53 protein-coding genes, 1 tRNA gene and 1 riboswitch (1 of these 55 running past the window's edge) are annotated in these 57671 nt (G+C 54.8%); of the genes, 18 read left to right on the top strand and 36 right to left on the bottom strand.

The window, feature by feature from the left end:
* From CIP100161_RS04425 to CIP100161_RS04415, 3 genes are all read left to right on the top strand, one after another.
* Positions 1 to 113 carry the 3' portion of a DUF4307 domain-containing protein gene (locus tag CIP100161_RS04425; RefSeq protein ID WP_155872208.1) on the top strand. It extends 355 nt beyond the left edge of the window, so 113 of the gene's 468 nt are visible here — the last part of the coding sequence; its start codon lies beyond the left edge, outside the window; the stop codon is at positions 111 to 113.
* A 176-nt stretch (positions 114 to 289) separates the two neighbouring features.
* Positions 290 to 811: a transcription elongation factor GreA gene (greA, locus tag CIP100161_RS04420; RefSeq protein WP_155872206.1), complete on the top strand. Its 522-nt coding sequence runs from the start codon at positions 290 to 292 to the stop codon at positions 809 to 811.
* Positions 811 to 1230 carry a hypothetical protein gene (locus tag CIP100161_RS04415; protein WP_155872204.1) on the top strand — a complete coding sequence of 140 codons (420 nt, stop codon included), beginning with the start codon at positions 811 to 813 and terminating at the stop codon, positions 1228 to 1230. The genes greA and CIP100161_RS04415 overlap by 1 nt, the downstream gene beginning before the upstream one ends.
* A gap of 69 nt (positions 1231 to 1299) precedes the next feature.
* On the opposite strand, the gene CIP100161_RS04410 is transcribed toward CIP100161_RS04415, so the two are convergent.
* The 10 genes from CIP100161_RS04410 to CIP100161_RS04365 all read right to left on the bottom strand — a co-directional run bounded on the left by CIP100161_RS04410 (position 1300) and on the right by CIP100161_RS04365 (position 9159).
* On the bottom strand, positions 1300 to 2130 hold the full coding sequence (locus tag CIP100161_RS04410) for a Bax inhibitor-1/YccA family protein (protein WP_155872202.1): 831 nt from the start codon (positions 2128 to 2130) through the stop codon (positions 1300 to 1302).
* A 131-nt stretch (positions 2131 to 2261) separates the two neighbouring features.
* Positions 2262 to 3269 carry a helix-turn-helix domain-containing protein gene (locus CIP100161_RS04405; RefSeq protein WP_155872200.1) on the bottom strand — a complete coding sequence of 336 codons (1008 nt, stop codon included), beginning with the start codon at positions 3267 to 3269 and terminating at the stop codon, positions 2262 to 2264.
* Between the two features lie 111 nt (positions 3270 to 3380).
* Positions 3381 to 3563: a hypothetical protein gene (locus CIP100161_RS04400; RefSeq protein ID WP_133061032.1), complete on the bottom strand. Its 183-nt coding sequence runs from the start codon at positions 3561 to 3563 to the stop codon at positions 3381 to 3383.
* A 366-nt stretch (positions 3564 to 3929) separates the two neighbouring features.
* Positions 3930 to 4006, bottom strand: a tRNA-Leu gene (locus tag CIP100161_RS04395).
* Between the two features lie 85 nt (positions 4007 to 4091).
* Positions 4092 to 5042: a Ppx/GppA phosphatase family protein gene (locus CIP100161_RS04390; RefSeq protein ID WP_155872198.1), complete on the bottom strand. Its 951-nt coding sequence runs from the start codon at positions 5040 to 5042 to the stop codon at positions 4092 to 4094.
* Positions 5039 to 5605, bottom strand: coding sequence for a DUF501 domain-containing protein (locus CIP100161_RS04385; protein ID WP_155872196.1), 567 nt, complete (start codon positions 5603 to 5605; stop codon positions 5039 to 5041). The genes CIP100161_RS04390 and CIP100161_RS04385 overlap by 4 nt, the downstream gene beginning before the upstream one ends.
* A 40-nt stretch (positions 5606 to 5645) precedes the next feature.
* The gene (locus CIP100161_RS04380; protein WP_155872194.1) at positions 5646 to 6179 is read right to left on the bottom strand and encodes a septum formation initiator family protein; all 534 of its coding nucleotides are present in this window, start codon (positions 6177 to 6179) and stop codon (positions 5646 to 5648) included.
* Positions 6180 to 6299: 120 nt separating this feature from the next.
* The gene (gene eno, locus CIP100161_RS04375; protein ID WP_155872192.1) at positions 6300 to 7577 is read right to left on the bottom strand and encodes a phosphopyruvate hydratase; all 1278 of its coding nucleotides are present in this window, start codon (positions 7575 to 7577) and stop codon (positions 6300 to 6302) included.
* A 161-nt stretch (positions 7578 to 7738) separates the two neighbouring features.
* On the bottom strand, positions 7739 to 8515 hold the full coding sequence (locus tag CIP100161_RS04370; RefSeq protein WP_155872190.1) for a lytic transglycosylase domain-containing protein: 777 nt from the start codon (positions 8513 to 8515) through the stop codon (positions 7739 to 7741).
* 11 nt (positions 8516 to 8526) lie between these two features.
* A complete protein-coding gene (locus CIP100161_RS04365) occupies positions 8527 to 9159 on the bottom strand; it encodes a MazG nucleotide pyrophosphohydrolase domain-containing protein (RefSeq protein ID WP_155872188.1) in 633 nt (210 codons plus the stop codon).
* A gap of 165 nt (positions 9160 to 9324) precedes the next feature.
* Between CIP100161_RS04365 and CIP100161_RS04360 the strand changes: the two genes are divergently transcribed.
* On the top strand, positions 9325 to 10821 hold the full coding sequence (locus CIP100161_RS04360; protein ID WP_155874526.1) for an amino acid permease: 1497 nt from the start codon (positions 9325 to 9327) through the stop codon (positions 10819 to 10821).
* A gap of 20 nt (positions 10822 to 10841) precedes the next feature.
* Here CIP100161_RS04360 and CIP100161_RS04355 read toward each other — a convergent pair whose 3' ends face one another.
* The 8 genes from CIP100161_RS04355 to CIP100161_RS04320 all read right to left on the bottom strand — a co-directional run bounded on the left by CIP100161_RS04355 (position 10842) and on the right by CIP100161_RS04320 (position 22024).
* Entirely contained in the window at positions 10842 to 11324 is a 483-nt protein-coding gene (locus CIP100161_RS04355) for a hypothetical protein (protein WP_155872186.1), read from the bottom strand.
* A 2-nt stretch (positions 11325 to 11326) separates the two neighbouring features.
* Positions 11327 to 11752, bottom strand: coding sequence for a YbjN domain-containing protein (locus tag CIP100161_RS04350; RefSeq protein ID WP_155872184.1), 426 nt, complete (start codon positions 11750 to 11752; stop codon positions 11327 to 11329).
* A 55-nt stretch (positions 11753 to 11807) separates the two neighbouring features.
* The gene (gene mfd, locus CIP100161_RS04345; RefSeq protein WP_155872182.1) at positions 11808 to 15608 is read right to left on the bottom strand and encodes a transcription-repair coupling factor; all 3801 of its coding nucleotides are present in this window, start codon (positions 15606 to 15608) and stop codon (positions 11808 to 11810) included.
* A 43-nt stretch (positions 15609 to 15651) separates the two neighbouring features.
* Complete coding sequence (locus tag CIP100161_RS04340; RefSeq protein WP_155872180.1) at positions 15652 to 16299, bottom strand: TetR/AcrR family transcriptional regulator; 648 nt, start codon at positions 16297 to 16299, stop codon at positions 15652 to 15654.
* Positions 16300 to 16571: 272 nt separating this feature from the next.
* A complete protein-coding gene (locus tag CIP100161_RS04335; RefSeq protein ID WP_155872178.1) occupies positions 16572 to 18359 on the bottom strand; it encodes an ABC transporter ATP-binding protein in 1788 nt (595 codons plus the stop codon).
* Positions 18360 to 19925, bottom strand: coding sequence for an ABC transporter transmembrane domain-containing protein (locus CIP100161_RS04330; protein ID WP_155874525.1), 1566 nt, complete (start codon positions 19923 to 19925; stop codon positions 18360 to 18362). It abuts the gene before it with no gap.
* A 70-nt stretch (positions 19926 to 19995) separates the two neighbouring features.
* Positions 19996 to 20925, bottom strand: a complete 930-nt coding sequence (locus CIP100161_RS04325; protein WP_155872177.1) for a D-isomer specific 2-hydroxyacid dehydrogenase family protein — start codon at positions 20923 to 20925, stop codon at positions 19996 to 19998.
* Positions 20926 to 20944: 19 nt separating this feature from the next.
* A complete protein-coding gene (locus tag CIP100161_RS04320) occupies positions 20945 to 22024 on the bottom strand; it encodes a TDT family transporter (RefSeq protein WP_155872175.1) in 1080 nt (359 codons plus the stop codon).
* A gap of 87 nt (positions 22025 to 22111) precedes the next feature.
* Here CIP100161_RS04320 and CIP100161_RS04315 point away from each other — a divergent pair, with 87 nt between their 5' ends.
* The 6 genes from CIP100161_RS04315 (at position 22112) to pth (CIP100161_RS04290) (ending at position 28928) form a co-directional block, all read left to right on the top strand.
* Positions 22112 to 23008, top strand: a complete 897-nt coding sequence (locus tag CIP100161_RS04315; protein ID WP_155872173.1) for a LysR family transcriptional regulator — start codon at positions 22112 to 22114, stop codon at positions 23006 to 23008.
* Between the two features lie 76 nt (positions 23009 to 23084).
* Complete coding sequence (gene glmU / locus CIP100161_RS04310) at positions 23085 to 24548, top strand: bifunctional UDP-N-acetylglucosamine diphosphorylase/glucosamine-1-phosphate N-acetyltransferase GlmU (protein ID WP_155872171.1); 1464 nt, start codon at positions 23085 to 23087, stop codon at positions 24546 to 24548.
* Positions 24549 to 24556: 8 nt separating this feature from the next.
* Positions 24557 to 25537: a ribose-phosphate diphosphokinase gene (locus CIP100161_RS04305; protein ID WP_155872169.1), complete on the top strand. Its 981-nt coding sequence runs from the start codon at positions 24557 to 24559 to the stop codon at positions 25535 to 25537.
* A 123-nt stretch (positions 25538 to 25660) separates the two neighbouring features.
* On the top strand, positions 25661 to 27475 hold the full coding sequence (gene pulA / locus CIP100161_RS04300) for a type I pullulanase (protein WP_155872166.1): 1815 nt from the start codon (positions 25661 to 25663) through the stop codon (positions 27473 to 27475).
* A gap of 223 nt (positions 27476 to 27698) precedes the next feature.
* Entirely contained in the window at positions 27699 to 28316 is a 618-nt protein-coding gene (locus CIP100161_RS04295) for a 50S ribosomal protein L25/general stress protein Ctc (RefSeq protein ID WP_155872164.1), read from the top strand.
* Between the two features lie 57 nt (positions 28317 to 28373).
* Positions 28374 to 28928, top strand: a complete 555-nt coding sequence (pth, locus tag CIP100161_RS04290; protein ID WP_155872162.1) for an aminoacyl-tRNA hydrolase — start codon at positions 28374 to 28376, stop codon at positions 28926 to 28928.
* Here the strand turns inward: pth (CIP100161_RS04290) and CIP100161_RS12430 are convergent.
* On the bottom strand, positions 28909 to 29088 hold the full coding sequence (locus CIP100161_RS12430) for a hypothetical protein (protein ID WP_166443142.1): 180 nt from the start codon (positions 29086 to 29088) through the stop codon (positions 28909 to 28911). The two genes, pth (CIP100161_RS04290) and CIP100161_RS12430, sit on opposite strands and share 20 nt — an antisense overlap.
* Before the next feature lie 13 nt (positions 29089 to 29101).
* Positions 29102 to 30265 carry an HNH endonuclease signature motif containing protein gene (locus tag CIP100161_RS04280; RefSeq protein WP_155872161.1) on the bottom strand — a complete coding sequence of 388 codons (1164 nt, stop codon included), beginning with the start codon at positions 30263 to 30265 and terminating at the stop codon, positions 29102 to 29104.
* Positions 30266 to 30455: 190 nt separating this feature from the next.
* Between CIP100161_RS04280 and pth (CIP100161_RS04275) the strand changes: the two genes are divergently transcribed.
* The 3 genes from pth (CIP100161_RS04275) to CIP100161_RS04265 are packed head-to-tail and all read left to right on the top strand — an operon-like array spanning position 30456 to position 33572.
* Positions 30456 to 31085: an aminoacyl-tRNA hydrolase gene (pth, locus tag CIP100161_RS04275; protein WP_155872158.1), complete on the top strand. Its 630-nt coding sequence runs from the start codon at positions 30456 to 30458 to the stop codon at positions 31083 to 31085.
* A gap of 31 nt (positions 31086 to 31116) precedes the next feature.
* Positions 31117 to 31926 (top strand): SDR family NAD(P)-dependent oxidoreductase, encoded by an 810-nt coding sequence (locus tag CIP100161_RS04270; protein ID WP_155872156.1) that lies wholly within the window; start codon positions 31117 to 31119, stop codon positions 31924 to 31926.
* 11 nt (positions 31927 to 31937) lie between these two features.
* Positions 31938 to 33572 carry a peptide chain release factor 3 gene (locus tag CIP100161_RS04265; RefSeq protein ID WP_155872154.1) on the top strand — a complete coding sequence of 545 codons (1635 nt, stop codon included), beginning with the start codon at positions 31938 to 31940 and terminating at the stop codon, positions 33570 to 33572.
* A 244-nt stretch (positions 33573 to 33816) separates the two neighbouring features.
* Here CIP100161_RS04265 and CIP100161_RS04255 read toward each other — a convergent pair whose 3' ends face one another.
* Positions 33817 to 34470 carry a hypothetical protein gene (locus tag CIP100161_RS04255; RefSeq protein WP_155872150.1) on the bottom strand — a complete coding sequence of 218 codons (654 nt, stop codon included), beginning with the start codon at positions 34468 to 34470 and terminating at the stop codon, positions 33817 to 33819.
* Positions 34471 to 34734: 264 nt separating this feature from the next.
* Here CIP100161_RS04255 and CIP100161_RS04250 point away from each other — a divergent pair, with 264 nt between their 5' ends.
* The 3 genes from CIP100161_RS04250 (at position 34735) to CIP100161_RS04240 (ending at position 39057) form a co-directional block, all read left to right on the top strand.
* Positions 34735 to 36165, top strand: a complete 1431-nt coding sequence (locus tag CIP100161_RS04250) for a glyceraldehyde-3-phosphate dehydrogenase (RefSeq protein ID WP_155872148.1) — start codon at positions 34735 to 34737, stop codon at positions 36163 to 36165.
* 491 nt (positions 36166 to 36656) lie between these two features.
* Positions 36657 to 36831, bottom strand: a riboswitch (cobalamin riboswitch).
* Between the two features lie 325 nt (positions 36832 to 37156).
* A complete protein-coding gene (locus CIP100161_RS04245) occupies positions 37157 to 37762 on the top strand; it encodes a TetR/AcrR family transcriptional regulator (RefSeq protein ID WP_155872146.1) in 606 nt (201 codons plus the stop codon).
* A gap of 35 nt (positions 37763 to 37797) precedes the next feature.
* A complete protein-coding gene (locus tag CIP100161_RS04240; RefSeq protein WP_155872144.1) occupies positions 37798 to 39057 on the top strand; it encodes a DUF6882 domain-containing protein in 1260 nt (419 codons plus the stop codon).
* On the opposite strand, the gene CIP100161_RS04235 is transcribed toward CIP100161_RS04240, so the two are convergent.
* The gene (locus CIP100161_RS04235; RefSeq protein ID WP_155872142.1) at positions 39054 to 40106 is read right to left on the bottom strand and encodes an enoyl-CoA hydratase/isomerase family protein; all 1053 of its coding nucleotides are present in this window, start codon (positions 40104 to 40106) and stop codon (positions 39054 to 39056) included. The genes CIP100161_RS04240 and CIP100161_RS04235 overlap by 4 nt on opposite strands.
* Positions 40107 to 40205: 99 nt before the next feature.
* Between CIP100161_RS04235 and CIP100161_RS04230 the strand changes: the two genes are divergently transcribed.
* Complete coding sequence (locus tag CIP100161_RS04230; protein WP_155872140.1) at positions 40206 to 41006, top strand: HAD family hydrolase; 801 nt, start codon at positions 40206 to 40208, stop codon at positions 41004 to 41006.
* A gap of 21 nt (positions 41007 to 41027) precedes the next feature.
* Entirely contained in the window at positions 41028 to 41741 is a 714-nt protein-coding gene (locus tag CIP100161_RS04225) for a nicotinamide mononucleotide transporter family protein (protein WP_155872138.1), read from the top strand.
* A gap of 59 nt (positions 41742 to 41800) precedes the next feature.
* Here CIP100161_RS04225 and ppk2 read toward each other — a convergent pair whose 3' ends face one another.
* From ppk2 to CIP100161_RS04155, 14 genes are all read right to left on the bottom strand, one after another.
* Positions 41801 to 42715, bottom strand: a complete 915-nt coding sequence (ppk2, locus tag CIP100161_RS04220) for a polyphosphate kinase 2 (RefSeq protein ID WP_155872136.1) — start codon at positions 42713 to 42715, stop codon at positions 41801 to 41803.
* Positions 42716 to 42755: 40 nt separating this feature from the next.
* A complete protein-coding gene (locus CIP100161_RS04215; protein WP_155872134.1) occupies positions 42756 to 43931 on the bottom strand; it encodes a hypothetical protein in 1176 nt (391 codons plus the stop codon).
* 8 nt (positions 43932 to 43939) lie between these two features.
* Positions 43940 to 44479: an RNA polymerase sigma factor gene (locus tag CIP100161_RS04210; protein ID WP_155872132.1), complete on the bottom strand. Its 540-nt coding sequence runs from the start codon at positions 44477 to 44479 to the stop codon at positions 43940 to 43942.
* A 24-nt stretch (positions 44480 to 44503) separates the two neighbouring features.
* Positions 44504 to 44893: a hypothetical protein gene (locus CIP100161_RS04205; RefSeq protein ID WP_155872130.1), complete on the bottom strand. Its 390-nt coding sequence runs from the start codon at positions 44891 to 44893 to the stop codon at positions 44504 to 44506.
* Positions 44894 to 44998: 105 nt separating this feature from the next.
* A complete protein-coding gene (locus CIP100161_RS04200) occupies positions 44999 to 45322 on the bottom strand; it encodes a putative quinol monooxygenase (RefSeq protein WP_155872128.1) in 324 nt (107 codons plus the stop codon).
* 18 nt (positions 45323 to 45340) lie between these two features.
* A complete protein-coding gene (locus tag CIP100161_RS04195) occupies positions 45341 to 47149 on the bottom strand; it encodes an ABC-F family ATP-binding cassette domain-containing protein (protein ID WP_155872126.1) in 1809 nt (602 codons plus the stop codon).
* Entirely contained in the window at positions 47149 to 48084 is a 936-nt protein-coding gene (locus tag CIP100161_RS04190) for a 4-(cytidine 5'-diphospho)-2-C-methyl-D-erythritol kinase (RefSeq protein ID WP_155872124.1), read from the bottom strand. The genes CIP100161_RS04195 and CIP100161_RS04190 overlap by 1 nt, the downstream gene beginning before the upstream one ends.
* Positions 48081 to 48968, bottom strand: coding sequence for a 16S rRNA (adenine(1518)-N(6)/adenine(1519)-N(6))-dimethyltransferase RsmA (rsmA, locus tag CIP100161_RS04185; RefSeq protein ID WP_155872122.1), 888 nt, complete (start codon positions 48966 to 48968; stop codon positions 48081 to 48083). The genes CIP100161_RS04190 and rsmA overlap by 4 nt, the downstream gene beginning before the upstream one ends.
* A 51-nt stretch (positions 48969 to 49019) precedes the next feature.
* Entirely contained in the window at positions 49020 to 50177 is a 1158-nt protein-coding gene (locus CIP100161_RS04180; RefSeq protein WP_155872120.1) for a resuscitation-promoting factor, read from the bottom strand.
* A 160-nt stretch (positions 50178 to 50337) separates the two neighbouring features.
* Complete coding sequence (locus CIP100161_RS04175; protein ID WP_155872118.1) at positions 50338 to 51177, bottom strand: TatD family hydrolase; 840 nt, start codon at positions 51175 to 51177, stop codon at positions 50338 to 50340.
* A gap of 21 nt (positions 51178 to 51198) precedes the next feature.
* Complete coding sequence (metG, locus tag CIP100161_RS04170) at positions 51199 to 53031, bottom strand: methionine--tRNA ligase (protein ID WP_155872116.1); 1833 nt, start codon at positions 53029 to 53031, stop codon at positions 51199 to 51201.
* A 23-nt stretch (positions 53032 to 53054) separates the two neighbouring features.
* On the bottom strand, positions 53055 to 53930 hold the full coding sequence (gene rsmI, locus CIP100161_RS04165) for a 16S rRNA (cytidine(1402)-2'-O)-methyltransferase (protein WP_155872115.1): 876 nt from the start codon (positions 53928 to 53930) through the stop codon (positions 53055 to 53057).
* Positions 53931 to 54038: 108 nt separating this feature from the next.
* Entirely contained in the window at positions 54039 to 55502 is a 1464-nt protein-coding gene (locus CIP100161_RS04160; protein ID WP_155872113.1) for a YkvI family membrane protein, read from the bottom strand.
* Positions 55503 to 55580: 78 nt separating this feature from the next.
* A complete protein-coding gene (locus CIP100161_RS04155; RefSeq protein WP_155872111.1) occupies positions 55581 to 57494 on the bottom strand; it encodes a BCCT family transporter in 1914 nt (637 codons plus the stop codon).
* Between the last annotated feature and the right edge of the window lie 177 nt (positions 57495 to 57671).

Raw genomic sequence — 57671 nt, 5'->3', positions numbered from 1 at the left:
GAGGCGACTCCACCCGCCGAATCGATGTAGAGCTTCAAACCACCGAACCGGCAGTATCCGGAGACGTATATGGGTGCGCCACCGACATCCCCTTTTACCTAGATCAGAGCTAGCCACGGCAGCGCACAATGAGCATGCACTGTGCTAGAATCTGCCAGAAATACCACGCTTGAATGCATTAGGTGACTTTTAGCCCCGCGCTCGCTGACTGCACAGTCCTGCCGGGGCTTCAATCGTGATCGCCTGCGTGGCTGGATGCAAAATACAAATGTGTAAGGACGAAGAGTAAATGGCTGACAACCAGAAGCAGTACATCACCCCAGAAACCAAGGCAAAGCTCGAAGAAGAGCTCAATGCTCTGATCGCTCACCGCCCTGTCGTCGCCGCCGAAATTAACGAGCGTCGCGAAGAAGGCGACCTGAAAGAAAACGCAGGCTACGACGCAGCCCGCGAAATGCAGGATCAGGAAGAAGCTCGCATCAAGCAGATCTCCGAAATCCTTGCCAATTCCACCACCGAGCGTGTCGGCATCGTCGAGGGCGTTGCCCACATCGGTTCCGTCGTCCACGTTTACTACAATGGCGACAAAAACGATAAGGAAACCTTCCTGATCGGTACCCGCGCTGCAGCTTCCGACAACAAAGACTTGGAGACTTACTCCGAGCAGTCGCCTCTCGGCGCAGCAGTCGTTGGCGCACAGGAAGGCGAAACCCGCCAGTACTCCGCACCTAACGGCAACACCATTAGCGTTACCATCGTTTCCGCTGAGCCTTACGATTCCTCGAAGGCCGCAACTCCACGTAACTCCTAATGCACAAGGGCACTATTTATGGTGCCCTTTGCTTATCGACGCTTCTCGCCGCTTGTTCCCCACCTCATCAGGTCGACACGACTACAAAAGTGGTTACCGCGCAAAGCTTTAGCGCTCCTACGTCGACCACGCCCCCTCCTAGTCGCAATACATCAGAGATTCCTGGTTTTATCGACTGCCTAGGACCAGCGATGGTAAAACCCAGCTCCATCACGATGGATTGCACATCCCATGACGCAACAATCCAAGAAATCAAGTGGAGTAAGTGGACTCAACAAGCGGCGTATGGAACCGGCCGTATCAAAGAAAAAGGTTCCGCCCCACGTACCGTATCCATTGTGTTATCCCGCCCTGTCCAAGGTGTAGGAGGCACGGTGTTTATCGACGTCTCTGTCGATGGCGAGGCATTGAGTTTATAAAGAAACGCGAGGGCGGTACCGAGCCCACACAACATGTGTTACTCGGTACCGCCCTCGCGTTTTTATTTATTAACGCTGATTAAAGTAGCTCAACAAGCGCAAGATCTCGGTGTAGAGCCAGACCAAGGTCACTGCCAAGCCCAGAGCCACACCCCAAGCGTTCTTTGCTGGTGCACCCTGACGGATCAGACGATCTGCGATGTCAAAGTCTTGAAGGAAGCTCATTGCCGCCAAACCAATGCAGAACAGGGAGAAAATGATCGCGATTGGGCCACCGGAGTACAGACCTAGGTTGATACCAAAGAAACCCAGCACCATGTTGCCCAAGGCCAGAACCAAGACACCGATCAACGATCCCGTGAGGATGCGGTTGAACTTAGGTGTTACTTTCACAGCGCCCGTCTTGTACACATAGAGCATTCCGAGGAACACACCGATGGTGCCAAGGACTGCCTGACCGATCAAAGTACCAGCGTTTTGGCCACCAACCATCGCGCCGGAAAGCACCAAAGAAATGCCACCGACAAACAGACCCTCAAATGCCGCATAGGTTAAGGTCACTGCCGCCGAACCATATTTACGACCAAAGGTGCTGATCAAGACGGTAATCAAGCCACCGATTGCACCAACACCGGTAAGGATCATTGCAAGACCAGGGTTAACAGTAGCCAACGCAAAGTTGACCACGGCGAAGGCGATAATAACGCCGACGGTGATACCAGTTTTAGTAACCACATCGTCCACAGTCATAGGACGCTCTGCAGCGCCAGCTGAGGTGACGGGCTGACCATACTGGTCATACTGGGACATAGGGTTGAACGCTTGCTGCTGGTAGCCCGCTTGAGCATAGTTTTGGCGGGTACCCGTCAGAGAATTCAAGACCGGATTGCTACTGCGCATTGTGCGACACTTTCCTTTCAACGCCCTTGGCTACATCTTTGCCAAAGGAACATCTTCGTACATCTGCAATAACGCATCGCAAGGCTTTTTAGTTCCCTAGAAAAAGCTATTTTTTAAAAATTTTTATGAACTTACACAGAAGGAACCAACACCTGCTCAGCATCAGCACGTTCCTGTGCACTCAATCGTTGCAATTCCACCGCAGCAAGTGGGTTAACAGAAGCAGCGAGCACATCGCTAAGCGTTAAGTCGTCATGGGCCGCAGCAAGCGGGACCGGCAATGCTACAGAACCAGCAGAAACGTCGAGACGCGTACTTGTACCAGAGGGAATAGTGACAGTCTCCCCCGCACCCATAAATCGACAATATCCAGGGGTGGTAACGGTCGCCGTCCCGCTATAAATCCATAAAGCAATGTCGTCCGAAGCCCGCGCAAACGTTGTGGTTGCTGGAATCATCGGCGGCTGTTGCTCGCACACAGCATGCATACGCGGTGAGGTAAAAGAAGAAGGAGTATCACCAGTATGCCGCTTAAATGCGCGCGTAAGTGACGACGTCGCACTAAAACCCACCATCTGTGAAACCTGACCGATCCGGAAATCATGAGCCAATAAATCAGCCGCCACAGACACACGCAATGCTGCACGCCATTCACTAAACGTAAAACCAGTCGACGCAACGAACTGACGCTGCAATGTCCTGCTACTAATATTGTGCAACTGAGCAAATTCCAACAAAGGTGTTTGATCCGCTGGATAGGCAATCAACTTCTGAGCAACCTTTCGCGCCGCCTGCGGTTCAGGAACTTGTGGCGGCCGCGCGCGATCGTCGAAAAGCGCTGCGATACATTCCGATGGGCGTGTCTCGCCTAATAGACTGCGCGAAAACTCAAAAATCATTCGCTTCGACCACACAGTACCCATATGCAAGCGACGAGTGTGTTGCCCTCCGTCAAAATCAGGAAAAGCCATTGGCAAGACCACACCATGACCAGTAACAAAAGCACCGTGTGGAGCGAGCACAACATCACCAGCCATCACCTGAACCACCCGATCTGGAGCGTTAATCGTTGCACTACCCTGATCGCACCACAGCACCACGCAGTAGCTATTGGCCGTCTTAATTGATGGAAGACTCACGAGCCGAAACCCCTTTGAACATACAAATGGCACCTATACGGTCTATATAGATGCCATCAAACCAAAGGATGATTACAAAGGCAAGCCTAAGATCACTGCTTACTCGTTACGCTAGGTACGATGTCGAATCGAATTCACCGACTGTGGCAGCGAACGACTCGAACGATAAGTCTGCGAACTGCCCGTCAGACCGGCGCAAGGCCGCGACGACGACTCGGGAATATATCCCCACGAGTTCTCGGAGTAGGGATCAAGCGGCTCTAAGTAGTACGAGGTTTGCATTGCAGCTGGCATTGCCTTTATCTCCTTCACGGCATTGGTTTTTATATGTTGCTACCACCCTAAAAACCTCGCCTTGAATCGAGCTATCTGTTTCCTGCCAAAAACCTGTGACTTTCTAAGAAACATTAAGCACAATCCGCCAATAATATGACACCGATCATCACCGCCCCAAGCGACAGCCTCATATGCAGCTAGCGCCAACCCCTGCAACACCTAGGGCAAAAACTGGACGCTAAATCAGCACTAGCGCACTGAACGCTAGTAATTTTCGTCTTCGTTGCTACTTCCCCCTACTTCCCCTTCGAAGCGTGAAAAAGCTCAATAAGGTGCTAAATAAAAAGAACTACCTTGTGCTTTTGTAGCACGAGGTAGTTCTAATGGTGCCCCCAGTGGGACTCGAACCCACACTGAATCGATTTTAAGTCGATTGCCTCTGCCGATTGGGCTATGGGGGCAACACCACAACACTTTACTAGCTAACCCCACTGTGAGGAAATGCAGTGAGATTAGTGCAGTTCAGAGCCAAAAATAATCCCCCCGTTACATCCCGAATAGTCGAGCAACTATTCCATCAAGGATGTCCTTTTCCGAAATGGTCACCGAATCAGACACACCGAGCCGCTGCATCATCGCAAGGATCTGTTCGATTACAACGCTGCCGCCCGCAATGACGTCTGCACGGCCTGGATGCATCACGGGATGTGCTGCGCGCTGCTGGGATGTCTCCCCGATCAAACGCTGAGTTTCCCCACGGAGGGTGTCAGCTTTGTGCACGGAACCATGAATTCGCTGCGGGTCATAGGAATCAAGGCCCAAAGCGAGCGCAGCAACGGTGGTAAAAGTTCCAGCGCAGCCCACCACCATCGACGCCTGCGTAATCGGCACATTGTCGAGCGCAATAGTCAGCTGCGTATCGACGTACTCACGTGCCTGGGCGATCTCTTCAGCAGTCGGTGGATCGGATACCATGAGTCGCTCCGTGAGGCGCACACACCCCATTTGAGTGGAATACGCTCCGAGGATCTCGCCGGTTTTCTTACCTACAACAAATTCGGTTGATCCGCCGCCTAGGTCGATGACGCATACCGGCTCGTCAGTGTCCGGAATGTCAGCTACCGCACCGATAAAAGACAACTCGGCTTCCTCTGCACCTGAGATCACCTCTGCACATGCCCCTGGCACGACCGCGCCTAGGAGGTCAGCTGTCATGGCAAAGAAATCATCTTTGTTAGAGGCATCACGAGTCGCTGATGTTGCCACCATGCGCACAGCTGCCACTTTGTGAGCCAGCATGGTGTCGACGTAGCCCGACAACGCAACGCGGGCGCGTTCGATGGCTGCGGGATCGATTTTTCCCGTTGCGTCGACGCCTTCTCCTAGACGAATAATCGTCATGTGACGGGTGATTTCACGCAATCCGCTAGGCGTTTGCTCGCAAACCAGCAAACGTATGGAGTTTGTGCCGCAATCAACGGCAGCTACCACGCTCACTTGGAGGCACCTGGTACGTCTGCGTGGCTGAAGTCGAATTGATCAAGGCTCATGCCCAGTGATTCAACAGTCGGCCAATCTTGTGGGATCGCGGTGCCACGCAAACCTCCGTGATCGGCTGCCAAAGCTACAGCCTCGGTACCGAGACGAAAGTGGTCAGGGCCTTCTGCCAATGCATAGGCAATCAAAACATGCAGGCACTTGACGCGATCTGGCATGCCGCCACCGGAGAAATCAGTACCAAGATCTTCAATGGCGTTGCGCTTAGCTAGGAAGTGCTCGTGGGCACGCTCGTAGTCTTTGCGAAGCTCCTCATCGGAGTGAAGACGATCCGTCATCCATTTCATCACGTGCGCTACCTCAAGACGGGAAGCCTCCGCAGTAAGACGCGGCTCCGTGAGGTAGTAGAGGGTTGGGAACGGGGTGCCGTCGTCAAGCTTCGGGGTTGTCATCACTACACCGGGAACACCGTCAGGTGTGTGGTAAGACACCTCAATAACTCCGCGAGGCTCGCGGCCTAGTTGCTCGGCAACAATGGCAAGATCAGATTCAGAAGCACTCATGCGGGCTATTGTCTCATGAAGCCCGCGCGTTTACCGATTCTTAGGGTTGCTCACTAGGAGGGTCGGCGGGAATTAGGGGTAAATTCATCTGCGGTTGATCGCCTTGCTGCTCAGATTCTTCAACGGGATCAACGATGGTCACGGAGTCCCACAGCTTTTCATACCACGGATTTTTGGCTTTAGTTTCTTCTTTGGTGCTCACATGCGAGCCTTGGTTTTCCAGCTCTGGAGTCATGACTCGATAGGCTTTTTCGCCAGGTGCTATAACTCCTAGACGCTTACGTGCTTGTTCTTTAACGTAGGCTTCGGAATCATATTTTTCTAGCTCGGCAAGTAGGCGATCTTTTTCGATCTGTTTTTCAGCGATCGATGCCTTCAACCGCGCCGCCTCAGCTTTTTGATCCATATAGGTGTTCAACGGGCGCAGGATGGCAACGCATAGAACAATCACTATTGTTCCGTAGATGACGAGCCAGCGACCATCAACTTTCATGCTGGGGCGCGAAAGCTTAAGTCCGCGCGGTTTCTCTTCGCGGTTGACCACGGGAACCGCTCGTCGCTTTGTAAACACCATAGATCACCTAGTTTAGCGCCGTTGTCAATCATCGGCGATGACGAAAATTTCAGTCCCCACGGAAAAGAAAATATCTCCGTGGGGACTGAATCTGTTTCAGGGGTTAATTACGCGTTGTTATTAGCCCTGGAAACGTGGGAATGCAGAACGACCTGCGTAGACGGCTGCATCGTCAAGCTGCTGCTCGATGCGTAGGAGCTGGTTGTACTTAGCAACGCGCTCGGAACGAGCTGGCGCACCGGTCTTGATCTGGCCACAGCCCAATGCGACTGCGAGATCAGCAATGGTGGTGTCCTCGGTCTCGCCGGATCGGTGAGACATCATGGTGCGGTAGCCGTTGCGGTGTGCGAGATCAACAGCGTCGAAGGTCTCGGTTAGAGTACCGATCTGGTTGACCTTAACCAGCAAGGCGTTGGCAGCCTTCTTCTCGATGCCTTCCTTGAGGCGTGCTGGGTTGGTGACGAAGAAGTCGTCGCCGACGATCTGAACCTTGTCGCCGATTGCGGCGGTCAGGGCGGTGTAGCCCTCCCAGTCGTCTTCCTGCAGTGGGTCCTCGATGGAAACAATTGGGTACTCAGCGATGAGCTGCTCGTAGACCTTTGCCATCTCCTCAGCGGTGTGCTCGCCGCCCTCGAAGTGGTACTTGCCATCCTTGTAGAACTCGGAGGAAGCAACGTCGAGTGCAAGTGCGATGTCAGCACCTGGCTTGAAGCCAGCCTTCTCAATTGCCTCAACGATAAGGTCGAGAGCTGCCTTGGTGGACTCAACAGATGGTGCGAAACCACCCTCGTCGCCGAGGCCAGTGGAAAGTCCCTTGGACTTAATCACAGACTTCAAGGAGTGGTAAACCTCTGCACCCATACGTAGAGCCTCAGAGAAGGACTCAGCACCGATAGGAGCAATCATGAACTCCTGAACATCAACGCCGGAGTCAGCGTGTGCGCCACCGTTCACGATGTTCATCATAGGAACTGGCAGAACATGAGCGTTAGGGCCACCAATGTAGCGGTACAAAGGAAGGCCAGCAGACTCTGCTGCTGCCTTAGCAACGGCGATGGAAACGCCGAGGATTGCGTTTGCGCCGAGGCGAGACTTGTTCTCGGTGCCGTCGAGAGCGATCATGGCCTGGTCGATCAGGCGCTGGTCGTCGGCTTCTACACCAGCGATTGCGTCAGCGATTTCCTCGTTCACGTTGTTAACTGCATTGAGGACGCCCTTGCCGAGGTAGCGCTCGCCACCGTCGCGAAGCTCGTGCGCCTCGTGAACACCGGTGGACGCACCGGAAGGAACGCCCGCAACACCGTGGGATCCGTCATCCAAGAAAACTTCGGCTTCAACGGTTGGGTTACCGCGGGAGTCCAAGATTTCACGAGCAAATACGTGCATAATGTCAGCCACTGTGTGTCTCCTATTGACGTTGTGTGGATGCAAAATTATTCATCCATTGCAAGTTATACACGCTAAAAATGTTGAACAAACAAAAACCACTTTGTCCGTTTTTAGCGTCCTTCAACAATTATGCCAACAAATCGGACACTTTGGAACGCTGTGAGAGTGAGTTATTGCACAGCTGGCTGCCGCAGAGCGTAGGAAGCGGCCGCATTTCGGACCTTAACGAGGTAGTCATTGGACATGTTGTAGGAATAAATAGCATTCGTCCAACCGTCCGCAGTAGCTAAGTCTCTTCCGTCACATAGGAGGTTCGCCGCAGCTAGAGCGGCATCGTCAATGTTATTGGGGTCTGCTATCCCATCGCCGTTTGCGTCGCGCCCGTAGCGTCTCCACGACTCCGGAATAAACTGCATGGGCCCAACTGCACGATCAAATTGAGGATCTCCGTCAAGCTCCCCCAAATCGGTATCTTTTACCTCCGCAAAACCTGGTGACCCGTCAAGAGGCACGCCAATGATTGGTGGCAGCACGTTGCCGTCAGCGTCGATACTGCGACTATCAAAGAGGTGGCCTGAGTAGGTTCCGTGACGAGTTTCCACGTACCCCAACCCAGCCAATGTCCCCCAACTGAGGTGGCATTCTGGCCACGACTGGGCCGCAACCAGTTCGGCGTTAGCGTAGGCACGGATCGCAGCCGAGCTTATCGACGTATCCTCTGCAATCGGATCGGCCCAAAACGCCAATTTGGCCGAAGTGCGTCCTGGCGCGTTGATGTCGATCTGTGGCACGGCTTCAGCACGTGCAGGCGGTACGTCGGTGGGAACGTCCTCCAATTGCCGTATCGGAGATACCCCACCCATGACGGATAGGGTCCACCCGACGATGGCAATGACCATAATGACTGCCAGCACTACTCCTAGCGCACACCCTGCGGCTTTTCTCAACCCAAGACTCCCTAGTTTGTTTGTGTGTGTCCAGATCGATGTTTTCCGGCCTCCCAGAGACGTTCTTGTTCTTCTATGGGCACTACCCCGTCGGAGCCGTCGAAAAGATAGGGCGAGCGTTGTTGCATTTTGGTCACAAAGCTTGCGGCTACGTCGTCGAGGTTGAATTCTCCGTGTCGTGCTCCGATTTCGGCGTGGAAGAGCACTTGGAGTAGTACGTCGCCAAGCTCAGAAACGATGTGGTCGGTGGTTCCGTGTGCAACAGCCTGTCCGAATTCTTCGGTTTCTTCGTGAAGGTATTCCAAAAGAGATTCGTGGGTTTGCGCTTGTTCCCATTCCCCACGGGCAAGTGCTCTGCGCATCACGTCACGTGCTTGCCCTAGGGCGTCGTGTCGGCTGGGAACTTCGATAACGCTTGCTCCATTGTTGATGGCTGCGATCACTTGTGGATCCAACTCATTGGTGCTGACGAGCAGATCTTCGGTTGCGAAACGCACAATATCGTCGAGGTTCCAGCGGACTTTCACGGGTACCTCGTCGGTGAATCGTAGCTGTCCTTCGAGCTTGCCTACCAAATTAAAGGGGATCATGGATGGCCAACGGGCGTCGAGAAGCAGAACGGTCATGACAGACATAGTAATCATAGAGGCTTTGATAGCGGGTACCCCGCTCCGGTGTTGTGGGGTCGTGGCGATATTGATTCTGCGGCAATTTCTTGTAATCTTTAGCTTTACTTAACCGTGTTTAGAATTACTTCATTTATATGTATAGAGGTGCACATGGCTGCCGTTCCTAATGGGACAGAATCGATGACCACCCCGGCCACCATCGTCGAAGCAACATCTACAAAAAGCCACAGCGTCCGCATCTGGACACTCATTGGACTCATCATCGGCTCTACCGTTGGCTCCGGAATCTTCTCCCTGCCCCAAAACATCGCTTCCGTAGCCGCCCCAGGCGCCATGTTAATCGGCTGGCTGATCGCGGGAATGGGAATGCTCGCCGTCGCCTTCGTCTTCCAAATCTTGGCTCACCGTAAGCCACACCTCGATTCCGGCGTCTACTCCTACGTACGTGCAGGACTTGGCGACTACATCGGATTTACCTCTGGTTGGGGTTACTGGCTCGGCAGCGTAATTGCACAGGTCGGCTACGCCACCCTGTTCTTCTCCACGCTTGGCCACTACGTCCCGCTGTTTAACAGCGACAACCGCGGTGCCTCCGTGATCGGCGTTTCTGTGCTTACCTGGGTTATCTTTGGCATTTTGTCCATGGGCGTAAAACAAGCCGCCTTTATGAATGCCATCACCACAGTAGCTAAGCTCCTCCCGATCTTCGCCTTTATCGTCCTCGTGCTGTTTTTGGGATTTAGCTGGGACAAACTCACTCTCGACTTCTGGGGCGAATCCACTGGCAGCAGCGTATTCGAACAGATTCAGGGCATCATGCTCTTTACCGTCTGGGTGTTCATCGGCGTCGAGGGCGCATCGGTCTACTCCAAGCAGGCACGCACGCGTCGCGACGTCGGCCGCGCCACCGTCATCGGCTTTTTCACCGTGCTGGTACTCCTTGTCTCGGTTTCCACCCTTTCCTACGGTGTGCTCACCCAAGCGGAACTAGCAGCCCTTCCTGATAACTCCATGGCCAATGTCCTCGAAGCCGTAGTTGGCCCGTGGGGAGCGGCACTGGTTTCCATCGGTCTGTGCTTGAGCGTGCTCGGCGCTTATGTTTCGTGGCAGATGTTGTGCGCAGAACCCGTCGCAATGATGGCCTTCGATGGCCTTCTCCCCCGCAAACTCGGCACCATCAATACGACCGGTTCCCCTGTTATCGCTCAGCTGATTTCCACCATTGTGATCCAGCTGTGGGTCTTCGTATTCTTCCTCAACGAGACAACCTATATCTCCATGGTGCAACTGGCGACGGTTCTCTACCTACTGCCTTATGTGTTCTCCTCGCTCTACCTTATTTTGTTAGCTACCCGCGGCAAAGGAATTTCTCACCCTGCTGCAGGCACGCGTTTCGACGACTCCGGCCCCGAGGTCAGCGCAGCCGACAACTGCCGACATCTCTTTGTCGGTGCAGTCGCATTCATTTACTCCCTGTGGCTGTTTTACGCCGCCGACTTGAAATACGTGCTCTTCGGTGCGCTCGCAGTTCTGCCAGGTCTGATCCCCTACGTGTGGACCCGCCTCTACAAAAAGGAACGAGTATTCAACGCCTTCGAATGGTTTGTTGTTGCACTCATCATCATCGCAGCAGGATGTGGTTTAGCGGGGATCATGACGGGATCAATGTCCCTATAGCGTCTCTATAACTCGCCGTTTTAACCCCAAGGGCTATCGCCGACATCAAATCCTTCGATGTAGCCACGAATAGCCTCTGTAACCGCATTAACGCCGTGAATAACTTCCTGAGCCAGTTGCTCTTCAGTCAATGCATAGGGAGCTCCTAGGATCCGGTAGTCCGCGTGCACAATCGTGGTGTCGCGCCCGTCGATAGGCTGCGTGGTTGTAAACATCACGGGTCCTATGCAGTTGACATTAAATGCGGTCACCCAACGTTCGGGATCGCAGGGGGCGTCGTCAACGCGTGCGTCGGCGGTAGTGAGAACGCTAAGAACCACGCAATTGTTGGAGTCGGCAATGATCACCGAAATACCGTCAACATCCGTAGTGGCAAAGCCGGCATCGTCAACGTGTACGTCACCGCCCTTGGCGCGGATAGCAGATACTACTGCCTCGCAGGTTACGGGGATAAGCTGCGGACCCGCACTTGGGCGGTTCTTTTTATTAAAAATCCACGCCATTGTTATTGCTCCTGTTCTGAGTCTGTACCGGCGGTCGTCATGAGCGCTATATCGAAACAGTGGAAGGCTAGTTGAAAATAGGCGTCGAGAATCTGACACAACTGCGTGTCCGATAATGGATGGGACTGGCTAAGGTGCAGTCGAAACTCCAAGGTCTTGGTGCCATCATCCATAACAACGGGCAAGAGTTTCCCCACGGGGAGACGAGCGTTAGTGGAGTTTATAAACTCTTCAATTTCTTGCTGCTTTTGGTCAGGGACGATCCCATACCAGTTTGTGCGGGCGGTGACTAGGGTGTCGTCGATAATGAAGACGGTTTCTCCGGAGGGGAATCCAGCACCGACTAGGCCATCGTCGTCGATGGCGGAATCAATATCGAGCTTGTTGAGTATCGCTTGCAGCGATTCGCGGGTGATATAGGTGTCCACGCTACCCAGTGTGTTCTACATAACACTGGGTGTCAACGGAGGGGTGGCTCAACTATTAACGCATTCGGTATTTCCTACGTCGCGCTTCTCTACGATCTTCGTAGTCCTCATCGTCATTTCGCGCTTGTCTACGCGCCGCTGCCCGTTGCGCTACGCGCTCCGCACGCGCCGCAGCAGGACTCATGGGTTGTGCCACCGAAATAACCTTTTCCGGTAGCTTCTCTCCCGTCACGGAAACCCGATCATGCTCGAACATTTCCGCAATGAAGTCGGCAACCCACTGCAGCAGCTCAACATCGCGAAGCTGTTTGTCCGTTACCTTCGCGCCTTCTTTGGGGAACGGTAGCTGGATCGCTTTGGCAGCCGCACGGTATGTCGCAGATGGTGCCAGACGCTTGAGACGCACCTGCTTGGAATCAGTCAATTCCACCGGATGTAGCTTGATGCGTGTGCCCTGCACACCAATATCACTTAGCCCCGTCGCGCGTGCTAGATGACGCAGACGCGACACCGCCAGCAGTCGCTTTACCTCGTCGGGAACGGGACCGAAACGGTCTTTCATCTCCTCGACCACCAAGGCCAAATCTTCATCGCTGGTAGAGGCAGAGAGTTTGCGATACACCTCCAAGCGCAGGCGTTCTGAGTTGATGTAGTCCTCGGGGATGTGGGCGTCGACAGGCAAATCGATGCGGATTTCTTTTGGTCCTTGTTCCGTGGCATCAACAACCTTGCCGTCAGCTAGTGCACGGTAGGCCTCGACCGCCTCGCCAACCAAGCGAACATACAGGTCAAAGCCCACTCCGGCGATGTGACCTGATTGCTGCGCGCCCAAAACATTGCCGGCACCACGCATTTCCAAGTCTTTCATGGCCACCGCCATACCAGCACCAAGATCGTTGTTTTGTGCGATCGTGGCAAGGCGGTCGTAGGAGTTCTCCGTCAACGTGGCGCCCTTGGGGTACAAGAAGTAAGCGTAGCCACGCTCGCGGGAACGCCCTACTCGCCCACGCAGCTGGTGCAACTGCGACAGACCCATGTGGTGGGCGTTTTCCACAATAAGCGTGTTAGCGTTCGCGATGTCCAAGCCAGTTTCGACGATCGTGGTACATACCAAAACGTCATACTCACGGTCCCAGAATCCTTGGACGGTTTGTTCTAGTAGCTCTTCGCTCATTTGTCCGTGGGCCACCACAATGCGTGCTTCAGGGACTAGTTCACGCAGTTCACGAGCCTTTTTCTCAATGTCTGAGACTTTGTTATGCACGTAGAACACTTGGCCGTCGCGAAGCAGCTCACGCCTAATAGCTGCAGCTACTTGTTTATCTTCTTGGGCGCCCACATAGGTCAAAATCGGGTGCCGATCTTCAGGTGGAGTCAAGATAGTCGACATCTCACGGATACCGGCCATCGACATTTCCAAGGTTCGCGGAATCGGAGTCGCCGACATGGTGAGCACGTCCACATGGGTACGCAACGCCTTGATGTGTTCCTTGTGCTCCACACCAAAACGCTGCTCCTCATCCACAATCACGAGGCCAAGGTTTTTCCACTGCACACCCGTCTGCAACAGTCGGTGCGTACCGATCACAATATCGACGGAGCCGTCGGCAAGCCCTTTAAGAATTTCCTTCGACTCGCTAGGAGAGGTAAAACGGCTCAGTCCCTTGATCGTGACAGGGAATCCAGCCATGCGTTCTTCAAAGGTGCTCAGATGCTGCTGGGCAAGCAGGGTTGTAGGAACAAGCACCACCACTTGTCGGCCATCTTGCACCGCCTTGAATGCAGCGCGCACAGCAACCTCGGTTTTGCCGTAACCGACATCGCCGACCACCACACGGTCCATCGGCGAAGGCTTTTCCATATCCGCTTTCACCGCATCGATGGCGAGCATCTGATCTTCGGTTTCCACGTAGGGGAAGTTATCTTCCATCTCATGCTGCCACGGGGAATCAGGCGCAAAGGCATGCCCCGGCGCGGATTGCCGCTTAGCGTAGAGTTCGACGAGTTCGCCGGCGATTTCTCGTACCGCGGCACGAGCCTTCTTTTTGGTGTTCTTCCAGTCTGAGCCACCCATTTTAGATAGCGTGGGCTTTTCGCCACCGACATATTTGCTCAGCATGTCGAGGGAATCCATGGGCACATACAGTTGATCGGCTGGCTGCCCGCGTTTCGACGCCGCATATTCCAGAACGATGTACTCGCGGCGCGAAGTCTCATCACCGGATTGGATCACGCGCTCGGTCATCTTGAGGAACCGGCCGATGCCGTGGGTTTCATGCACCACATAGTCGCCGGTTTTCAACGCGAGCGGGTCCACACGGTGGCGGCGCTTGGCTGGGCGACGCTTCGCACCAGCAATGTCACCAACTCGGTTACCAGTCAGGTCGGTTTCTGTAATTACTACCAGTGGTAATGCTGGTTTTCCAGGCTGCTTTCGCACCTTAGGGAACACCAAACCTGCATGGCTCATCGCCTGATACAGCGTTACTTCACCCAAGGTTGGCTGCCAGCCAGGTGTGGCTACCTTCGTGGGGATTCCCTGCTCTTTGAAGCGTTCTACCATGCGTTTGATGGCACCTTGGGCGGGGGCAATAAATGCTGCTGCCCCACCGTCGCGAGTGTGTGCGAGGAGCAAGGCCATCATCTGATCGATCTGTTCGAGATCGCCACGCGGTGTGGGCCCCGGCTCAAATTCCAAGGGGAGGGTGTCGCCATCCGAGGCTTCAAACATGCCAGGAGGTGCAAATGTCCACCACGGCATGTTGTGCTTCTGCGCGGTTTTTTCCAGCGATTCATAAGAACGGTAGGAGCTAGCATCAAGGTCAAGGCCACGCGTTGCCACGGGACCATCTGCCCCCATTGCGGCCGCTTCCCAGCCGGCGGCCAAAAACTCGGCATCCGTAGCTTGAAGATCTGCTACACGGGTACGAATCTTTTCTGGTCCGACCACCACAACATGCGTGTTTTCGGGCATGAGTTCAGCAAGGGTGACCATGGGTTGATCAATCAACGCTGGGATCAAGGCCTCCATGCCATCTGATGGGATAGAGTCAGAAATTTTAGCCAGTAGCTCTTGCAGCGTTGGGTTTCCTTGGAACTTCACAGCGAGCTCAGCTGCGCGTTGCGCGATTTCTGGGGTAATTGGTAATTCCCTTGCAGGGAAGATCTCCACGCGTGGCACATCCGAATCAGGGATTGCCCGCTGGTCGGCTACCTGGAAACCGCGGATTTCTGAGACCTCATCACCCCAAAACTCCACGCGAACAGGATGCTGCGCGGTCGTGGGGAACACATCCAAAATGCCACCACGAGTAGCAAATTCACCGCGCTTGGCCACCAAGTCCACGTGGTGATACGCCCTGAAAACCAGCTGCTGCGTCGCTTCTTCCAAACTACATTCGGAATCAAGTTCCAATACCAACGGGTCACGGCCAGCAACTTGCGACACGATTGGTTGGCTCAAACCACGAGCTGCTGTGACAACCACTGAATAGTCTGCGATATGAGACAAAATACGAGCCCGCTGACCAGCAATATCAGCACCTGGGCTCAAACGTTCATGCGGCAACGTCTCCCATGCCGGAAACCACGCCACCTTCTCCCCCAACATGGCGCGCAGCTCAGCAGATAAATCCTCTGCTTCACGCCCCGTAGCGGTAACCACGAGTACCGGCGCACGGTGTGCCAACGCAGCGATCGCCCACGGCCGTGCCTGATCAATGCCTGTGATGTGCAAATGAGGTTCGCCAACATGCTGGAGCAGACCTTTGATCTTTGGATCGGTAGCAGCAACTTTCAGCAAACCAGCAAGCATTGGTGGTTGTGCCGCAGGCACGGATTTATCAGGCACGAACATGCCCTCCCTTCGTGAGGAAACGATTCAGTGAGTCTAGCGAGTTTTAGTGGGCGCCCAACGTCTCTGGAGGACTATCAATGTTAGACAACTGCGGGTTTGCCTCCATACCGGCAAGCCCGTTCCAGCACAGATTTACGATGTGAGCAGCGACCTGCTCTTTCGTCGCCGCATTGGGCTCTTTACGACGATCCAACCACCACTGTGCAGTCATAGAAACCATGCCCACCAGCGCTTGGGCATACAACGTCGCATTCTCCGGATTTAATCCAGAACGCTCAAACGCCTGGCCGAGGATATGGGAAACCTGCTCGACGGCGTCGTTAAGCAACGTGGAGTAGCTATGATCTTGGCCTGCTTTCATATCCCGCACCAAGATCTGAAACGCGTCCGTTTCTTCCTCCACGTAAGTCAACAACGCCACCACGGCCTGCTCAATGCGAGCACGTGAACGCCCCGTTTGCATGGACCCCGTAATAACCGATTGGAGTTTTACCATCTCACGATCCACGATCACGGCATATATACCCTCTTTGCCGCCAAAGTGCTCGTACACCACAGGTTTGGATACCCCAGCGCGTGCCGCGATTTCCTCCATGCTTGCACCATCAAAACCACGCTCAGCAAATACCTCGCGACCAATCGCGATCAATTGCTCACGGCGTTGAATGCCACTCATCCGCTGTCGAACCATAATTGTTCAGCCTACCTCCTAGACAAGACGGCACGCTGTTACTCCACTGCTCATGCAAAAATCCCACCGAATCTGCGTGATTCGATGGGATTGAAATGCTTCCCCACCAGGACTCGAACCTAGAATGACGGTACCAAAAACCGTAGTGTTGCCGATTACACCATGGGGAAAGGCAGTATCCAGCAGTGCTGACTACTTCCGGAAAAGTATCCTACATACATTTTGTTCTCATGGGAAATCTGCCCCACTAACAGCGAAATTACGCCCATCTCCTATTGCCATTTTTTAAACAGTTCTGCATAACGGCCGCCTGCCTCTAGGAGGAGGTCGTGTGTACCATCCTCCACGATCTCACCGTTATCCATCACGATGATCCGATCTGCCAACTGTGCTTGGTCCAGTCGGTGAGCAACGATCAACGACGTGCGCCCTTTGGCCACAGCGGTGGCTGCGGCTTCCAGCTGCCGTGCGTTTTCACTGCCTGCTTCAGCTGTTGCCTCATCCATGATGAGCACCGGTGGCTGCAACAAAATGATGCGGGCTAGGCTGATCTGTTGTTGGATTTCAGGTGCGAGTTCCGCGGCTCCTGCACCCACGACGGTGTCTAGTCCTTGGGGTAGCCACCGTTGCCAAGTTGCGGAATGCGGGTGCAATCCCACCTCGGCAAGGGCATCGAGGATCTCAGCATCGCTGGCTGAGGGCTTGGCCATGGAGAGGTCGTCGCGAAGCGTGCCGGCGAAGATATGGACTTCTTGGCTTATCAGGGCAACGTGCCGTGAGGTCCAAGCGTCGTCGATAGTGTCGGTTGCGTGATCGCCGATATAGACGTGCCCACTGGAGGGACGTTGCAGTCCTGCGATAATTCCGGCTAGCGTGGATTTTCCGGCACCAGATGCCCCAACGAGTGCCGTGGTCGTTCCGGCAGCCAAGGTGAGGTTGATGGAGTTAAACACGGTCGCGCCACTGGGGTATGCAAAGGTGAGGTCACGAACACTCACCGTCGGCGGGGTGCGAAGATCCGCTGGGGTGGGCTTGGTGTGTTGGTGGTTCAAGGTAGCAAGGCGCACTGCACGACCGAGGCTGGTCAAGGCGTTTTGGATGTCGCCGGAGAAAAACATCACATTAAACACGTGCATTTCCATGCGTGACACCAATGTGATGGCCGCGGTTGCTTGACCAAAGGTGATGTGGCCATTGTGAGTTAGCCACGTTGCGATGCAAAAACACACCACCACAATCGCGGTATAGGCAATAGTGCCGTGTCGTAGCAGTCGTGTTACTAGTGGCATGCGGTCCGCAGCTTTGATCACTGTTTGCCACGAGGTGTGCTCTAAACGCCGCGTAGCCCAGTCACGCAGCCCCAACGCACGCAGTGTGGGAAGCCCCTTGATGGTGTCCAAGAGCAAGTTGTTGCGTTGCGCCTCAGCATCGGAAAAGCTGTTGGTTGCTGTGGGAAGAAGCGCGAGGTTTGCTTTGGCGAAGGGGTATATCGCCAGCATGACGAGGATGAATGCCACCACAAAACCCCAGTGGATGAGTCCTAACGCCACAAAAGTAAACGGGAACATAAGGCAGGTGATAATAAGGCGCACGCCGATCATGTTGGCGATACGAACTGCCTCGTCAATGTCTTTGGTCAGACGGGTGATCACATTTCCGGTTCCCAGCGCAACGATATCTGGGATAGGCGCACGCAAGGCAGATACCAAACATGCGCGACGAACATCAACGCTGAGTAGTCGAGCTCGCGAGCTCACAATATATTGACCATAGGCACGCCCAACCGTATCCAGAAGCAGTCCGACGGCGATCACAGCCATCATCAGCCAAAAGGCTCGCTGCCCTGTTCCGAATGGGAAACGATCAACCCCATTGATAATGTCCACAAGCGCACCGATCGCAGCGGACGTCACCACCATAGCGGTCAGCGCCACCGTGAAGTTTCCGACTAGTAGCGCCCACCATGTCAGCCTCGGACGAGACGGCAAGGTGACTAAAAAGGCACCGACCTCGCGTATCGACGCCGGCTGCAGCAGCGCAGAATCAGTAACCGTAGCCATCTATGCCAGTTCCTTATCCCCAACTACTGTGTCGGCTACCGCCGCCCACGCCCGCGAAGTCGTAATCACAATTGTGGTCTTTCCTTGACGAAATTCCTTCACACCTGCCGTCACACGATCAAGTGTCACAGCATCTAGACCCGTTGTTGGCTCATCCAGAATCAAGATCTCTGGGTTCATCCCCAATACCCGCGCTAAGGCGACACGTTGGCGTTGGCCGCCAGACAGGTTGAGACCGGATTCTCCGATGAGTGCACTCGGCACTCCCCCGTGGGGAACGCCACCGAGGCGTTGAACAACATCGGTACTACAACTAGCCTCAATCACCCGCTCTATTTCTTCTGGTGAAAGCTGCTGCAACGGATCGATATTGTCGGTGAGTGTGCCTTGGAAAACGCTGACAGCATGAGGTGCAGCAATAGCTCCACGGTGCTGGACTAGGTATTCCGTAAGTTCGTGCACTGTTTCTCGTGCGCGAGGAGTCGTAGGCGCCCAAACTGTGAGTCCAGAGTCAATATGGACGCTGCGTTGTGCTTCCCCGTGGCGATGTTGAGCCAGCTGCTCCGACAGCTTGTTAATACGATGTCCGCTGGCAACCGCGCGCGCCCAGAAGTCGGTAAGAAATCCCAACGAATATCCCGTAATCGAAAGAGCTGGAACGGCAAGCAGCGTCACCGTGAGGAACTGCCCCGAAGAAATGTCTCCACGCATCGTGAGCCATCCGCCGTAGGACAGCACCGCGAGAGTAAAAATCATCGGGATCATTTGGCGAATCAAGGTGGTAATGGAAAACACCTTCGCGTCTTGAAGCATAACCGTCAAGGCGGCCGCAGTGGCAGCGTCGAAACGCTGTTCACTGGCATCGACTGCGCCCAGGCCGCGAACCACGCGCGCACCTTGGGCTAAATCTGTAGCCAACGACACCGACTTGGACTCCATATTGCGCCGCTGACCAGAAACTTTTGCAATCGCCTTACCCGTGAAATAAGACACTGCCGCCGTAGCAACACCACCACCCAGCACCGCCGCACCCAGCGGAAGTGAAAACTGCGCAATCGCCACCACGGTGCCCAAAAGATAGGCAAACATGGCCACTGGGAAACTGAAATTCTGCTTCACGCTGACCAACTGTTGGACATCCTCGTCCACGGTATTTAACAGCTGACCTGGGGTGAGATCGCTCGGATGAGAGGTAGAAAGACGTCGCACCAGTGCGAAACGAACATGGTGAACACCGCGCTGAATAGCGATCTCAGTCACTGCATCAGCAGTGGACTCACACAGATACACCATCCATAAAAAGGCTGCGACACCAGCCATCGGAGCTAGAGCGTCGGCAAGCGTTCCGCTGCCCAGCGTGCCGTCAACCGCGCGGCCAATCACCGCCGACACTCCCACCGACGCCAACGACGAAGCGATCATCACAGCTACCGTGTACACGCTAACCCACGGGTACATCCACAATACTGACCATGCTGCCTTCGGCCCCGACCCCCATCCACGAGGCGGCAGGCAGTCACGACTAATCGAGGGGGTGGCCGGCGCAAGCCACGACCACGTCACCATGCGTGGAGGAACCTGATTCGGCCGAGTAAAAAGACGCCATTGCATAAGAGTTAACCGTACACACCTGCGCCTAATAACCTAAGTGCGGATTCACCTCCGTTGGCATCGTTTCCCCACGGGTAAAAGCTTGGGCATTTGCATCAAAGATTCGCGCCACATGAAGTTCGGCTACATGATCAGAAGCTGCCATATGCGGAGTGATCGTACAGTTCGGCATACTGTGTAGCGGGTGGGAATCTGGCAACGGCTCGGGGTCGACCACTTCTAGACCTGCACCGGCGATAACTCCACGACGTAGTGCGTCGACAAGGTCGTCGGTTACAACAGTGGCACCACGCCCCACGTTGATAAAGATCGCCGAGGGCTTCATTTGTGCAAACACTTCGCGATTGACCAAACTCTTTGTTTCGTTCGTCAGCGGTAAAATATTGACGATAAAATCCCCTCGTGACCAGAGCCCATGCGCATCTTTCATAGCGAATGTCTCATTAGCGCCAGCAACACCACGTCCTGAACGATTCACAGCAATAACATGCACGCCGAAGGGCTGAAGCAACCGGATCAATTCCTGTGCAATTCCACCCGCACCAAAGATCACCACGCAACGCGGTTCCCCTACCGAATGTAGCCACTGCTGGCTTCGGTCAAGATCGCGGGCTACCCGCCACGTTCCCGCGAGTGCAAAAGCCTTATGATGATGCGCCTGCGAAAGCATGAGCGCCAAAGCTGACTCAGCAACCGGTTGCGCAAAGCCACCGGCCATATTCGCCCAGCGAACCCCAGTATCGGTGATCACATGGGCGTCGATAAGCTGGTTAACGCCTGTAAAACAATGCTGCACAAAACCGACCGACTCGGGGATTTTAGGGATCCGCTGCGGACGCGGCTCCGTATTAATGTAAGCCTCAGCCTGCTCAAGCATATCGACGCGCTGATGCCCCAGCGCATCAAGATCAGCAATCGTGCGCTGCCATACATGTGGGCCCATGAAGTACTTCACAAGCCCCATCATACGGAGATCAGCTCCCACGCAGCACCGCGCGTGCCGACGCCACTAAGCACAACGTCACCGTCCCCACAAGGCACAACGTCCCCATCGCACCCAGCCACACCAAGGGTTGAATCTGAGTACCCGCACCAAGCAACGTAGCCCCCAACGCCAACGTACCGATGGGGAATGTCAACGCCCACCAACCTGGGCTAAACGGCATACGCTTGCGAAAACCGCGAATCGTAATCGCACACGCCCACGCCACCATAGGAATACCGACCACAAACATAATCCAGCCATAGGTGTGCGCAATCTGATGGACTGAATGACCAAATCCCTGGAGAAGAACATGCTCTGCTTGCAATGCCATCGCCTGAGCCGCTGCCGTGGACTGCCCCACTATGCCCAAAGGAATCCAAGCCGACGCCGAAGCAGCAACAGGGATCGTAGCAACCCGCCAAAAGTGGTGATACGCACACGAGAAAATCACAGAACCCACATAAAACGACAAGAAGAAACACGCCGCCGAGGCCACCTGCAGCCACAACACCACCCCGTGGGGAACGTGCGCAGCCAAATTAGCGCCAGTAGTCGACGACACCATCGGCCCCACCACTGCCAGCCCCCACACAGTCGTGGGATCACCACGATCTACTCCAATAAGTCGGAACGCAAAAACCAGCGCCGTAGATACGCCGACGGCAGTTCCAAACATCCACATCCACGTATTTACTACCCAAACCAAATCGTGCCACTGCGGCAAATATGACGGAATGACCACTGTGGACGCCGACCCCACAGACAAATAGCCCATCGACACTGTGGACCAAAACGGTAGCGCCGTCATCGCACGAACCGAAGCCGTAAAAACCTGCGAATCGCGCATCACGCGAACAATAAAACCAACGCTTAAAAACAACAGCAATGCCCACGCCACAATCAAGACCAGCAGGGCTAGGCCATGTGCACCGGGCAGACGCCCTGCATGGGTCTGCAACAAGTTTGCCAAAATGCCCGTACCCATCACGGACGGGAACCACACAGGACCAGGCCCAGGCACGGGAAGGGGTTGCGGCTGGGTAGAAGAAGCAAGCGGGTTGTTATTCACGAATCATTACTGTGGCACGCGTTGATGGAACAGTGGTAACACACGTTATTCACTCCCCCATGTGCACCGGATATACCCCTTGGTAGAGTGACACACGTGAAAACTTTCGTCGAGCCCGCAGCACTCGCACTCCTCATTGCAGTAGACGAATACGGCAGCGTGAGCGCCGCTGCGGACATCGTGGGAACGTCGCAAGCAAATGCCAGCCGATCCCTCACCCGCGCCGAACAACGCCTAGGCGCCCAGCTTCTCGACCGTGGCCCACAAGGCACCACCCTCACCACCGCTGGTCACACCGTCGTCCACCATGCCCGAGCCATCATCCGCGGATACCGTGACCTCGAAGCAGCCACCCGAAACCTCGGCGGCTCCCCCGTGGGGCTACGAATCGCTGCCAGCAACACCATCGCCGATCACCTACTCCCACACTGGCTCCACGCCTGGGGCGGTCCAGTGCTGGCTTTAACCACCACTAACAGCTCAGAAGTTGTCGCGGGACTCCACCGCCGTCAATGGGACCTCGGATTCATCGAAGCCCCCGAATTTAGCGCCGGAATCCATCACAGTGTGGTTGCACACGACGAGCTCATCGTGGTGTGCACACCCGACCACCCCATGGCACAGTGCGACCGCGTCACCGCCACAGATCTATCCACCACACCATTAATAAACCGCGAGAAAGGATCCGGAACACGAATCTGCTTGGAGCGTGCCTTAGGGCAGCCGCCGCTGATCAAACTAGAAGTTTCTTCCAATGCCGCGGTTCGTTCCGCAGTCTTATCCGGATCAGCCCCAGCAGTTTTATCGCATACGGTAGTTAAAGACGATCTAGCTGCAGGATCGCTCACACGAATCCCCACGGAGGGAATCGACCTCACCCGTCCCCTGACTGCTGTGTGGTCAGGGCCACGAGCCCTTCCTCCTGCTGCCGCACAATTGGTTGCAGTGGCGCGTGAGCTTTCGTGCACTGAGTCATCGCTATAAGCTAGTACGGCACACTAATTATCAGACGCGGTGGCGACGGAATAGTCCGCCACCTGACTTTGTCTCTCCAAGGAGTATGTCACCTGTGAGCAATCCCCATTCCAGCGCAGTGATCGTGTTAGCGGCCGGAGCTGGCACCCGAATGAAATCCGCAAAACAAAAAACTTTGCACTCGATCGGTGGTCGTTCGCTGCTGGCGCATTCCCTGCACGCAGCAGCAGGATTAAGCCCACAGCGCATCGTGGCAGTCATCGGACATCGTCGTGAGCAAGTCCGCCCCGAGGTCGAGGCCGTTGCTGCCACCGTGGGCTGCGAAATCTCCGTAGCGGTCCAAGAGCAACAAAACGGCACTGGCCATGCTGTTCAATGCGCGATGCACAAACTCGAAGGCTTCGAAGGCACCGTCGTGGTCACTAACGGCGACGTCCCATTGTTGCGATCCGAAACGCTTCGCTCGCTTGTCGACGCCCACACCGCCGTCCCCACGGCCGTCACAGTACTGACCATGTCGCTTGACGATCCCACCGGCTATGGCCGCATCGTACGTAACGACGAAGGCGAAGTCACAGCCATTGTTGAGCAAAAAGACGGTGATGAAGAAACCCTCAAGATCACCGAAGTCAACTCTGGTGTTTTTGCTTTCGATTCCGCCATTTTGCGCTCCAGCCTCGGCAAATTAGATTCCAATAACGCCCAAGGCGAGCTCTACCTCACCGATGTTTTAAGCATCGCCCGCACCGAAGGCCACCCCGTTCGCGCGTACCGCGCACACGATCACCGTGAACTCGCCGGAGTCAACGATCGCGTTCAGCTTGCCCAAGCAGGAAAAATCCTTAACCAGCGTCTCGTCGAAGATGCCATGCGCAACGGTGCCACCATCGTTGACCCCGACACCACATGGATCGACTCCGAAGTCACCATCGGACGTGACGTTATTATCCATCCGGGTACCCAACTTTTGGGGAGAACAACCATCGCCGACAACTGTGTGATTGGTCCCGACACCACCTTGACCAACATGGTCATCGGCGAAGAAGCACACGTGATTCGCACCCACGGATTCGACTCCGAAATCGGCGCACACGCCAACATTGGCCCCTTCACCTACATCCGCCCAGGAACCGTGGTAGGCGAAAACGGCAAGCTCGGTGGCTTCGTCGAAGCCAAGAACGCCCAGATTGGACGCGGTTCCAAGGTGCCACACCTGACTTACATCGGCGACGCCACCGTGGGGGAAGAATCCAACATCGGAGCCTCCAGCGTCTTTGTGAACTACGACGGCGTGAACAAACACCACACCACAATTGGCTCCCATGTACGCACCGGCTCCGACACCATGTTTATCGCTCCAGTCACCGTGGGTGACGGCGCATACTCTGGAGCAGGTACAGTAATTAAAGAGGATGTTCCCGCGGGAGCACTCGTCGTCTCCGGCGGCAAACAACGCAACATTGAAGGCTGGGTGGAAAAGAACCGCCCTGGCACTCCAGCTGCCGATGCCGCCCGTCAGGCACATGCCCACGAAACCAAGGAAGGTTAAGCGAAAACATGACTTCGCACAACTGGACCGCGAACCAGAAGAATTTGATGGTATTCACTGGTCGCGCCCACCCAGAGCTTGCCGACGCCGTCGCAAAGGAACTGGGCGTAGAAATCACCCCAACCACCGCACGCGACTTTGCCAACGGTGAAATCTTCGTCCGCTTCGAAGAGTCCGTCCGTGGCTGCGACGCATTCGTCCTCCAGTCACACACCCAGCCACTCAACAAGTGGCTCATGGAGCAGCTCATCATGATCGACGCCCTCAAGCGTGGATCCGCCAAGCGCATCACTGCAATCCTGCCGTTCTACCCTTACGCACGTCAGGACAAGAAGCACCGCGGCCGCGAGCCCATCTCCGCTCGCCTCGTCGCAGATCTGCTCCGCACCGCCGGCGCGGACCGCATCGTCTCCGTCGACCTGCACACCGACCAGATCCAAGGCTTCTTCGACGGTCCAGTCGACCACATGCACGCGATGCCAATCCTCACGGACTACATCAAGGGCAAGTACGATCTCGACAACGTCGTTGTCGTCTCCCCAGACGCCGGCCGCGTTAAGGTCGCTGAAAAGTGGGCCAACACACTGGGCGACGCCCCCATGGCATTCGTCCACAAGACCCGCTCCGTTGACGTTGCCAACGAAGTCGTCGCCAACCGCGTCGTCGGCGACGTAGCTGGCAAAACCGCCATCCTTCTCGACGACATGATCGACACCGGCGGAACCATCGCCGGCGCAGTTGGAGTCCTTCGCGACGCCGGTGCCGAAGACGTCATCATCGCCTGCACCCATGGCGTATTCTCCGGCCCAGCCCGCGAACGCCTCTCCCAGTGCGGTGCAAAGGAAGTCATCACCACCGACACCTTGCCACAATCCACCGAAGGCTGGGACAACCTCACTGTCTTGTCCATCGCACCACTGCTGGCAAAGACCATCCACGAAATTTTCGAAAACGGCTCTGTGACCACCCTCTTCGAGGGCCAAGCTTAACCTCTCACGGAACACACAATCCCGCGCGCGAATACCTTGCACGCGGGATTTTTCTCACTCCACCCACCCCTCATGAGACAATAAACAACTGCATAGTTTCCCCACGGGAAGGAGAACCCCACCATGATCACAACCAACTCCTACACCGGCCAACTCGGTGCCTTCCTCACTCCCCACGGGGACACCTGTTTTCGAGTCTGGTCCCCCGACGCTGCAACCGTCGACCTCCTCATCGAAGACCGCACCGTGAGCATGCACCCCATCGGCGATGGGGTGTGGGAAGCAAAACTCGATGGTGATTGCCACGGACAACGTTATCGTTACGGCCTTTCCTTCCGTGGGGAAACTACAGAATCGGTAGACCCTTATGCTCGGACGGTCACGGCTAACGGAACGCATGGGGTCGTCGTCACGCAATCCACCCCTGTGCCTCGCATGCCAGCCTTCACCGCGCCCACTGACGCCATCATTTATGAAGCACACGTACGCGACCTGAGCATTGCCCCCAACAGCGGAATCCACAACAAAGGTCGCTTCCTCGGGCTAACCGAACGCGACACCCACACCACCGCTGGCAACCCCAGTGGCCTCGACTACATCCTGAGCCTCGGAGTCACCCACATCCAGCTCCTACCGATTTTCGACTTCGGCTCCGTCGACGAAACCGGCGACCTCAGCTACAACGCCCAATACAACTGGGGCTACGACCCCATGAATTACAACGCGCCCGAAGGCTCCTACTCCAGCAACCCCCACGACCCCTTCGCGCGTATCGACGAGCTCAAACACACCATCCGCACGCTTCACGACGCAGGCCTGCGCGTCATCATGGACGTCGTCTACAACCACGTCTACGACACCACCACTTCCCCACTCGAACGCACCGCCCCCGGTCACTACTTCCGAATGACCGACGACGGCACCTTCCACGACGGCACCTTCTGCGGCAACGAAACCGCCTCCGAAAACCCCATGATGCGCAAGTTCATCATCGACTCCGTCACCCACTGGGCCACCGAATACGGCCTCGACGGCTTCCGATTCGACCTCATGGGCATCCACGACGTCGACACCATGAACGCCATCCGCACAGCCCTCGACGCCATCGACCCCTCCATCATCATCCTCGGCGAAGGCTGGAACCTCGGCAACCACCCGCGACACATCCTCCCAGCCAACCAACACAACGCTGCCCACATGCCACGCATCGCCCACTTCAACGACTCCCTCCGCGACACCCTCAAAGGAAGCACATTCCGCTCCAACTCCCGCGGACTACTCACCGGCGACCACAACCCCGAACACATGTGGACCCTCTTCAACAACATCAAAGGCGCCCAACACCTCCCAGGACTCAACTTCACCAGCGCCAACCACACCGTCAACTACGTCGAAGCCCACGACAACCACACCCTCTACGACCGCCTCCACCACCTCCTACCCGACGCGCCTCACGACGAACTCATCCGACGCTGCCAACTCGCCACCACCATCCAATACCTCGCCTGCGGAATCACCTTCATCCACGCAGGGCAAGAATTCGCACGCACAAAAAACAACATCGAAAACTCCTACAACTCACCCGACCACATCAACGCCATCGACTACGACCGCGCCGCACAACACCCCCACAGCGTCCAGCTCCTTCGCAACCTCAACAACTTCCGAAAAACCCACACCGAGCTGTTCCCCACCACATACGACAACATCAACGAGCTCTACGAAGCAACGCACGTAAGCGGTGACTTCCTCACCTACTCCGTGGGGAAACAAACCACCGTCGCTATCAACTTCTCAACACACCCATGCTCGATCCCCACGGAGGGGCGCTTCGCAGTGCTTCTCGACGACCACGTGTTCCCCACGGACAAACAGGTCGAAACGAACTCGTGGACGGTCGCGCCTCTCTCCGTGAGCATCCTCCAGCAAGTTAGTTGATAGAAAACCGCACGTTGTGGTATTGTTTCGTCCGTCTCGGCGAGGGCTGCGAATTTCTATGAAATATCAAAGCCGTTATCGACGCGATAGTATTCAAAAGCTTTGTTTGCCTGCGAAGACTCGACGACGACATTTTCGAGTTGACCGCAGGCTTTTATCATTCCTCGTGCACTTTTAGGCGTGATGCTGCGGTCGAAAAATAACAACGACAAGGAGTTATCACATGGCTGATTACACCACCATTGCTGCACAACCCCGTAACGAATTCGGCAAGGGCTTCGCTCGTCGTCTCCGCGTTGCAGGTCAGGTTCCTGGCGTCATCTACGGCGTAGACGTTGAGGCTCCAATCCACTTCTCCATCAACCGTCTCGAGCTGCACGCTGTTCTCCGCGCGCACGGCGTTAACGCCATCATCGAGCTCGACATCGAGGGCGAGAAGCACCTCACCATGATCAAGCACGTTGATCAGAACGTCTTGACCCTCAACGCTGACCACGTTGACCTCCTCGCCATCAAGCGCGGCGAAAAGGTTGAGGTCGAGGTTCCTGTGGTTCTCACCGGCGAGACCGCACCAGGCACCACCTTGGTTCAGGATGCTGACGTTGTCCTCGTTGAGGCAGACGTTCTCTCCATCCCAGAAGAGATCACCTTCTCCGTCGAAGGCCTCGACGTAGATTCCAAGGTTCTCGCAGGCGACCTCACAATGCCAGCCAACACCTCCTTGGTTGCAGACGCTGAGACCGTTATCGCTTCCGTCAACCATGAAGAAGTTGCTGAAGAAGCAGAAGAGACTGAAGGCGAAGACGCCGAAGAAGCTCCAGCTGCAGAAGGCGAAGAGTAAAAATCCTCGAAGCCGGCCTGTTTTGTACAGGCCGGCTTTTGCTGCCACAATACCTTTGTGACTTCGCCATATCTGATCGTCGGCCTCGGAAATCCAGGACCGGAATACACAAAAACACGTCATAACATCGGTTACATGGCTATCGACGAAATCCTCACGAGAACCAGTCCCGTACCTGCCGCACTCACCGTGCATAAAAAAACCAACACTTTGATGGCAGAAACTTGGTTGGGAACGCAGCGGGTGATCGTCGCAAAGCCACGGGCGTTTATGAATGTTACGGGCCCTTCCGTGAGGAAACTCGCGGATTTCTTTACGGTAGATAAAGACCACATCGTTGTCTTATACGACGACTTAGACCTTGAGTTCGGTGCCATCAAGTTTCGCCACGGGGGTGGGGACCACGGGCACAACGGGTTGAAGTCAATCACACAGGCTTTAGGAACAAAGGATTATATCCGTGGCGGAATAGGAATCGGTCGTCCACCAGGACGGATGGCTCCGAAAAGTTTTGTGCTGAAGCCTTTTTCTAAAATTGAGCAGTCTGAATTGCCGATTGTGTGCGCAGATGCGGCAGACGAGGTGGAGAGGATTACCACTTCCGAGCTTTAGTTAAGGCATGTTTGAGGGCGGCGTCGTCAAGCTTGAGGGCGCCGGATTTCTTGAGTCGGTGCAGTACAACCGGGCAAGTTTTGCACCGCGGATTGGACTTGCAGCATTTCTTTTTATGCTTGCCTTTGACAGCTTTTGATCGCAATTTCGCTAAGTCCATAGGCGAAAAGATATCACAACCCGAAATGCCTGATTGCCCACGAGCGTGCAGACTTCTGGGCCAACACGTGATTGTTGAAACGAATCGGTTTCGTAGGATCTGGGGGCTGCCATCCAATCCGGCCGTTGTGTTTATCCCTCACGTAGTGGCCGTTTTTGTGCTTCCCTTTGGCATGGTCATCATCATTGTGTGCATTATGTGGACCGCATGTTAGACAAAGATTCTTCAAATTCGTGTCGCCACCGTTTTTCCAAGCCTCGATGTGATGGGCCTGGCCGCGATACGCAGCACGGGTACACTGCGGATCCGCGCACAACAGTTGATCAGCTGTAAGAATCAAACGCTGTTTGTCATTAGCAAAGCGCTGCGTTCGATAAAGATCCACAGGCTCCGCCATTTCGTCGTAGACGATGGCATATCCGAAATCCGCAAGTAAATGATCGGCTAGCTCAGAAGCGTGAATCTTCGCACCATCCGTAGAAACTAGCCACTGATCCCCCACGTGACGCCAACCATCGGCGGGGATCATGATGAGTCCCTCACGGAGAGGACGCGATGACTGGGACACCGGAAAATCGCCAAGCAACGCATCGGAAAGTGCGTCGGCAAGCGCTTGTTGCATGGAGATTGTGTTGCTTTTGCGGGCTTTTGCCTTATCGACGAGTTTCGCTTCGATCGCCGTCATCGTTTCATCAGGCAAGCTCGTAATGAGGTATCGCATACCATTGGCATCGGGGTGATGGGAAAACCTCGCATACCGTAGAGAATGTTGACGCGCGGGGTTAGGACCATTGCGCTTTTCGAGCTGATCGTCGGCGAATTGTTTGATCGCCGTGTAGCCATTATCGACTGCAAACCGGTGAAGCTCGAGGCGAAATTCCTCACGGAGAAGGGCATCAGCGAGCCGCCCTACTTTACAGTTAATCAATGCCAACACATCAATGCTGAAATTGTTCTTTTGAGCGATGTCAATAGCCTGAGCTCGCAGCTGTGGCTGATCCGTGGGGCCAAAAAGCGCTTTCGCGGTTTTCTGATAACGCCCCACGCGAGTCGGATCGAATCCCAACACAGCGGCAAGGTCCTCTTTGGATTTCAGACTCGTCCCGTGAGCAAAGATTTCCTTCGCTAATTCGATCCCGTGGCCCGCGAGCGCAGCCAGCTGTGCGGTAATGCTCATAGGCTCGGACTGTAACGTTTTCCGAATTTGTTCAGCAGAAAAATTCCACATTGCGCCTTTCGACGTTTCCCCACGGGGAGAGTTATCCACAATTACGGCTCTCCCCCTTTTTTGTTCCCCACGGGCTGCCTATTTCTGGGATAATAGACGACTTTCGTTTCCTCACGGGGAGGTGTGTCAGACTTAGATCATGGGATTTTTTAGTGATGTTGTCGCTCGTATTCGTGGTGTTGGCCAATCGGGTTTGTCGGAGGTCAAGCCTGTGGATTGGGTTGTTGTGGGGTTGGGTAATCCTGGGGTTCGGTATGCGTCGACACGCCATAACGTGGGATATATGGTGGTTGATGAATTGTTGGGACCTGTTGAATTGCGGCCTCTGCGTGGGTTCAAGGCGTCTGGCGCCGTCATGGAGATCGGGGGTTGCCGCGTGTTGGTGGTGCGGTCGTCGACGTTTATGAACACTTCCGGTGAGACTGTGGGGCCAATTGCCCAGGCGTATGGGGTGTCGCCGGATCATGTTGTTGTGGTTCATGATGAATTGGATCTGCCGGCGCATAAGGTTCGGGTGAAGGTTGGCGGTAATGAGAATGGCCACAATGGGTTGAAGTCGGTGTCGCAGTGGCTGGGGACTCGGGATTATGTGCGGATTCGGGTGGGAATTGGTCGCCCTCCCCGTGGGGAAACGGTGCCGGACTATGTGCTTGGTGCGTTGGATTCTGGTGAGGTATTGGATGCGGCGGTTCGTTGTGGGGCGGATGCGGTTCGTCTTGTGGTTGAGCGTGGTGTGAGTGTGGCTCAGAATAAAATTCATCGTCGTTGATTAAGAGGCGGATGGGGTTAGAATCGCTCCCATGATGAATGAACGCACCTTTGTTGTTACTGGCGCTTCGGATGGGATTGGGGCTGCTGCGGTGCGGCGGCTGCGTCGTCAATTTCCTGATGATCGTGTGGTTATCGTTGGCCGGAATCCGGTAAAGACGCAGGCTATTGCACGTGAGTGCGGGGTGCGTTTTCATGTGGCGGATTTTGAGGATTTGAGTCAGGTGCGCCGGTTGGCTGCGGAGCTTGGTGACCTGTCACGCATTGATGGTCTGGCGAATAATGCGGGCGGGCTTTTCGACGGCCCCGTCATCACTCGTGACGGGTGGGAGCGGACATGGCAGGTCAATGTGGTGGCACCGTTTTTGTTGACGTCGTTATTGCGCCCACAGCTGGAAGCTGCGACGGTGGTTCAGACGGCGTCGATAGCTAATGCGTTGATGTCGTGGTTTCGTCCGGACGATCCTGATTCCTCACGGAGGTTTTCGTCTGAGAGGGCCTACGGCAACGCAAAACTGGGCGATATTTTGATGACGCGTTATTTCCACGCGCATGGACTGCGATCGGTGGCATTCCATCCTGGTGTTCTGGCAACGGGTTTTGCGCAGGGAACATCGGGGGCATTAGGGCGGTTGTATTCGGGCGCGATTGGAAAGCGGTTCGATTCTCCTGATGCTGGTGGCCGATTGTTGGTTCGGTTCCTCACGGAGGAGGTGGATTCGGGGATGTACTACAACAACAAACTCTCGGCGGGTTGGCAGCGTCCGATTGCGCGGAATCCCGAGGTCGCTTCTCGTGTTTTCGATGATCTGAGTTCGCAGCTTGGGGTGAGCTGGGGCTAAGATATTTCCTCATGAGTTCCGTTGCGCAAGAAGCCCATCGCCGTCGTACATTTGCTGTTATCGCTCACCCTGATGCTGGTAAGTCAACGCTGACGGAGGCGTTGGCGCTGCATGCGCATGTGATCAGTGAGGCTGGCGCGGTACACGGCAAGGGTAATCGTAAGGCGACTGTCTCTGACTGGATGGAGATGGAAAAGGATCGTGGTATTTCGATCGCGTCGTCTGCGCTGCAGTTTGAGTATGCCCCAGAGGGTCATACTGGCGAACCGTTCATGATCAACTTGGTGGATACCCCAGGCCACGCTGATTTCTCTGAGGATACGTACCGTGTGTTGACCGCAGTTGATGCGGCAGTCATGCTCATCGACGCAGCCAAAGGTCTCGAGCCGCAAACTCTCAAGCTATTCCGTGTTTGTAAAGCCCGTGGCTTGCCTATCATTACTGTGATCAACAAATGGGACCGCCCTGGCCGAACTCCGCTCGAGCTTGTCGACGAAATAGTCACCGAGATCGACCTCCAGCCCACTCCCCTGTTTTGGCCGGTTGGCGACGCCGGCGATTTCCGTGGTCTAGCACGCATCAACTCCGATGGCGAAGCCGAGGAATACATTCACTTCTTGCGCACCGCCGGTGGTTCCACCATTGCTCCAGAGGAGCACTACACTCCAGAGGAAGCCTCTTCCCGTGAGGAAACAGCTTGGGACACGGCCACTGAGGAAGTCGAATTATTGGCTGCAGACGGCGCTGTGCACAATCAAGAGCTCTTCTTGGAGTGCACCACTTCGCCACTGATTTTTGCCTCCGCAATGTTGAACTTCGGTGTGCACCAGATTCTGGATACGCTCTGCGAGCTGGCGCCGCAGCCACATGGCCGGCAATCAGATGAGCGCGCTGTAGAGGCTGCAGCTGGTGCTTTTGATTCCTCACGGGAAGTCACTGACGAATTCTCTGGCGTTGTGTTCAAAGTCCAAGCTGGTATGGACAAAAACCACCGCGACTCGTTGGCATTCATGCGTGTTGTTTCCGGTGAATTCGACCGCGGTATGCAGGTCACGCACGCGCAATCTGGACGTAGTTTCTCAACAAAGTACGCGCTCACTGTGTTCGGCCGTACCCGTTCGACCGTGGAATCGGCGTTTCCTGGCGATATCGTCGGCCTTGTTAACGCGGGATCGCTGGCTCCTGGCGACACAATCTACGCTGGACGTAAGGTTCAGTATCCCCCTATGCCCCAGTTCGCCCCCGAGCATTTCCGTACGCTGCGCGCAAAGTCTTTGGGCAAATACAAGCAGTTCCGTAAAGCATTGGACCAGCTGGCAGCCGAGGGCGTTGTTCAGATCTTGAAGAACGATGCGCGTGGCGACGCCGCCCCCGTTATGGCGGCTGTTGGCCCCATGCAGTTCGAAGTCATGATGGCGCGCATGCAAAACGAGTACAACGTAGAAACCATTGCCGATCCTATCCCGTACTCTGTCGCTCGCCGCACCACCCCAGGAACAGCTACAGAGCTTGCAAAGCAACGCGGAGTGGAGATCTTCACGCGTACCGACGGCGAACTCGTTGCGCTGTTTGGCGACAAGTGGAAACTCGCCTTCATTGAAAAAGAGCACCCCGAGTTCGAGTTGCTCCCCATGGTTGCTGATTAACAGCCAGTAAGCTTCACCACCGCCGCGCGAGCTTGAGTTCGCGCGGCAAATTCATATCATCACGCGCCCATGCCCCTGATTTTTCTAAGCGTTGATACACCACGGGACAGTTGATGCAGCGAGGGTTGCTCCGGCAACACGTCGATTTGATCTTGAGTCCGAGGGGATTATGGGTCACCTTCACGACACTCTTTTTCTTAGCCTTCTTCGATCCCATAGTTAGTAAGTGTAGGCAATCCTCGTGTTAAAGGTGAAGTACACCGATCAGCACCAAGATGATCGAAACGGCATAAGCTGCGTACGTTGATACGCGCTGCGAGTTCTCGCGGGCCGCCGTGAACCTTTTCCCCACGGGGGAACTGGGGTTCGCGCGCACCACTGCCATCAGCACCGCCACGGCCGTCGGCAAGCTTAATGCCAAGCTGGAATAGAGAAATAACGCTGCGTAATTGACCAACGGCGAAAAACCGGAAACCGAAAGATAGGCAAGACCGGTAAAAAATGGGACCGACGTCAGGGACTGAATCACGCCCAAAACAAAACCAGTCGAGACAGTCTTGATACCGGGCCGTTTCAATGGAACGAGGATTTTGTCGACTAGTGCGGAATTATCCCCGCCTCGCAGCGTCATGAGCACGCCAAACACGCCAGTCAGGATCAAAATGATTCCCAATACTGGCGAAGCAAGAAGTGCCTCCACCTTCTCTTTGACCAAATGGAAAAGCGCCAGCGTCGGGATCGCCGTGACAAATACGCCGAGCCAGTCGCCGAGGATCAGGCGGCCAACGATGCCACGATATTTCCCCCGTGGGGAAACCATGACAGCCACCGCCACAATAACGCCGATGAGAAGGACGTTGACGGAGTCCAATAGTGCGAATCTTGCGGCGTAGAACATTTAAGAGAGTCTACAAGCCGTCTCCCCTCCGTGGGGAATGGATGGATGCGAGCCCGTTACAGGCAACAGCTGTCACCAACACAGTTACGGGGGTAAGAAAAATCGAACACTACCCCCGTTTTATTAACCCCATTCTTGAGATAATGCACGTTTTGAATGGAAAGTCACTAGCATTGTGGGGGTATGTGAGCGCGTGCTACTGCCCTACACATGCTTCGATGTACTCCCCCTTTGTAAAACCGACATAAGGAACACACGATTCTCATGGCTCAGGACTGGAACGACAAGATCGAATCCGCCCAAAAGATGCTCCCCCTGATTGCACAGCTTCACAACAACAACAATGTTGTGGTGTCTGTTTTCGGCCGTTTGCTTATCAATGTCACCGATATCGACATTGTGAAGGCGCACCGCTACTCTCGCTTGGCCACGGAAACCGAACTGTCCCCTGCCGATACTCTCCCAGTACTCGAGGCACTCCACAGCATTAATGTTGGCCCAGCCTCTATCGATTTGGGACGTTTGGTAGAGCTACACCGCACTAAGGGCGGCGACCTTACTCAGTTCCTCACGGAGGAGCTGCGCAGTGTGATCGGTACCCGTCCTTCCGAAAACCCAGCAGATGTCGTTCTTTATGGCTTTGGTCGAATCGGCCGCTTGCTCGCTCGCATCTTGATCGCCCGCGAGGCTGCGTATGGTGGCGTGCGACTTCGCGCCGTCGTCGTCCGTAAGAATGGCGACCAAGACCTACAAAAGCGCGCGTCGTTGTTGCGTCGCGACTCGGTGCACGGTGCTTTTAACGGCACGATCACTGTCGACGAGGAAAATAACGTCATCTGGGCCAACGGGACCAAGATTCAGATCATTTACTCCAACGACCCCGCCACCGTCGATTACACCGAATATGGTATTAACGATGCCACGGTGGTGGACAACACCGGCCGTTGGCGCGATCGCGAGGGACTTTCCCAGCATTTGAAGTCCAAGGGTGTTAAGCGCGTTGTCCTAACCGCTCCAGGCAAGGGCGATTTGAAGAACATCGTCTATGGAATCAACCACGACGATATCACCGATGCCGATAGCATTGTCACCGCAGCTTCGTGCACCACCAACGGCATTACCCCAACGCTGAAGGTGATCAACGATCATTACGGCATTGAATACGGCCACGTTGAAACCGTCCACTCTTTTACCAATGACCAGAATCTGATCGACAACTTCCACAAGGGTGCTCGTCGTGGTCGCGCTGCTGGCCTGAACATGGTTCTCACCGAGACCGGCGCCGCGAAAGCCGTATCCAAGGCCCTTCCGGAGCTCGAAGGAAAACTCACCGGCAACGCTATCCGCGTGCCTACCCCAGACGTGTCAATGGCTGTTTTGAACCTGACGCTTGAAAAGGAAGTCACCCGTGAGGAAGTAAATACCCTCATGGATAAGGTGGCACTTCACTCGGACCTGCGCCAGCAGATTTCCTACATCCAGTCACCCGAGGTCGTTTCCTCCGATTTCGTTGGTACGACACATGCAGGCATTGTCGACGGCCTCGCCACCATCGCTAACGGCAAGCACTTGGTGCTCTACGTGTGGTACGACAACGAGTTCGGCTACTCCAACCAGGTAATCCGCATCGTCGAGCATGTTGCGGGCGCACGCCCAACGGTATTGCCCAAGCGTATCGCTTCTGCTGAACTGTAACAGCATTAAGTAACTAGCACTGAAGCCTTCTTCTTGTCATGGCAAGGATCACGACAAGAAGAAGGCTTCAGCGCTTTTAAAAGAACGCATTTTCTTTAACCGCCTGCCACAACGGCTTAAGAAAATGCGTTCTTGTTCAATTATCGATGTTTGCTCCCCATTACGTAATACGGACTGCCACGGCCGCATCACAACAACGACAAGTCGCAACATAACGAGGCGAGAGCCCGATTCTGCAATGATCAACTGCCACAGGGAGCTGACATCTCCACATGCCGATCATCGCAGAGCCTCGTCCGCTAAACGCGAAAATGCGCAACTTATGCGTAGGCGCGGGAAAGGAAAACGCCTAGCAAAGAGCAAATCACCGTTGTGATTATCGGCAGCCTAAGGGCACAGTCCGACAAGTATGTAAGGATTGCACGTTTGATGCAGTGCACACAGCCATGGTTCAACCACTTTCTTCCGGAGCCCGAATCCCCGCAGGCTTCTACGTACAAAATGTTGAAGCCGGTCTCCTGGCTACCGCGCCCAGTAAAAGTGTGTTTTCTACCCTTCCCACAAGACTGCAGTGGCTAGAAATAGGCATAATATACGGTTACAGTGGCGGGGTCCGCTGCCAGAATTGCACTGGCATTCCCGATCACTTCAACACACCCAACACTAACATCTTGGTGCGATTTGTACAGACCCTACCCGTAAATGAGTTTCAAATCACAATCCCGATACCACCCCCGCGCACGACACCTCATAGGTGACCACGCTCACATTCATTTTTTAGTCTTGCATATTATTATGTTGACCTTAGAAAATAGAAGGATCACGGGGGCGTCGATACGCGAATTATGCCACCTGAGTGCAATTAAGCAACATGATTCCCGATTAAGTGATTTATGATGCTTAACGACAAGACGACACCCAGCGCATAGCACCCCATCCATCACGGTGTCGCCGCCACACACCGGAAACTCCGCGTTTCCCCACGGAAAGAATGACTATGGCGAGCTTAAGAGAAACAAAAAAGATCGCAACCAAAAAAGCCCTTGCCCATGCCGCCGCTTCCCTTGTCGTTGAAGCAGGCCTCGACGCTGCGACCGTATCCGCCATCGCCCAACGCGCTGGAGTTTCTCAACGCACCTTCCACAACTATTTCAACTCCCGTGAGGAAGCGCTGGTCACATTCACTTTCGAATGCATTGTCGCACTCGTCGACGACATGGCGCTTCTCCCCGACGATTGGTCGCTGTACCGCAAGACCGAAGCGGTGGTGCTCAAGCACCTGGAAAAAGATGAAGCAGACCCCGTGTCGCTCTATTCAATTTCTACACTCAGCGAACACCTGCATGCGCATGCGACTCAAGCTGAGCTGGCGATGATGAACGAGAATCGACACCACATCAATGAGCTTGTGTCAAAGATTTTCCCAGATCTTGATCCGTTTACGCTTCGAGTACAACTGGCTATCTCCAGTGCAGTCGCTTCTACCGCGTTGAAGGCTTATTTTGAGCAGCATGGCGTGAATAACTTCACAAATCCAGAGGCGGCGAAAAAACTAGTCACCACAGCCTTTGACCAACTGCGTACGATGTACGTTTAACCAACCGTTTCCGCCACGAAAAGGACCCATCCGCAGTGCTGCTGCCTGAACCAACAACGCTACGCCACGTGCTTATCGACGGCACCATCCCACAAGTTGCCACCGACGAAGCCCTAATCAAAGACTTTGGCCGCCCCTACGAATACGCCTTCAACCGGACACCGCAGGGATACCAAGTCCGATGGAACACCCCCAAAGGGGTCTACACCCTCGATGCCGTAGTAGCAGCACATATTGATCCCGACGACCAGTGGTACTGGCATCAGCAATTCGCCTTCGCTATCCCCGAGCTAGACGAAGGCCCCCATCAAAGTAGCGAAGAGCTACTCACCGCAGCCCGCACATTAAACGGTAATGGGCCCGCCTACTTGGTACCCACTGAGGACGGTCACACAGACGTCATCGTGGCGACTCCGTCTTTTCCTCAGCTCCCCATGGCCCACGCCCTGACACTGGGATTAGGGCAGGCCCGCAATAACAACCTCACTGACGACGAAATCCGGCGAGCGATCATTGCGTTTGCCGCTCAAAACGATTATTCAGTCGCAGAAGACGGCCTCATTCTCTGCGTTCGTTCAGACAAGGGTGAACAGGCGCACGTTGATATTGCCCGACTCAAAGTCCGCGATCTGCAATCCACAACCCCCCAATTGCGCTTGGCCGATGTGTTATCGGACGCTACCTTTGTCGCCGCTGAACACCAGCTCCTCCTCAACGGCCGATTCCCCGACGCCCATGCCACAACAAACGACGACTGCTCCGTGGTTATGCTCACTACCCCAGCAGGACAAACCCTGCGAGCGCGAGCATTGCTCATAGCTACCCTCCGTGGGGAAACTCTGCAGTGGTCGTGGGCAGATCCGACCGTATGCGATCTCCCCGGCGCGAAAGCGGCGCTAGGAGTAAAGAATTTTGCCATCGATAACGGCCTCGGCACATTGCTGAGCCAGGCAGATGCGGCAACAGCGCTTTCCCAGCGGCTCTATGATGCCGCCAAGCCTGTGTCGCGCTTTTGGACTGATGTCCGCGTACCGCTCAGTGACGGCAGTACCGCGATTATGCTCATTGACGCCCCCGAGTTGCGCTTGCCGCCACCGTCTCATGCGGCAGTGTTAGCAACCTTGCATGAGCCGGTTCCTCACGGAAGGGATATCCGACGCGCGCTTTCCTATTATGGTGCATTCCGTCGTATCACCATCGACGATGTGGATTATCGTACGGTGCGCGTACATGCGCCGTCGGCACCTATTCAGGTGTCGATGGACGCATGTGGCGGGGTGTGCAGCATCGTCTAGTTCTTGAGAAGCTTTCTCACGGCCGTGACGTCGACTTCCCCAGTGGTTGCTGGTTCGAAGTTGGCGTCGCGGTCTTTGTCTACGAGGACTGCACGCACTCCTTCAGCGAAGTTGGGTCGGCTGCGGATGTACTCCCCGAGTACGACTTCGTGGTCAAGTTCTTCACGCAAAGTGGTACTGCGTGCAGAGGCAACCATGAGTTCTATCGCTGCGACGAGAGATTCTGGGTTGGCGGTGCTAAGGAGCTCAGTTACGGTGTTGACGAACTCACGGTCTGGGTAATGTGCGAGTGCTTGGTCGATTTGTGCCCACGTGGGGAAACCGAAGGTTTTTTCGATGTGTGGTAGCAGTGTTGCGAGTTCACTGTCACCAACGGTGTCCACACTGTAGCGTTCGAGTGCTTCATCAAGGGATTCTGCGTAGACAGTTTCGCGGAAGAGGTCGTGGTCAGCGCTGGGGACTACATCGGTTGCTAGTCCAGACCAGATCATGTCGGCGGCGGTCATACGCCATCCGGTGGTCACAAGGAAGGTGGCGAGTGCGTGGGAGGGGCTTCCCGTTGCGTTGGTCATTCGTTGGAACATGTAGGCCATACCTACATCGGGGGTGAATCCGATCGCCATTTCGGGCATGGCAGCGCTAGCTTTTTCGCTGATCACACGGTGGGAGCCGTGGGCAGATAATCCGAGGCCACCACCCATGACGAAGCCGTCGATAAGCGAAATGTAGGGTTTGGGAAATTCGGAGATGTTGTTATTCATGTCGTATTCGTCAACGAAGAATTGGTCTGCCGCTCCACCGCGGCCGGCTAGGACTGCTTCGCGAGCTGCGCGGACGTCGCCACCTGCACAAAAGGCTTTGGGCGAATTGGAATAAACAAGCACTCGGTGTACTGCGTCGTCGTCCCACCATTGATCGAGGGCTTGATCAATGATGTTGACCATCTCGTGGGTCAGCGAGTTGAGTGCTTGGGGGCGGTTAAGTTCTAACACTCCTGTGGAGTTTTCTACGTAGGCGCGTACTGGCGCTGCTGAGGTTTTGTTATTCATGTCCGCCAGTGTTCCACATCACCTGACATTGTGCATGTGCTTTCCGACACTGAATGGCGAACGCTCGAGTCCCCACGGAGGTAGGTAGAGTGGTTGCTTATGACTCCACGCATCATTGTCACAGATATGGACGGCACTTTGCTTAATAGCGAGCACGAAATACCGGCCCGCTTTTGGCCGCTTCTCGACGAGATGCATGAGCACGGAATCGTGTTCGCACCAGCCAGCGGCCGCCAGCTCTACACCTTGTTAGATCAGTTTGCACAGGCCGGAAAGCATTTAAGTGTCATCGCAGAAAATGGCACGGTGGTCTACCATGAGGGCGAGATCATCTCTGTGACCACCATCGACCCCGAGGTTGCGCATCGCGTCATTCGTACCATGGCGGAGAGCGATCTCGACTGGGGAGTCGTTGTTTGCCGTGTCGACGGTGCCTTCATTGCGCGTGGCGACGTCGAGTTCCTCACCGAAACCGTGCGCTACTACGCAAAACTTGATGTGGTTGACGACCTCCACAGCGTTGTCAACGATCAGGTCATCAAACTCGCTATCTATTCCTTCCCCGATGCTGAGACAGTTGCAGCCCCTGCACTCACCGAAAGCGTGGGTGACCATACCCTCGTCATCTCCGGCGCGCATTGGATCGACATCATGAGTCCCCACGCGAACAAAGGTGTCGCACTCCAACAACTAGCAGACAACCTCGGAGTTCACATTGAGCACACCGCCGCCTTCGGCGACTACCTCAACGACTACGAACTGCTCCAAACCGCTGGAACCGCCTATGCCATGTCCAACGCACACCCGGATATTAAAGAGATCGCCGATCACATCGTCGGTTCCAACGATGAAGAAGCAGTACTAACAACAATCCGCAGCCTCCTAACCGAAGCCAAGTAACTCCCCTCTAAGACCATCACCGTGAATATTCTTAATCAACTCCTTAACGCCACCCTCTATATCGGAGGAATTCCAATCCTGTGGCGAGAAATCATCGGCAACCTCTTCGGCCTCGCATCCGCATACGGCGGAATGAAGCGAGTGGTCTGGGCATGGCCTGTCGGAATCATCGGCAACCTCCTGCTCTTTACTGTCTTCCTCGGAGGGGTTTTCCACACCCCACAAGACCTCGACCTCTACGGCCAAGCTGGTCGCCAAATTATGTTCCTCGTCGTGAGCACTTATGGATGGTGGAAATGGTCTCAGGCACGCAAAACGGGGCTGAAAGAATGCCAAGACCTGGACCCTTCACGTTCCATCGTCAGCGAACCAGCCGAAGAACTAAGCGCCGTCCAGCCACGCTGGGCAACCCGTCGTGAACGCTTCGGACTCATTGCCTTCGCAATCATAGGCACCCTCGTATTCGCTTGGATCTTCCAAGCACTCGGTTCATGGGGCCCATGGGCTGACGCCTGGATCTTCACCGGCTCCATGCTGGCTACCTACGGAATGGCACGTGGCTGGACTGAATTCTGGCTCATTTGGATCGGTGTCGACATCGTGGGAGTCCCCCTCCTACTCATGGCCGGCTACTATCCTTCCGCAGTGCTGTACATGGTCTACGGTGCGTTTGTGCTGTGGGGATTTTTTGTGTGGTTGCGCATCCAACACCCCCGTGGGGAAACTACGCGCTAAACCACTATAAAAAACTCCCTTGGCCTCAGTTGATCGCATGAGTGCCAAGGGAGTTTTTGTTAGGAGTGCAATGAGTTACTTTTGTTCTTCTTTGACTTTGAGGCCTTTTTCTTTTTGCCCGATCCGGCATCTTTTTCAAACGCGGCAGCTACATCGGGGACATAGCGGAAATCAGAACGTGGTGGCCGCTCGTAGTCTTTGTCTTGGGCGGGACGCTCTGGGATGTCGGGCAGCGGACGATCGATCTTCTCGTAAGGGATTGTCGAAAGCAAATGGCTAATCACGTTAATGCGCGAACGCTTTTTATCCTCAGATTCAACGGTGTACCAGGGCGCTGAGGGGATGTCTGTGTGTACAAACATCTCGTCTTTGGCACGAGAATAGTCCTCCCAACGAGTAATCGACTGCAGGTCCATGGGCGAAAGCTTCCAGCGACGCAGTGGATCATTACGGCGCGACTTAAAGCGGGCAATTTGCTCTTCGTCGGAGACTGAGAACCAGTATTTGCGCAGCATGATGCCGTCTTCGACTAGGAGGCGCTCAAAAATTGGTGCTTGGTGGAGGAACCGTCGATACTCTTGCGAGGTACAAAAACCCATCACGCGTTCTACACCGGCACGGTTGTACCACGAACGGTCGAAGATCACGATCTCGCCTGCGGTGGGCAGCTTTTCGACGTACCTCTGGAAGTACCACTGGCCTTGTTCCCGCGAGTTGGGTGCCGGCAGTGCTTCGATGCGGCATGTTCTTGGGTTGAGGTACTGCGTAATTCGCTTAATCGCAGAGCCTTTTCCTGCAGCATCGCGACCTTCCATGATAATGACAACGCGGGCGCCTGTTTCTACAACCCACTGCTGCATATCGACCAGCTCTGCTTGCAAGCGCTTTAGCTCTGCTTCATAGGCTTGCTTGTCGAGCTTGGCTGGACGTGAGCTCTTTGTCGATTCTGCGGCTTTCTTCCCATGTTTACTCATACTCATCAACCCTACCGAGCTCACTGACCACTCGTGGACATTAAGGTATACAAACCGGCTCGTATGTCTCCTTTAGGGGTACTCCAGCCGGCGCTGGTTTGTCGGAGTCATATTCCACATCGATTTTCGTATATACCTCAAGGTTGTAGCCGCACGTGCGTTTGTTCATGACCGTCACCTTCACCGGATAGGTCTTCCATTGGCCTTGGGCACAGTTTGGATCGCAAGCATTAAGCCATGCAGTGCCCTGACCGACCGCAGAATCACTTCCCCAGTTTCCCCACGAAAGATCCGCAACCATCGCATTGTTATCAGCACAGCCTAATGTTAGCTCCTCTGGCCCATGTGTGCCTCGTACCCGAGCACAGTCGACAATTCCTGCCGCATCGACGCTGGTTGTCACACGAGGGATTAGTCCAACGACGCGTACTAATTGGCCGGTTGCTGGCACGATATCGAAGCTGAGTTCATCGGATTCCCGAATAACAGACACAATCTCGTCATCACCGTTGTTGTGCGCCTGCTGTGCATGCGCCAGCTCGTTTCCTGGTAGTTGTGCTAGGAAGTCATAGAGCTGTTTTTGCGCAGCTGGGCTTGCACCTGGGACTAGGAGGAGGAGGAGGGCAGTTTTCGCCTCAGAGCCATCGCCTATCGACGCCGCATGGTCGCCGATAAAGGCCGCCATATCCGTTGCGGCATTGAGTTGGGCGGGGGAAATTTGCGGTTCTGGATTCTGTGCACGCTGTGCGAGCTCGGGTGAAAGTTCTCCAGAAGTATCCACATTGTGCGTGATTGCCCCATCGCGAACTTCATAGGCGACGGTGACTGTACCAGTGCCGTCGGTGTCACTTCGTCGCAAAAAGTCGGAAGTGGTAGCTGCAATGTCACTAGCTTGAGCTTTATGGCCTGCACGATCGGCAGTGGTTGTCAGTATTTCCTCAGCTGTTGCGACGGCTGGGTTGTTGTCGAACACATTGGGAAGAATCAATCCGCCGCCTGCAAGTAAAGCCACAGATGCCGCGATAGCAGCCCACTGCGTAGGGGCTGATACACGACGACGCCGCAATGGGGTCACTGTGACTTGATCGAGAATCGCTGCCAAGGAGGCGTCGCGACGCACCGTTTCCTCACGGGAGAGGGTGTCGTCGGCGACGGGGTTGATCGCGCGGAGGGCGTCAAGTGTGCGATCGGAGGAATGGTGATGGTGAGAGGACATGATGGCGGTTACCCCCTCCGTGGGGAAAGTGTGGTCACCGAAGCGGTGGTGGATGAGGACAAAATCTGATCGAGATGTGTGCGAGCACGGTGTAATTTGACGCGCGCGTTGTTCGCGCTGATATCAAGAACTTGGGCGATTTCTGCGGGATCGAGGCCTTCCCATGCGTGTAGGAGGAGGATTTCTCGATCGGCTTCATTCAGGCGTTGCAAGGCCGCATGAATGCTCAAACTGGTGTCGACCGCTTCGGTGAGATCTGGAGTGCGATCGGTTGCTTGTTGAGCGCTGGCTTTGATAATGCTGGTCTGGTGATCGCGGGCGCGATAGTGCTCGAGGAGCACGTTGCGGGCAATGCCGTAGAGCCATGGCAGGTCGTCGCCGGTGTGGGTTTCCCAGTGTCGCCACGCACGGGCGAACACTTCCGCTGTGAGGTCTTCGCTGATTACGGTGTCGCTGCGTCGACGAACGTAAGCCAAGATCTTGGGATAGTTGGCTACGTAACAGGTGCGGAAGTGCTCGCGCAGGTCGTGAGGGTTGCGTCGTGCCACTGGGTTCTTTCTATTAGTTGGAGGTTACTGGTTGCCGTTTCCAGCAGAGGGGAAGGTGGCGCTACCGGTAAGTCCGGAGTCGCAGGTAACAGTTACGGTGTGGTATCCATCGGCAGGCCCTGGGCCAATGTTGTTGGGGGCGGTAACAAAACCGATGAGTTCTCCCCTATCAGCTGCTGGGTTTAGATCGGCGGTGGCACCAAAGCTGGTTGTGAGCTTGGCATGAATGTCGGTGGGAGCGCACAGCGAGCTAATCATGATTTCATTGTTGGGCTTGAGCAGGCCGTCGATGTGAACTTGTGCAACCTCTGGTGTCGAGGACATTTGGTTGGAGTTGTGGTACATCCATGCGCCGCCAGCAGTTCCGGCAACAGCGGTGGCACCGATGGCTGCGAGAGCGATTGTTTTGAACATGGTGTGCTCCTAACGTGAGTGAAATCGAAAGGCGAAATTTTCGCTCTTCACTACTGTTTGTGCGTAAAAAAGGGCCACCATTACAGCGGCCCCAAAAAAAGTTTTTTACTCAACAACAAATTCAGCCATGGTGTCCCATTCGGTCTTTCCTGGGATGGAGACGTTGATAATCTTTGGTGTTTCTAGGAGGTAGCGAGGAATTTCTTCGCAGGCGCGCTGGAACTCTGCGGACTGTACGTGCGCCACATCGGTGCCGTCTTTAAATCCTTCAACCAAGATAAATTCGTTGTCTTTTTCAGGGTTTTTAAACCAGTCAAAAAAGAGGTTGCCTTCTTCGGCACGGCAAGCGTCGGTAAACCACTTCACCTCGTCGAGAAAGGTATCGACGTATTCGGGGCGCACTTGGTATTTCACGTTGATCAAAATCATGCACCCCACCCTACACGTCTAGGATTCGAGGCGTTCACCTAGCTCCATCCATTCCATCTCGAGAGCTTCGCGTTGTTCGGTCAGGGTGCTTAGCTCGACATCGAGTCGCGTGAGCTCAGCGGTGTCGAGGCGTTGCGCAGCAGCTGCCATCTCCTCGTTGATTTTTTCAATCTTGGGATCAAGTTTGCCCATCTTACGTTCTAGGGCGTTCATCTGTTTGGTAATCTCGCGTTCTTCCTGCGAGCTCAGCTTTTTCTCCGGCGCTGGCGTGCTTGCTGCCTCATCGTTGCCGCCGAGGTTGACTACTCCAGATTGGTTCTGTGTAGCCAATGCTTCACGACGCTTGAGGTACTCGTCGATTCCGCCTGGCAGGTTTGTGAGTTGCCCATCGCCGAAAAGCGCCCACGTAGAATCCGCGATTCTTTCGATCAAGTAGCGATCGTGGGAGATTACGATGAGTGTTCCTGCCCAGCCGTCGAGAAGCGACTCGAGCTCCTGGAGGGTGTCAATGTCGAGGTCGTTCGTAGGCTCGTCGAGAAGCAAAAGGTTCGGCTCGCTCATGAGAACCCTCGTGAGCTGCAGGCGACGGCGCTCACCACCGGAAAGATCCCCCACGGGAGTGCGCTGGCGTTTTGCGGAAAACCCGAGGCGTTCGGCGAGCTGAGAAGCAGAAATCTCTTTTTTACCCAGCGTGATATAGGAGGCAACATCTTCTACGGCATCAAGAAGGCGCATGGTGGGATCGAGGTCGTCAAGCTCCTGACGCAGCCATCCCAAGCGTACGGTTCGGCCTTCAATTCGTTTGCCAGCGGTAAGCGCATGGTCGCCAGCGATTGTACGTAGCAGCGTGGTCTTTCCGGAACCGTTAACTCCAACCAAACCAATGCGCTCACCCGGCGCGAGGCGCCACGTGAGGTTGTTGACCAATGTACGCCCGTCTGGAGTGGCGATGGTGGCGTCTTCTAACTCAACGACGACTTTTCCTTGGCGATGTTTGGCAAAGGCCATCAATTCGATTTTGTTGCGTGGTTCCGGTACGTCAGCGATGAGTGCTTCTGCGGCTTCGATACGATAGCGCGGCTTTGAGGTACGCGCGGGAGCACCACGACGCAGCCATGCTAGTTCCTTACGGGCGAGGTTTTGGCGGCGCTGTTCTACGGCGTCTGCTTGGCGGGAGCGTTCTGCACGTGCGAAAGTCCAGTCGTTATATCCGCCTTCGTAGGCGTCGACGGTTCCGTCATGTACTTCCCATGTTTGGGTGGCAATGGTGTCCAGGAACCAGCGGTCGTGGGTGACAACGACGATGGCTAGTTTGCGAGAAAGCAGGTGGTCGGCAAGCCACTGCACACCTTCAACGTCAAGATGGTTGGTGGGCTCGTCGAGCACGATAAGGTCGAGGTCTTTGACCAAAGCTGCTGCGAGATTAACGCGTCGACGTTCGCCACCGGATAGCGAGCCCACTTCGGTGTCCAAGCCGAGGTCGACGATCCCAAGGCCGCCAAGTACTTCGCGGACTTTGGCATTGGAGGCCCACTCGAAAGTTTCGAGGCCTAGTGGCGATAGTACGACGTCGGCCACGCTGTCAGCTGGATTGAGCTCTGCTCGCTGGGTCACCACCGCCATGCGCAGATCCGTGTTGTGGCTTACTCGACCGGAATCTGGCGGTTCGATCCCCGTGAGGATTTCTAGCAATGTAGTTTTCCCGCCACCGTTGAGGCCTACCACGCCGATTCGGTCGCCGGTTTGGACACCTAAGCTCACCGAGTCGAGAAGCGTTGTCAGCCCAAAGGACTTGGAGACGTTTTCTAGGTTGATGAGGTTGGCCACTAGTGTCCTTTCACGTGTGCGCCGCGTACAGGTCCAGCGGCGACTGCGGTTCGGTAGTGCAAGCTTAATTCGGCAGCGACTGCTTGAGCGGTTTCAGCGTCTTCGCAGAGGAAGGCGCAGGTAGGCCCGGATCCCGATACGATCCCAGCCAACGCCCCGGCGGCACGACCTTGTTCTAGGGTGGTACGCAGTTCAGGACGCAATGAAAGCGCCGCTGCTTGAAGGTCGTTGTGCAGATGTGCTGCGACTTTGTGCGGATCCCCCGTGAGGAGTGCCGCGTTGAGATCAGTGACGTCTAAGCGAGGTTGGCGATCCATCTGATCAATTTTGTGAAACACCTCTGGCGTAGATAGGCCCTTGGGGGAAAAAGCGAGCGCCCAATGGTAGGTTCCACGCGATAAAACTGGAACGAGTTGTTCGCCGCGCCCTGTTCCTAGCCGAGTATCGCCGAGGTAAGTAAAAGGAACATCGGAGCCCAGCTCAGCGGCAATGCTCAAGATTTCTTGCTCAGTAACTGTGTTGCCCAAGTAATATGCCATAGCCGCTAACGTGGCTGCGGCATCGGCCGATCCTCCAGCCATACCACCTGCAACAGGAATACCTTTGTCGATGACAATGTGCACGCGCTTGGTGGGGGCTCCTCCATTGCGACGATGCGCTTGGTACATTTTCTCGGCTGCCTGCCATGCGAGATTGGTGGAGTCGGTAGGCACGACTTGTGCGCTGTTTCCGCTCACGCTCAGCGTTGCGACGATTCTCTGCTCCTCAGCATCCTGCGAATCATCTGTGGCTGGTGTCACCGTGATGGTGTCATGCAGGCTCAGTGATTGAAAAACTGTGACGAGCTCATGGTAGCCGTCGTCACGCGCGTTCCCGACACCAAGATGAAGGTTGACTTTTGACGAGGCAACCGCTGTGATGGTGTGACTACTCATGCCTGCTCCTGGGCGGTGGTGACGTGGGCGAGACGAACGAAGTCTGCAATATCAAGCTTTTCCCCACGGAGGGTGGGATCAATGTTGGCTGCGCGCAGCGCTTCTTCTGCGGCCTGCCCTGATCCAAAGTGTCCGCTGAGGGCCGCACGAAGGGTCTTGCGACGTTGGGCAAAGGCTGAGTCGATCAGTGGGAACACTGCCTTGCGCATGCCATCAGTCACAGGCCATGGTTGGTGATCAGGATCGAATACGTCGATACGAACTAAGCCTGATTCGATCTTGGGCGCTGGCCAGAAGACGTTCTTTCCAATGGAACCAGCGCGGCGGACGTTTCCGTAGAAGGATGCTTTGACGCTTGGGACACCATAAACCTTGTTGCCGGGGTCTGCGGCAAGACGGTCTGCGACTTCTGCTTGCACCATCACCAGCACGCGGCGAATGGTAGGGAAAATCTGCAATAGGTGAAGCAGCACCGGCACCGACACGTTATAGGGCAGGTTTGCCACCAAAGCCGTGGGGTGATCAATTTCCTCCGGCACGACGGTGAGTGCGTCTTTGTGGATCAGGTTGAGTCGGTCAGCAAACTGGCCGGCGCGTTCTGCAACGGTCAGTGGTAGTTGCTGTGCAAGGCGAGGATCAATCTCGACCGCGGTGACTTTTTGAGCCGTATCGAGCAAGGCAAGTGTTAAGGATCCAAGGCCTGGCCCCACTTCGATGACATGATCATCGGATTTAAGGTCGGCTGCGGAAACGATCATTCTGACTGTGTTTGGATCGTGAACAAAGTTTTGTCCCAGTTTTTTAGTGGGGGTAACGTCGAGTTTTTCCGCCAACTGACGAATTTCCACCGGTCCCAATAACTGCGCAGATGCCTGATCTTCCATGAGAAATAAATCTACCCTGCGCAAGCATTGGGACAGTAGTTGAGGGTGAAACTAGCGCAATCCAAGCTTCGCTGTACATGCTGGCCACGCGCCCCAGCCTTGTGCTGCCTGCACTTTTTCTGCGATGGCGATCTGCTGCTCACGGGTAGCCAAGTAAGCCTGTGGTGCGTACACTCCACCGCCTAGGCCAAGCCAGGTGGAGTCGACGAACTGCAGACCACCGGTAAAGCCGTTGCCAGTGTTGATCGACCAGTTGCCGCCGGATTCGCATTGGGCGATTTGGTCCCAGACAGAACCGCTAGCAACCGCAGCAGCCGACGCAGTGGTGGGCTTTTTGGTGCCGCGCTTGATAGTGGCAGCAACGCCTGGAGTGATGATTTCCTCGTTGACTACTTCGTTGGACGTTTCCACACCGTTGACAGTGACAATCTTTCGCGTGACGGCACGCTCGCCTTGGGTACCAGGGGTGACAAGGGTTTCTTCGCCTTCGAGCTGGTCGGCATCATCGATGTAGTTTGCCGGCTCATCGAACTTCTCGGTAACTTTTTCCTCACGGGAATCTACTTTGTCAACCTTGATGTTCATGTCTTTCGACACAGTGGTGTCTAGGGCAGGCATGACGACGTCGTCTGCATCTACGTCAATGCCACGCTGTTTAAGAACATCCGCTACGGTCGCTGCAGCAATCTGCGTAAATACGGTCTTGTCGCCCGTGGTCAAAGAAATGATCTTTGGGGTGACCACATCCAACGCCATACCTTCAGCCGGAATGCGCGCCCCTTTTTCTACGTTAAGACTTGCTGCGCTAAGGGCAGCAGGAACGTCATTGAGCTGACTGAAAAGCTCTTCCACTGTGACGGCGTTCGTGGTCACGTCCTTTTTTACGCCGTCGATAACAACAGATACCTGCTTGGAGGTACGCACAGTTACCGTGTCGTTATCCGACACTGACTCACTAGGAGCTGGGTACACCAGATCTTTTTCGCCGACGTTAACGCCTGCTTGTTTGAGAACACCGTCAACGTCACGGGAGAACGTGGCCAAGGTGATGTGCTCGCCGTTGAGATCCACCGTGATGTCTTTTTTCAGCTGCTGTGCTGTCACACCGCCAACAGCCAAACTAGCGATGACACCGCCCGCCACAATGCGCATCGGTACGGCACGGGAAGACGCACCCTTGTTAATTTTGGCTTTTTGACGGTTGCCCACGTTGATATCTCTTTGCTTTAGACGACATAACAAGCATCGGATTTTTCCGAAGCTAAGGAGTTAATAAAAAATAACAATACGATAACAGCACGGCATTGTCGAGCCCTTCTCATCGCGCTCAGCACACCAATCACATCTGTTTACTCAAACCTCACATGTCTTAAGCAAGGCCGTACACCCGATCAAAAGTTTGCGAAATTCCAGCCACGAAGTCAGCCACCAATTCCCCACGGGATGTAGCAACGCACAATGCCGTATGGCCGATCAATGCGGACTCATTACGTACACCTCGAAAAGGCTCTGGGGTCATGTAGGGAGCGTCGGTTTCGATAAGTACTTGTGAAATAGGAGCGATCCGCGCAGCTTCTCGCAGTTCCTCGTTACGCTTAAAAGTCACATTTCCTGCAAAGCTCAGCACGTATCCACGGTCGAGGGCTTGCTTTGCCACATCAATCGGTGAGGAAAAACAGTGCAGGATAGTTTCTGGTGGCTGCGGAGCATCGTCGAGAATACGTATGAGGTGGTCGTCACCCTCACGGTTGTGAATCATCAGCGCTTTTCCGGAAGCAACGGCTAAATCAATGTGCCATCGCAAAGCTTCTTCTTGAGTTTCAATATCCGCAGTGTTGTCGGGGTCATGGGTAATCCAGTAGGTATCAATACCGGTTTCCCCAATCGCGACACAGCGCGGATCATGAGCCATCACAGTCAGCCGTTCACGGGCTGCCTGATCAAGCTCACCAGCGCGCGTCGGATGGATAGCACATGCCGCAAACACGCGGGAATTCATATGTGCTGCTTGAAGCGCATATTCTGCCTCTGCCAGCCCGTCGCCTACGGTACAGATCCGTTCAACGCCAGCAGCAAGCGCTCGTTGCACGAGAGCATCTACCTCATCTTGTTCCTTCGCACCACACGAGGCGATGTGCGTGTGAGCGTCGATAAGCCCTGGAATGGTATCGGCTGGAACAGGAATCGGACGAGGCTTCTTTTTTGACATGCTAGCCAGTATAGAAAAGAACTACGGATTAACTGGAGCCCACTCAGGGCCCGTTACTCCAAGCTCTGGATCCAACTTGGCAATGAGTGGCTTCGGCTTCGATAGCGCAGTACCAGGCTGAACGTCGACACGAGCCCACCGTGCCTGCTGGGATGTGTAATCGCCCATGATCACCGGATAAGTCTGACCAGCCTCTGGAATACCCACGCCAATAGGCTCAACGGGCATGTCGTCAGTAACCTCAACGATCTGCGGCTTAGCGGCCCAGACACCATCGCGGCCCAACGTCTCATGCACTTGCTGAGCAATATGAGGCAGGTACGGGGTAAGAAGCACGTTGCAGTCAGACACAACCTGCAAAGCAGTCCACAAAACAGTAGCTAGGCGCTCACGCTGCGACTCATCCTTAGCAAGCTTCCATGGCTGCTGCTCCGCAATGTAAGCGTTAGCCTCGCCAACAATATGCATGGCGTGAGTGATGCCCTGCTTGAAGCGAGAATGTGCCAATGCCTCACCAACGATAGCAAAGGCTTCCTCTGCCTGAGCAAGGATCTTCTTATCCGACTCAGTCAGCTCACCTGGTGTTGGAACCTCACCGAAGTTCTTATACGCCATCGAAACCGTACGGTTGACCAAGTTGCCCCAACCGTTAGCAAGCTCGTTGTTCACGCGGCGAACAAACTCATCCCACGTGAAGTCCGTGTCGTTATTTTCTGGGCCAGCAACAGCAATGAAGTAGCGCAGTGGGTCTGCACCAAATTCTTTGAGGAAGTCCTTGACGTAAATGACGATGCCCTTAGACGACGAGAATTTCGAGCCCGACATCGTAAGGAACTCCGAAGACACAACTTCTGTAGGAAGATTCAGCTCGCCCAAGCTGTGGACCGAACCCCCCTTAGCTCCCTTGCCTTGGTAGCCCAAGAGCTCAGCAGGCCAGATCTGGGAGTGGAACGTAATGTTGTCCTTACCCATGAAGTAGTAGCCCGCAGACTCCGGATCGTTCCACCACTTCTTCCATGCCTCAGGGTCGCCAGTGCGATAAGCCCACTCAATCGAAGCAGATAGATATCCCACTACTGCGTCAAACCACACGTAAAGCTTCTTTGCCCCGTTGTCCTGCCAACCCTCGACAGGAATAGGAATACCCCAGTCGATGTCACGGCTCATCGCACGAGGACGCAGGTCCTCCAGCAGATTCAACGAGAACTTCAAAACGTTGGGTCGCCAATCTTTACGATCCTTCAACCATGCAGCGAGAGCATCAGCAAGAGCAGGAAGATCGAGAAGAAAATGCTCGGTCTCAATGAACTTAGGCGTTTCACCGTTGATCTTTGATACAGGATTGATCAGATCTGCCGGATCAAGCTGGTTACCACACGTATCACACTGATCGCCACGCGCGCCCGAAGCGCCACAGACAGGACAGGTTCCTTCAATGTAGCGGTCCGGCAACGTCCTACCCGTTGATGGCGAAACTGCACCCATCGTTGTCTCTTTGACCATGTAGCCGTTTTCATACAAGCCCTTGAACAAGTCCTGCACAACAGCGTAGTGATTACGAGTGGTGGTACGGGTGAACAGATCGTAAGACAACCCTAGACCAGCGAGGTCTTCCACAATCTGACGGTTGTAGCGATCAGCAAGCTCCTTGACTGATACGCCTTCTTTATCTGCCTGCACCAACAGTGGGGTGCCGTGCTCGTCCGTGCCTGAAACCATGAGCACCTCTGCGCCCGACATTCGCTGGTAGCGAGCGAACACATCAGAAGGAACACCAAAGCCCGCCACATGGCCGATATGGCGGGGGCCGTTGGCATAAGGCCAAGCAACAGAAACGAGAACACGGTTATTCATGGTTATATACCTTAATTTATTTCCTACCCAGCACGTGATTCGAGGACTGCATCATACAGTTGTTTCTTGCTTACTCCGTAGTGGGCAGCAACTTCACCACACGCAGATTTGAGCCTTTCACCAGCCAAAACACGCTCTTCCACTACTGCAACCAAGGAATGTGCATCTTCATGCTGCACATGTTGTACCCCTTCGATAACAACGCTGATCTCACCCTTTATTCCCCCTGCTGCCCACTCGGCAAGCTCTCCTAGCCCACCGCGGCGAACCTCCTCGAAAGTTTTTGTGAGCTCACGCGCTACGGCCGCACGACGCTTCGCACCGAGCACCTCGGCGGCGTCGGCAAGCGTTGCTGCAATTCGGTGCGGCGATTCAAAAAAGCACACCGCGCGTTGTTCTTGTTGCAAAGATTCCAGCCAAGCACGCCGCTGTCCTTGCTTACGAGGCGCGAATCCATCAAAGGCGAATTTGCCTACATGAAGCCCCGACAACGCCAAGGCGGTCGGCACAGCAGAAGGTCCAGGGAAACATGTCACCGGAACACCTGCCTCGTGTGCTGCTTCTACCAACGGGAATCCAGGATCCGACACGATAGGCATACCGGCATCAGTCACAACGACAACGGTGTGTGTTCGTGCCATCTCGACAAGTTGTTGGGCACGACCTTGCTCATTGTGATCAAAGTTGCTGAGCACCTGACCTGTAATTTCTACGCCCAACGCCTGAGCGAGAGCACGCGTGCGCCGAGTGTCCTCAGCTGCGACTACATGCGCTTGAGCTAATGCTTGAGCCAAGCGTGGCGAGGCATCACCGATATTTCCTAGCGGGGTCGCCGCCAAAATAATGCCACGCGGCAGCGGCTCTAGGAAGCGGTAGTCAATAATGGGCTGGTCAGTCATAATCTCCAGTTTCTCACACTGTTGAGATAAGCAAAACGACGCCCCCTCCTCCCCACTACTGCCTCAGTGGGCACTCGCGGGAAATGGGAGCGTCGGTATTAAGACGTTTTACTGCTTTGCGGCCGGTTTATCAGCCGGCGTGTTAGTCGCGGCCTCCTCAGCTATGTCTTCTTCAAAAGTAGTGAGGTCTTCTAGTTCCGACATGGGGCGCGCATGCGATGGCAGGCCAAGTGAAGTGTCCTCCACGCTGACGGTCGTATCTTCAAACTCGATCGGCTCGTAGGTTGTGGTGATACCGGCAGCCTCGTCGATCACAGCGTCGACGTCATCGCCATCGGCTGCACCTGCGAGTTCTTCCACGACTTCCTCACGGATCGTTTCCTTCAGCTCACTGGGCTTGAGATTCGATTCACGCGTCAAACGATCAAGCTGACGCTGTTGCTTCGAGCTAAAGCGCTTCGTTGGATCCAGCTTGCGCTTGGTGAGCTTATGGATTTTGTCGCGGCGAGCACGTTCGTCACGAATCTTGGCAAAGCCGCGCAACCATGCCACAGCAACCACAACCACAAGCAAAATACCGAGATAACCCAGTGCCGGATAAACAACACCCACCAGCTTTTTAAAGCCCATGAACGAAGCCGCAAAACCCAGCGCCGAAGCGATCAGATAAACAGGATAAAACAGTGCCTTCCGTGAGGAAGTAGCGCGCTTGGCAAAGGCATAGAACATACCCAGCGCCGTGTTAAAAATCATGCCCACGATAACGAGCGACATCACGGTGCCCAAAATTGGGTGAATCTCGTTAATGATGGTCAGCATTGGCACATCGTCAGCAGCAACTTTGTCTGCAACGCGGTAAAGAGCTAATGCGGTGAAGGTCAGCATCACACCGTAGATCACGCCACCGGTAAGTCCTCCTAGACCAGCGGCACGAGGGTCAACATTGTTGCCACCGATGATGATCGCCATAGAGACACCCATCATGAGGGCAAGACCTACATAGTTCAACGATGCAAGCGCCCAGTGTGGGGTTGCGGAGTTAATGGTGGCAGCAGCTTGGTTGAGAGTATCGATGTCAGCATTGCTGGTGCTCAGAGCATAGACGATCGCCACAATCACGAAGATGATGATGAGTGGCGTAATAGAGCCGATCACAGCGGTAAGCTTGTCTACGTCGAGAAGCCCCGCGACCATCACGAGCACCAGCATGAGCAACGAGCCCGCCCACGCCGGCCAACCAAACTGCTGGTTGAGGTTCGAACCAGAACCTGCGAGCATAACCACGCCCGTGGCAAAAAGGGTGATCAGCACAGCGGCGTCGAGAATACGCGCCACGATAGGGTGCGAGATACGACGCAACACCGTGCCGTGGTCGTTAGCCAGGAAATACGATCCCAGCTGGATAGATGCCATACCGGTAACGGTCATAATCACTGCCGACAGCGCCGCACCGAAAATGCCCATCATTCCGAAGGACACGAAGTACTGAAGTACTTCCTGGCCGGTGGCAAAGCCGGCGCCGATAACAATTCCGACGAACGCCATCGCGATAGTAATTGTTTTTTTGAGCATGGTTAAAGGTGCTCACCTTTCAAAATACATGTGTGAAATTTTTGTTTAATTATGGTCTGACATCTTCACGATGCCCGCTTATCGACGGTGCCGTAGGTGGTCGCCCTTTCCAGCCCGTGGCACGCGACCCTTGTGCTCTTTGTGCTCCTTCGCGTTACGACGCTTCTCACGGGCCTTCTTCCGCTTCTCGTGCTCCAAGTGGATACGACGTTCACGAGCCAAACGAGACGCGAAGCGCTGCTGCTCACGGTAGTCCAAGTAGATCTCATCGTTTCTGAGGTCTTTCAACACCGCAAACATCAAAATGACGATCACCACAAGGAACGGACTTGCAGCAATGATGGTGATATTTTGCAGGTTGCTCAAAACATCATCGCCACCAGAAACCAACATGGTCATACCGATCAAAGCAACCAAAAGACCCCACGCGGCCGATACGTACTTATTCGCATCTGTTTGACCATTTTGGCTCATGGATCCCATCACCGTGGAAGCCGAATCGGCAGAGGTGATAAAGAAGGTAGCCAACAAAATCACGGCAACAACACCGGCAATCTTGCCACCTGGCAGTGCATGCAACAGTTCGAAGAGCTGGTATTCAGCAGAGCCGTCACCGTAGATAGAGCGACCCTCTTGTTCGAGGTGAATAGCAGTGCCACCAAAGATGGCGAACCAAACGACAGACACTGCTGCAGGCACAAGCATGACGCCGAACAGGAACTCGCGGATCGTGCGACCACGAGAAATACGTGCCAAGAACATGCCCACAAATGGGCTCCACGAGATCCACCATGCCCAGTAGAAAATGGTCCAGCTACCCAGCCACTCTCCTGCTGATCCGTCGGCAGATTCTGCAGTTCGGCCAACCATTTCGAAGAAGTTAGAAAGGTACGCACCCAGCGAACCTGGGATCAGGTTCAAGATGGTGACGGTCGGCCCCAGAATGAACACGAAAATAGCCAAGAGTGCCGCAAGGATCATGTTGGCATTAGATACATACTGAATGCCTTTGCCTACGCCAGACATTGCTGACAACAAGAAGGCCAAAGTCAATACAGACACGATGCCCAAAACCGTACTCATTCCTGGATCTTTCACCACACCTGCGGCATCAAGACCAGCGCTGATCTGGGTAGCACCGACGCCCAGTGAACAAGCGGTACCGAAGATGGTAGCGATAATGGCCAAGATATCGACAATGCGGCCGATCCATCCTTTTGCTCCGCGTTCGCCGATCAGTGGGATAAACGCCGAGCTCAACAGCTGACGACGTCCCAAGCGGAACGTGCTATATGCAATAGCAAGGCCAAAAATGCCATAAATTGCCCATGGGTGCAGCGTCCAGTGCAGCAAGGTGGTGCTCATGGCATGCCCCACGGAACGTGGCTCATGTCCGGGAACGCCGTTGAGGTAATTGCTTAGTGGTTCGGATGCTCCATAGAACATCAAACCAATGCCCATGCCGGCAGCAAACATCATGGCGATCCACGACGTGGTGGAAAACTCAGGGGCTTCATCGTTGCGTCCGAGCTTGATTGTGCCAAAGTTGCTCAATGCAATAGCAATGGCAAAGATCAAGAACACCGTAGTAAAGAAGATAAAAGCCCAGCCGAAGCTCTCCACTATATATCCGAGCGAGGATGCCGCAAAGGAAGAGAAGCTCGTCGTGCCGAAGATACCCCACGCAACGACGGCAAGAACGATCACCATGGCAGGGGCTGTGACTTTCCAGTCCACCCCTGCGTTGTCATCTTCACCTTCGAAAGTAATTTCTTTTTCCGGTGCTGCGGATACCTCAGCGATAAGTCCTTCGCCCTCGATCATGGCGGCAAGCTCTGCCGTTGCGCTGACGACAGGTGCTGACGAGGTTGTCGATTCCAGTGCCGTGCTCTCACTGGATCCGGACGAGGGATCCGTACTGAACTCGGGACGAGAGGCCTCACTGTTGCGAAGCTCCTCGTCCCGTGAGGGATTATTGTGCGAATCGGTCATATATCTATCATGACGATAAGAAAGACCTTTATAAAGACAGGGATGCTCAAAGTAGAAGATTATCAGTCAGTTTCTTCACTTTTTTATCAGCTTGTTACATAGCAAAAACCCTGCATAATTACGCAAAAGCCCAATCAATGGTCACAAATGCGTAACGATTGGCTGTCAATGGCACTT

The sequence above is a fragment of the Corynebacterium rouxii genome (genome assembly GCF_902702935.1).
Taxonomy (GTDB): domain Bacteria; phylum Actinomycetota; class Actinomycetes; order Mycobacteriales; family Mycobacteriaceae; genus Corynebacterium; species Corynebacterium rouxii.
This window is presented reverse-complemented; position numbering and strand designations above follow the sequence as displayed.

What these genes read in the sequence shown, in the direction of transcription:
- CIP100161_RS04380 (WP_155872194.1), bottom strand. Translation starts at nt 6,179, where the DNA reads ATGGTGTTTACAAAGCGACGAGCGGTTCCCGTGGTCAACCGCGAAGAG.
- CIP100161_RS04155 (WP_155872111.1), bottom strand. Translation starts at nt 57,494, where the DNA reads ATGACCGATTCGCACAATAATCCCTCACGGGACGAGGAGCTTCGCAAC.
- CIP100161_RS04280 (WP_155872161.1), bottom strand. Translation starts at nt 30,265, where the DNA reads ATGAGCATTACCGCACAGCTGGCTGCGCTCGCGGGCCACGGGATCGAA.
- pth (WP_155872158.1), top strand. Translation starts at nt 30,456, where the DNA reads ATGGGATTTTTTAGTGATGTTGTCGCTCGTATTCGTGGTGTTGGCCAA.
- rsmI (WP_155872115.1), bottom strand. Translation starts at nt 53,930, where the DNA reads ATGACTGACCAGCCCATTATTGACTACCGCTTCCTAGAGCCGCTGCCG.
- CIP100161_RS12430 (WP_166443142.1), bottom strand. Translation starts at nt 29,088, where the DNA reads ATGGACTTAGCGAAATTGCGATCAAAAGCTGTCAAAGGCAAGCATAAA.
- CIP100161_RS04385 (WP_155872196.1), bottom strand. Translation starts at nt 5,605, where the DNA reads ATGAGTGCTTCTGAATCTGATCTTGCCATTGTTGCCGAGCAACTAGGC.
- CIP100161_RS04200 (WP_155872128.1), bottom strand. Translation starts at nt 45,322, where the DNA reads ATGATTTTGATCAACGTGAAATACCAAGTGCGCCCCGAATACGTCGAT.
- ppk2 (WP_155872136.1), bottom strand. Translation starts at nt 42,715, where the DNA reads ATGAGTAAACATGGGAAGAAAGCCGCAGAATCGACAAAGAGCTCACGT.
- CIP100161_RS04205 (WP_155872130.1), bottom strand. Translation starts at nt 44,893, where the DNA reads ATGTTCAAAACAATCGCTCTCGCAGCCATCGGTGCCACCGCTGTTGCC.
- CIP100161_RS04295 (WP_155872164.1), top strand. Translation starts at nt 27,699, where the DNA reads ATGGCTGATTACACCACCATTGCTGCACAACCCCGTAACGAATTCGGC.
- rsmA (WP_155872122.1), bottom strand. Translation starts at nt 48,968, where the DNA reads ATGGAAGATCAGGCATCTGCGCAGTTATTGGGACCGGTGGAAATTCGT.
- CIP100161_RS04235 (WP_155872142.1), bottom strand. Translation starts at nt 40,106, where the DNA reads ATGAATAACAAAACCTCAGCAGCGCCAGTACGCGCCTACGTAGAAAAC.
- CIP100161_RS04415 (WP_155872204.1), top strand. Translation starts at nt 811, where the DNA reads ATGCACAAGGGCACTATTTATGGTGCCCTTTGCTTATCGACGCTTCTC.
- CIP100161_RS04335 (WP_155872178.1), bottom strand. Translation starts at nt 18,359, where the DNA reads ATGGCTACGGTTACTGATTCTGCGCTGCTGCAGCCGGCGTCGATACGC.
- CIP100161_RS04330 (WP_155874525.1), bottom strand. Translation starts at nt 19,925, where the DNA reads ATGGTGACGTGGTCGTGGCTTGCGCCGGCCACCCCCTCGATTAGTCGT.
- CIP100161_RS04255 (WP_155872150.1), bottom strand. Translation starts at nt 34,470, where the DNA reads ATGTTCTACGCCGCAAGATTCGCACTATTGGACTCCGTCAACGTCCTT.
- CIP100161_RS04270 (WP_155872156.1), top strand. Translation starts at nt 31,117, where the DNA reads ATGATGAATGAACGCACCTTTGTTGTTACTGGCGCTTCGGATGGGATT.
- CIP100161_RS04230 (WP_155872140.1), top strand. Translation starts at nt 40,206, where the DNA reads ATGACTCCACGCATCATTGTCACAGATATGGACGGCACTTTGCTTAAT.
- greA (WP_155872206.1), top strand. Translation starts at nt 290, where the DNA reads ATGGCTGACAACCAGAAGCAGTACATCACCCCAGAAACCAAGGCAAAG.
- CIP100161_RS04355 (WP_155872186.1), bottom strand. Translation starts at nt 11,324, where the DNA reads ATGGCGTGGATTTTTAATAAAAAGAACCGCCCAAGTGCGGGTCCGCAG.
- metG (WP_155872116.1), bottom strand. Translation starts at nt 53,031, where the DNA reads ATGAATAACCGTGTTCTCGTTTCTGTTGCTTGGCCTTATGCCAACGGC.
- CIP100161_RS04340 (WP_155872180.1), bottom strand. Translation starts at nt 16,299, where the DNA reads ATGGTTCGACAGCGGATGAGTGGCATTCAACGCCGTGAGCAATTGATC.
- mfd (WP_155872182.1), bottom strand. Translation starts at nt 15,608, where the DNA reads ATGTTCGTGCCTGATAAATCCGTGCCTGCGGCACAACCACCAATGCTT.
- CIP100161_RS04190 (WP_155872124.1), bottom strand. Translation starts at nt 48,084, where the DNA reads ATGAGTAGTCACACCATCACAGCGGTTGCCTCGTCAAAAGTCAACCTT.
- CIP100161_RS04160 (WP_155872113.1), bottom strand. Translation starts at nt 55,502, where the DNA reads ATGCTCAAAAAAACAATTACTATCGCGATGGCGTTCGTCGGAATTGTT.
- pulA (WP_155872166.1), top strand. Translation starts at nt 25,661, where the DNA reads ATGATCACAACCAACTCCTACACCGGCCAACTCGGTGCCTTCCTCACT.
- CIP100161_RS04365 (WP_155872188.1), bottom strand. Translation starts at nt 9,159, where the DNA reads ATGATTACTATGTCTGTCATGACCGTTCTGCTTCTCGACGCCCGTTGG.
- CIP100161_RS04175 (WP_155872118.1), bottom strand. Translation starts at nt 51,177, where the DNA reads ATGTCAAAAAAGAAGCCTCGTCCGATTCCTGTTCCAGCCGATACCATT.
- CIP100161_RS04265 (WP_155872154.1), top strand. Translation starts at nt 31,938, where the DNA reads ATGAGTTCCGTTGCGCAAGAAGCCCATCGCCGTCGTACATTTGCTGTT.
- CIP100161_RS04410 (WP_155872202.1), bottom strand. Translation starts at nt 2,130, where the DNA reads ATGCGCAGTAGCAATCCGGTCTTGAATTCTCTGACGGGTACCCGCCAA.
- CIP100161_RS04305 (WP_155872169.1), top strand. Translation starts at nt 24,557, where the DNA reads ATGACTTCGCACAACTGGACCGCGAACCAGAAGAATTTGATGGTATTC.
- CIP100161_RS04250 (WP_155872148.1), top strand. Translation starts at nt 34,735, where the DNA reads ATGGCTCAGGACTGGAACGACAAGATCGAATCCGCCCAAAAGATGCTC.
- CIP100161_RS04215 (WP_155872134.1), bottom strand. Translation starts at nt 43,931, where the DNA reads ATGTCCTCTCACCATCACCATTCCTCCGATCGCACACTTGACGCCCTC.
- CIP100161_RS04245 (WP_155872146.1), top strand. Translation starts at nt 37,157, where the DNA reads ATGACTATGGCGAGCTTAAGAGAAACAAAAAAGATCGCAACCAAAAAA.
- CIP100161_RS04400 (WP_133061032.1), bottom strand. Translation starts at nt 3,563, where the DNA reads ATGCCAGCTGCAATGCAAACCTCGTACTACTTAGAGCCGCTTGATCCC.
- CIP100161_RS04360 (WP_155874526.1), top strand. Translation starts at nt 9,325, where the DNA reads ATGACCACCCCGGCCACCATCGTCGAAGCAACATCTACAAAAAGCCAC.
- glmU (WP_155872171.1), top strand. Translation starts at nt 23,085, where the DNA reads ATGTCACCTGTGAGCAATCCCCATTCCAGCGCAGTGATCGTGTTAGCG.